Genomic DNA, 57,671 nt, shown 5'->3' with positions numbered 1-57,671 from the left:
GGGGCATGCCCTTCTGCGGGACGGCGGCGAGGCGGTCGCGCTCGAGGCGGTGGACGTCCCACAGGGCGTCCAGGACGGGGGTCGCGGACATCACTTGCCTCCCAGAGCGGCGTCGGTGCGGCCGTCCTTGACGCGGCTCGCAGGGTTCTTGTTCAGGCTGGCCACCTGCAGGTACCACTCCATGGACTGCACGCCCTCGCGCTTGACGTGGCCGGGGTTGGGTCCGATGGTGAAGCCGCCCTTGTGACCGGTCAGCCACATGATGTCCTTCGTGGGTGAGGCGAAGACGATGCAGTCGGTGTTGACGGCCAGCGGACGGGCGCCGGTCGCGCGGGCGGTGTTGATGAGCTTGCGGTTCATCACCGACCGGTAGCGGGCCAGGATCGTGGCCCGGTGGTCGGGGCGCCAGTCCGGCCGGTCCAGAGCGCTCCAGCGGGCGTGGGCGCCCTCGGCACGCCGTCCGTAGTCCTGCGGGCCCTGCCGTAGCTTGCCGATCGCGCCCTTGATGGTCTGCTTGATCGCCTTGAGGACGAGCAGATCCGTCGCGTGCTGGGCCTTGAAGGCGTCGTCGCTGTTCATTCGGTCCATGGCCGCCAGGAACTCCTGCGGGGACAGCGGAGTGCCATCGTCGTGGGCGACCACGCCGAGCGCGGTCATGGTCTGCATGTAGGCGGGGAGCAGGTGCTCGTACCAGCTCTTGAGGTAGGGGCCGTTGCCGAACGCAGGCACCGGGCCTGCGCCCGGGCGCCGTTCGTCGTAGCGGTCGGGGTGCGCGGTGATGCCCATCGCCGCGGCCTGCTTGTCGTTGGGCCGCAGGTGGGCCAGGGACGGGCGAGGGGTGTGGCCGAGTTCTGCGGCCAGGGCGAGGGTGTGCGTCTCGTACCAGGCCGGTCCGGCCGGGCGTACCCCGTCAGGGGTGAACGGGCTGGGCATGAGGGGGTCGGTGTCGATGTGGGAGAGGTCCTCCAGCCAGATGCCGGGGATCTTCTTGTCGAAAGGGGGCCGGGTCACTTCGTAGGGGGCGCAGGTGCCCATCGGGGTGGAGTTGCAGGCGGCGAAGAAGGCCATCATCGTGTCCAGCCCGACGACGTAGGGCAGATCGCGCTCTTCGTCGGTGGGCATGCGCCACCACTTCAGGGCCTCTTCGTGCAGGGTCTGAGCCGGGTCCCGCTCGTCGCGGCCCTGGGCGAGCGGGTGGTCCTTCGTCGCCTCCGGCCGGGCCGGGTCCACCGGCAGGTGCAGCGACCCCTCCCGCCACTTCGGGCCGACCTTGCCGGTCGTCTCGTCGCGCCAGGCGCGGGTGGGCGGGCGCAGCGCGGTCATCAGCTGCTGGCCGGTCACGGCTGTGGTGCTGACCGGGGTCATCACGCGGTCGCTGTAGACGCGCAGGAACTGCACCACCTCGGAAATCGAGGAGGCCGGACGGCCGGTCTCCCGGTCGACGGGCAGGGGCCAGCCGCCGGTGGTCAGGGCGCCCCAGGGCAGGATGGCCAGCTGTACCGAGCGGCGGCCGTGTTCGACGGGCTGGTAGATGCGGACCCAGGCGGAGAACCAGGGCTTGTGGCCCCGCTGCGGCATCTTCCAGCCGTGTGCGGTCAGGTCGGCGATGACGGGGTGGTCCACGGGCAGCGCGCGCTCCTCGCCGTCCTCGCGGTCGGGCAGGCCCAGCGCGGCGGCGGCCTCGGCGGTGAGCACGATCAGCGCGTCGCCGTCGCTGCCGCTGGGGTGCAGCCGGGGCGTGCCGAAGGGCCGGTCGGCGGCCCAGGTCACCAGCTCGCGGACCGTGGTCGCCGGGCAGGGCAGCACCTTGCCGCTGGCCAGGTGGGCCCGGCGCTGGCCGTCGATGACCGCGAACGGCCCGTAGGCGAACGACTCGGGGGTGAACTCCTCCTCGGGCACGGCAGCATCCTGCGCGGCCGCGCCGCCGCTGTCCGAGGCATCAGCAGTGCCCGCCGCCTCGGGGGCGGCGGGGATGGGGGTGGAGGAAGCTTCCGGGGCGTCGGCAGGTGCGGCGGAGGTGGCAAGGGTTGTGGCAGCGGCGGCCTGGATGGCGGCAGCCGGCCAGCTCCCGGGCCGCGACGGCGTGGGCGCGCCCCCCTCCCCTGCCGGTGCGGCGGAGGGGGCGGAGGGGCTGGCCTTGGGCGATGCGTCCCCAGCCTGTTCCCTGGGCACGGCCGCGGGCTCCTTAGGCGTCATCATGTCCTGTGCAGCAGGGACAAGGACGGCATCGGCGGGTTCGGTGGCGGGCTGGGGGGTGGAGAGGGTGTCCTCGCGCAGCAGCCGCTCTGCGATACGGCCGGGCAGGGACAGGAAACGTGCCCGGGGGATGTCGGGCTCGACGGCCACGGAGACCAGGCGTCCCATCCCCCGCTCGGACACATCGATCCGCGCGGCCTGCCCCATACGCGACAGCGTCAGGGTGACATCCGCGTCCAGCGACGCCACCAGGGCGGGATCGTCACTGTCGACGACCGCGAGGACCGGCACCCTGGCTTCGCGCGCCAGATGAGCCAGCCTGCGCACCGACCCCGCCAGCGCGTCACCGGACAGTGCGCGATGCTCATCAGCCGCACGCTGCAGCCGGTCCACCACCACCAGCGCGAGCGGACCAGATCCCCCGTCCAGCGTCACCTCGCTGATCACACCCGCGTCCAGATCGGCACTGTCATCGATGAGCAGCGTGTACCTGTTCTCACGCAGCGCCGCCTCCGCCACGCGTGCGGCAGCCGCCTCCGGTTCGGGCAGCGTGCCCGCACGCCACGCGTAGTAGCTGACCCCCGCGTGGGAGGCCACCACCCGGGCCACCACGTCCATCTCCGACGGCCCGGACGCGGCATAGAACACGCTGCGCGTCTCCACCAGCGCCGTCTGCCGCGCGGCAGCCACCGCCAGCAGGCTCCCGCCCACACCCGGGCCCGCCGCGATCAGCGTCAGACGGCTAGAGCTGATCCCCCGCAGCACCTCGTCCAGTGCGGGCAGCCCGAACGACAGGCCAGGCAGATCCCGGCGGGCTGCCAGGACGTCCCCGGCTGCGGTCAGCTTCCGCCTCCCCCGTGCTCCATCCGCCGCCGGCGGCGTAACGGGCGGGGCGGCGGAGCCCGGCAGCAGAACCGCCACCGGACGGCCATAACGGGTCAGAACCTGCGGCACACCGCTCGCGGCACTGCCGATGAGATCACCGAGCTTGTTGCGCGCATCGCTCACCGCCGTCTCCACCGACCGTCCCACAGACGACATCGCCAGCCACTGCATCGGGCCGAGAACCGCCACCTCGTCCTGTCGGGTCAGCGTGACGGCATGACCCTCGCTCGCCCGGCCGACCAGCTCGGACCACTCCCCGCGCGCCTGATGAACACCTACCGTCCGCCTTACCGGCAGCCTAGAGGATGCATTCACCACATCCGGAGCAGTCATGACCATCCTCACCACACAGTCTTGTACATATCGACACGAGAATCGTACAAGCAAAGGGGCTAGAACCGTCAAATTACCTACTAAGAAAGCGCGTTCAAATCGAAAGAGGCATGTACAAGTTGCTATGCGGTGGGGTCTGAGGTCGGTCTCGCTCTGGAGCGAGTCAGTTCGCGACTGTCGGCGTGCGGCTCGCCCGGTCATCGCGCTTGCGGGCGTACACCGAGGCGGAACTCCTACCAGCCATCGAGCTTCTCGTAGAGGCTGCCGTCTGCGCCTCGATGGGCGTCCGGGGCCTGGCCTCAGCACCCTGCGCGGCCCAACCGCGGATCGTTGTTGAGCAGCTCATGGGACGGGACAAGGCGAGGAGGCCGCGCAGGCCGAGGGGTCTGGGCGAGGTGTCGGAGGGGCATGTCGAGGCTGTGCCGGGGGTGATGGTGACCCTGACCGGGCCGTCCGGGGTGAGCGCGGCCGAGGCGCACGAGCGGATGACGAGCCGGGGCGCTCCTATGTGGCGACGGCCCAAGTGGGAGATCCGTAGCAACCGGCGTAGGCAGCACCTACCACGGTTCTAGGCTCTGGGCGTGGTCCTCGATGCCGCCCATGGTTGGGCCAGGAGTCGGGCCCGGCCGGCGGCCGCGACCGTCCGCGCGGTGCTGTACGTGAGAGGGAAGCGGACGACCCGCGGTGTCCGCACGTCCTGCGGGACGTCCACGAGGTAGCGGCCGATGTACGGGCCGACGTGGTGGAGGTCCGCCTCCACCAGCGACAGCAGCAGGCCGTCGGCGTGCTCGTCGATCTGGTGGGCCACACCGATGTCGGCGAGCACCCCGGCCAGGCCCTCGCGAGCCGGAGACGATCTGTCTTGCGGACTCACGGCATCATGGTGGTATCGGAGCAGGGTGGCTCGACGAACTTCTTGGCGATCTCCGCCTTCCAGTGGGTGGCGAGCGCGTCCGCTGTCTGGCCGGCCGGGACCGGGCGGGTGAAGCGGGCGATCCACGTGCCGGCCTCCGGACCGAGGACGGACACCTCGTAGCGGCTGCCGGGCTGCAGCTTCGCCGCCGACGCCTTAGGCAGGCCGACTTCCGCCTCGGCGGGCAGCGTGCCCTTGTAGACGGCGAGGGTGCGGACCTTGAAGGTCTGCACGCCGTCGTCGCCCTTGGTGATGTACCGGCCCTTGGAAACGACGTCGACCAGGGCGAGGTTCTGGGCGCGGGCGGCTTCGGCGGCGTCCGTCTGCGTCGGCGTGCACAGCGCCTCGATGTGGACCGGGTCGTCCTGCTGCATCCAGGCGTAGCCGCCGGCGCCCAGCGCGGCTGCGACGGCGAGGCCGGCGGCGCCGAGGGTGAGCTTGTTCATGGTCATCAGCCCCACAGCTTGTTGTAGTTGGCCTTGTCGACCTCGGGGATCCAGGTGATCTCGTAGCCCGGCGACGGTGCGTTCTTCCACATCAGGGAGACGATCGAGTCGGACTTGTGGCACAGGCCCAGCGCGTGCCCGAGCTCGTGCAGGGCGACGTACCGCAGAAGCTCTTTCGAGGCGCCTCGCAGCTTCTGCCGGTTGAAGATGATGTAGTCGGTGGCGCCGATCGATCCGTGGCGCTCGTACCGGCCGAGCGGGTCCGAGGCCCGGGTGCCGAGATCGGCGTCCTTGAACTCCAGGTCGTTCGAGGTGATCGCCGAGTCTGCGACGATCTTGATCTTCGAGCCGTTGTACTGCCAGGCTGAGATCGCGTGCTTGCGGGCGTCGTCGTAGCCGTCTTGTCCGTCCAGCGGATCTCACCGTCATCGACGGCCGAGAAGCCCCTCGTCTCGGTCACACCGCCGACACAGGGGGCGGGCCGGACGGCGGCGAACGCCGGCGGAGGAGCGGCGGCGGGGAGAATGGCCGCCGCGGCGAACGCCAGTGGTAACGATCGGTGAGGCACGCAACGGAGCGTAGCGGTCACGGCTCCGGGTCGGTGGGCGTGTTGTCGGCGATCACCCTTGCGGGGTCCTTTGGGCAGAGCTCGGGATGACGCGCCTTCGTCACGAACAGCACGAACAGCATCTACAGCGTTCTTGGCGACGCTCACACCGCCCACGTCGCGCTCACGTACGCGAGGGGCGGGAATCACCCGGACGGGTGAGTTGCGGCGGCGCCGGACATGACTGCGCTTCCTGGCTGGCCCTGCGCGGAGGAGCGCAAGGGGGACGTCGAGGGTCGGGGGAATGGCCGATCCCCTGCGCCACGGGGGTGTGCGGGGGATCGGGACGGGCCGCAGGACGGGGACTTGACCAGTCGGGACCTGCGGCACGGAATCACGGTAGCGCCGAGAAGCCGGGGCCCGCTGACGGCGCCGCGAGCCTGTGCGGCTACAACGTCCGCCCAGGCGATCATCACGCTGGCCTGCGACGGGGGGGAGGGCCACAGGACGGCGGTGGAGAGCAGCCCCATGCGCTCTGCCGTCCGCGTACCCCAACTCCCCGCCCTCATGCACGCGCGCACCGGACGGTGGGACAGGAGGGTCAGGGAGCGGGTGTGTAGTCCGTGCGGGTGTGTAGTCCGTCGTGATTCCTGCCTGGAAGGAGACTGTCCGGGCAGCCCGGGCAATGCCGGCTCGTCCAGCCGGGGCGGGCGTTGACGCTGCCGATGTTCGCGATCCGCCCCAACGGCGTTCGGTCGGACCCATAACTGCTCCCGCTCACGCAGTCTGCTGGGTACCGTGCTGCTGACGAACTCCGTACGGACACCCCGGTGACCAGCCCGGTGGTCCGGCGGTTGGGGAGGTGTCCTGATGCTGGAGGAAGCCGAGGAGATCGGCCGGCGCGTCCGCAGAGCGAGGCTGCGGCTTGGGATGCCGCAGGCCGATCTGGCGACGGCCCTGGGGAAGTCGCAGGGCTGGGTGTCGAAGATGGAGCGGGGCCTGATCGAGCTGGACCGGGTCGGGCTGCTCAACCAGATCGCCGCTGAGCTGCACGTCCACCCGAACGACCTGATCGGGCGCCCCTACAGCAGCTCCCCGGAGGACAACCAGTGGCAGGTCGCGGCCTCGTCGATTCTGCGCGAACTGCGCCGCTACGACCTGTCCCCGGTCTTCGACGGGACGCCGAGGCCGGCCTCGCAGCTGTGGCGTGAGGTGACCCGCCTGCACCGGCTCCGCGACACCGCTTCCAACGTGGCGATCCTCCGCGTCCTGCCGGACCTGTTCCGCGAGGCCCGGGCCCTGGCCGAGGTGTCGGAGGGGCATGAGCGGGAGGAGGCGTACGCGATCTATGCGGTGTGCTGCAAGTTCGCGCACACCGCGGCCCACTCCCTCGGCCACCCCGAGCTGGTGGCGATGGCCTGCGAGCGGGCCGCGTGGTCGGCTCGTCTGTCCGGGGACCCGGTGCTGCCGGCGGTCGCGGACTGGATGCGGGTGTGGGACATGTGGGCGACGGCCGACTGGGCGGATGCGCTGACGCTCTCGGACAAGGCGATCGGATCGGTGCAGCAGGCGTACGAGCACGGCGAGCCGCTGGCCGTACGCGCCTGGGGCACGCTCCAGCTCCGTGCGGCGGTCTCGTCCGCCCGCGCCGGCCGCGCCTCGGAGGCAGAGGACCGGATCGGGTACGCGAAGGACGCCGCCGAGCGGATGGACGCGTACACCGGGGCGCCGGTGTACGACCGGCACTCGCTGACGTTCTCCGCCGGGAACGTGCAGATCCACGCGATCAGCGTTGCGTTGGAGATGGGCGAGCAGGGCAGGGCGCTGGAGATCAACCGCCGCACCAGCCCCGAGCTGGTGGGCGCTCTGCCCAACTCCCGTCAGGGGCACCACCACATGGACATCGCCCGGGCCTGGCTGTGGGACGGCAACCGGGACAAGGCCCTCGGCGAGCTGGAGACCGCCGAGCGGATCGCGCCCCAGCTCGTACGCAACCACCCCATCGCCCGCTCCACGCTCCGCAGCATCGTCTACGCCGAACGGGCAGCAACACGGGAGAAGTTGCGGCGTATGTCCGACCGCTTCCACCTGGACGGATAGGGGTCGTATTCCTCGGGCTCATATTCGGGGTGGCGGTCGTCCCTAGCTTCGGGGCATGACCGGACGACGCTCTGCCCATCTCCCCTCCCAGGGACCCGAGTTAGGAACAGCGGCTCCCTTCTTCCCCCAGCTCGGCGACCTCGCCGCCGACACCACCCGCGAGGGCCGGGTCGGCGTCGTGGTCACCCTCCCCGGCGTGGACTCCGCCACCACCTATCACCTGCGCCCGCCCGGCGGCGGCCCCGCCTGGTCCGCCCCGGCGGACGGCACAACGCTGCGTCCGGTGCCGGTGCAGGCCACCCACATCACGCTGCTGCCCGGCCGCGACGCGCTCTACGACCCGCGCGCCCGCCAGGGCTCGGTGCCCGTGGAGATCCACTTCGAGGACGGCTCGTCCCGCGAGGGAGCCCTCATCCTCACCTCGGCGGAGCTGGAGCGCCTGTACGCACAGACCAGCCGCCTCCTCACCGCACACGAGAACGCCCCCGGCGAGACCTCGTGAACAGGGCCCGTCACCGCGTCGCCCATGCCCCGCACCGCGTGCGGGCAGACCGCAGCGGACGGATCGCCCTGACGTTCCTCGCCTTCGCCGGCCTGGCCGGGCCCGCCTGGACGCTGCGCTCCCACACCGGCCAGCTTCTCGATGCCACGGTCCACCGAGCGGCCGTGGCCGCGCCGGACATCGTTTCGGCGCCCCTCTCCACCAGCCGCTGAACAAGGGAGCACGCGCCGACGGCCGTACCGCCCCTTGGATCCGCATCACCCCGCCCATCCGCGATCAGGAGGTTCCGATGGATCTTGCCCCCGCCTGTACAAGAGGCGTCGACGCCGTCACCGTCCGCCCCGGCCGTCCGCTCGCCGGGACGGTCCGGGTGGACGGCTCGAAGAACGCGGCTCTGCCGCTGCTGGCCGCCGCCGCGTCCCTGGGCCGCAGAGTCCGCCTGTCCGGCGTCCCGGCCAGCGCCGACGTCCAGAGGATGCTCGGCCTGCTGGAACAATCCGGCTACCGCGTCGCCCGTCCGGTCGCCGAACCGGGAGCCGTGATCGTGGTACCCCAGGAGCACCCCGCCGAGGCACCCGCCCTGACCGACGCCGCCCGGATCCGGGCCTCCTACTACCTGGTGGCTCCTCTGCTGGCCGCCTACGGGCAGGCGGCCCTTCCCTGGCCGGGTGGTTGCCAGATCGGTGACCGTGGGATGGAGCTGCACTTCACCGTCTACGAGGCGTTCGGTGACATCGTCCTGCTCGATGACACCGGATACCGGATCCTGGCCGCCGACCGGGCCCGCGACAAGGTCGTCGTGGCGCTGCCGTTCCGCTCGCGAGGAGCGAGCATTGCCGCGATCTGCCGGGCGGTCGTGGCCGGCAGCCGCCTGGACCTGGGGAACCCCAACCTGTCCCCCGAGACCACAGGCGTACTCGATGCCTTACGGTCCGCCGGGTGGACGGCCCAGGCCGACAGCGACACGATCACGCTGGCCCCGCCGCCGGGCGTCCCCGTGGGGACCGTCGCCTGGACGGTTCCCGGTGACAAGATCGAGGCGGGCACCCTGGCCTGCGCGATCGCTGCCACTGGTGGTGAAGGCCGCGTCGAAGGCGTCGCCGGATCGGATCTCAAGGTGCTGGCCGGCCTGCTGGGCTGGGCCGGTATCCCCGTCTCCCTCGCCTCCGACGCGATCACCGTCCACCGGGCCCGCATCGTGAGCGGACGGCCGCTGCGGGCGGTCGCCTCCCTGGCCCCGAACGGCCTGGACGCCGACTTCGAGCCCGCGCTGCTGGCGCTGGCTCTCACCCTGCCCGGCACCCACCTGTTCGCCGACGACATCAACCCCGGCCGCCACGGTAACCTCCTCCCCCAGCTCGCCCGGCTCGGCGCGGTGATCGAGGAACTGTCACCCACGCAGTGCCGCCTGGTCGGCCCCCAGCGTCTGAACGGCACCACCGTGAAGGCCACCGACATCCGCACCGGCTCCGCTCTCCTGATCGCCGGCCTCGGCGCCCGGGGCGCCACCACCGTCAGCGGCCTCGACCAGCTGCGCCGCGGCCACGCAGACCTGCCCGCCAAGCTCCGAGCCCTCGGCGCCGACCTCGCCGACGTACCGCGATGAGCAGGACGTACGGCCAGATCGTGGCCACCACCGACCTTCACTCCGCCCTCGACCAGGCCCACAGGCTCCTTCCTCACCTGCACGCCCTCAAGAAGACCTCGCTCATCGCCGACTGCGGCGACTTCTTCGAGGGCACCGGCTACTACCGGCTCGGCAAGGGCGCCATCGAGCGGGAGATCCTCACGACGCTGTACGACGTGCTGGCGCCCGGCAACCACGGCTGGCCCCACTACTTTGAGCCCCACCTGCGCGAGATGACGGTCGGCGCCAACGCCGTCGACGACACCACCGGGCAACCGCTGTTCAACCGGCTCCGTGTCGTCGACGTGCACGGCCGCCGGGTCGCCGTCACCGCGGTCATCGGCGTGAGCGCGTTCCACACGATCCCCGCCTGCCAGCGGGCGGGACACCGTGTGACCGACCCCGTGACCGCGCTGCGTGAGTTGATGCTGGAGCACCACCATCACGTGGACTCGTGGATCGTGCTGTCGCACTCCGGCTTCGACGAGGACCTCAAGCTTGCCGGTGCCTGCCCGTTCGTGGACGTCGTCTTCGCCGGCCACTGCCACAGCGACGCCTACGGGCCGGTGCACGTCGGCGACACCCTCGTGGTCAAGGGCCGTGAGCTGGCCGACGGATACGCCGCCGCCGAACCCGTCGGTTCCGGCTGGGCCGCCCGTACTGCCGTCTTCCCCGACCCAACACCGGTCCCGGACGACCTCGCCGCCGTGGACGAGAAGATCGCCTCCACCTGCCGGATGCTCGCCACCCGCCTCGGCGCCATCAGCGAGCCCTACCGCGACACTGTCCTCGACCGCCACCGGCTCCTGATGGGCATCGTCTCCCGGCTGCACACTGGGCTCGGTGCCGACGCCGTCGTCCTCAACGACACCGCCTTACGGCCCACCCACCTCGGCGATGTCCTCACGCTCGGAGACCTGCTGGCCGTCGAGCCGTTCGACAACCAGCTCGTCCATGCTTTCCTCCCCGACAGGTACGCGGATGCCCCGGACAGCCTGCTCAAGCACCTGACCGAGCAGACCGGCCCCCTGGCCGTCGCCCCCTGGCCACTGCCCCAGGGCATCCGGTCTGTCCTGACGACCGACTACCTCGCCGACACCCACCTCGGCGGGCGCACCCACCAGGCTGGCCTCCGGCTCGGCGAGGCCGTCCGTCGCACCCTTGCCACCCCGCTGCCCGACAAGGAGGAGGGCGTCCGATGATCCTCACCGGCCCCGAGATCACCGCCTCCTTCCGCGACGGCCGCCTGACGATCAACCCGTTCGAGCTGGACCAGGTCAACCCCAACAGCTACAACGTCCGCCTCGGCCCCACCCTGCTGACCTACACCACGCCGGTCATCGACGCCCACCAGCCGAACCCGACCGCCACGGTCGAGATCGGCGAGGAGGGATACGTCCTCCAGCCCGGCGAGCTCTACCTCGGCCACACCCTCGAACAGGTCGGCTCGGACACCTTCGTCCCGCTGCTGTTCGGCCGCTCCTCCGTCGGCCGGCTCGGCCTGTTCGTCGAGATCACCGCCCCCATCGGCGACATCGGCTTCCACGGCCAGTGGACCCTGATGCTCTCCCCGATCCGCCCCCTGCGCGTGTACGCGGGCATGAAGATCGGGCAGATCATGTTCTTCGTCTCCACCGGCGACATCGACCTGTACGCGGGCAAGTACCAGGCCGCCGACGGCCCCCAGCCCTCCCGCTACTGGCGCGACGCCGTCCGTGTCAGGGCGGTCGCCTCATGATCCTCACCGGCCCCGCGATCACCGCCGCCGTCCACTCCGGCGAGATCACCATCGACCCGTACGACCCCGCCCGCGTCTCCCCGAACGCCTACGACTGGCGCCTCGGGGACACCCTCCGAGTCTGTGCCGGCGACCTCGACGCCGCCGTCCCCACCACCTACACCGAGCAGAGAATCCCCGTCACCGGCCTGGTCCTCCAGCCCGGGCTGCTCTACCTCGGCGTCACCCACGAGCGCACCGGCTCGGAGGCGTACGCACAGATGCTCAACGGCGACCGCACCATCGGCGCCCTCGGCATCTGGGTCCACGTCTCCGCACCGCTCGGGCACCAGGGCCACGCCATCCGCTGGACCCTGGAGATCCGTGCCGCCCGGCCTGCCCGCGTCTACGCCGGCATGACGTTCGGCAAGCTGGTCTTCCTGGCTGCCCAGGGCGCTCCGGCCAGCTACCAGCAGCAGCCGGCGAAGTACGCCACCACCGACGGCATCGACATCTCCCGCCTCTACGAGGAGATCGGCGGAGGCCGCCGATGAGTCCCGACCGGAATCCGCTGGTCGCCACCTTCCTGGACCTGCCCGCCGGCAGTCCCGGCGGCAGCGTCGAACTCTTCCTCGACCTCTACACCAGCGAGAAACCCCTCATCCCCGCCAGAGCCTTCATGCTCGCCCCACCCGGCCCCCGCCCCCGGACACCGGCCGGCCTCGACCTGCTCAGCACGCCCGGCAAGTGCCTGGAGGGCCCCGCCTTCCACCGGTACGTCGCGCACCTGCGCCAAGCCCTGACGACCGCGATCAACCCCTCCCAGATCGACGTCCTGCACCTGCACCACCTCGCCTTCGGCGCCACCCCCGCCCTGATCCGGGCCCTGCCCGCACACCCCCGCATCGCCCTGGTCCACGGCACCGACCTGCTCTTCGCCGAAGCCCACCGCGACCAGCTCCAAGTCCTACGGGCGACCGCCCGCGCGGCCGACGCCATCGTCGTCCCCACCAGCGCCATGGCCGACCACCTCCTCAAGCTCGCCCCGCAGACCGACCGCCGCAAGATCACCCACATCCCCTGGGGCATCCCCGACCGACTCCTCACCCACCCACCCCTCCGCCCCAACCGCCCGCCGAAGAGCCACCTCCGCCTGCTGTACGCGGGTCGGCTGACCGCCGAGAAGGGCGTCGAGGCCCTGATCCGCAGCGTGGCCCCGCTCCAAGGCGTCGAACTGTCGATCGCCGCGCCCAGCGCCCAATTCCGCGCGCTGGCCCCACGCCTGCGGCGGACCGGGGTGAGGACCCGCTATCTCGGCTGGCTCCGCCGCCCCCAGCTGTGGAAAGCGTTCGCCGAACACGACGCACTCGTCATGCCCTCCACGACGCTGGAGGCCATGGGCTTGGTCGCCCTGGAAGCCCAAGCCTGCGGCCTCCCCGTCCTCCACCAACCCGTCCCCGGCCTCGGCGAAGCCCTCGCCCTCTCCGGCATGGCCACCGACTTCACGCACCCCGCCGCCCTCGCCCGGGTCCTGGACCGCCTGCGGACCGAACCCGGCCTCCTGCCCGGTCTGCGACAGGCCGGATACGCCAACGCCGCCCGGTACCCGCTGTCGAAGACCGCCCGAGAACTGACCGGCCTCGGAAGACAGCTCACCTGACACCCGACCGGGCCGGCATCGCCGAACCGATCACCGGCACGCCGTTGCCCGGACCGCCCGAGCGGGCTCACTACGCTGGCCCACGGGATGCCCACACGAAGAGGGAGACCATGCCGTACCGCACCGAGCGCATCGAGCACCTGCTGAGCGAAGGCGTCCGCGACAAGGTCTACCCGGGAGCGGTGTGGGCCGTCGGCGACTCCGGCGGAGTCCGGGGGTGGGGCACCACCGGTGTCCTGGACCCCGACGAACCGGTCGTGAGGATGCGGCCGGACACCGTCTTCGACGCCGCCAGCCTCACCAAGATCCTCGCGGTCTGGGCCTCCATCGGCGCCCTGTGGGAGGACAGCGTCCTCGACCTCGACGCCCCGCTCGGCACCTTCTGGGACGAAGTCACCGGCCACCCGCTCGGCACGGTGACCGCACGCCAACTCCTGACCCACACCGCCGGCCTGCCTCTCCGGGCCCAGCTGAAGAACCTCTACGGCATCGACCCCGCCGATATCCGCCGCGGAGTCCTGCACGAGACCCTCAACCGGCCACCCGGCGAAGCCGTCGAATACACCGACCGGGCCGCCCTCATCCTCGGCTACCTCGCCGAACACCTCTCCGGCCAGCCCCTCGACCAGCTCTGCGAGACGAGGACCTGGCGCCCGCTCGGCATGGACTCCACCCGCTTCGGCCCGCTGCCCGCCGACATCGCGTCCCGATGCGCCCCCACTGAGGCCGACCAGGACACCGGCACCCACCTCAAGGGCACCGCCCACGACTTCTCCGCCCGGCTCCTCGGCGGCGTGTGCGGCATCGCCGGCACCTTCACCGTCCTCGACGACCTGGCCGCCTTCCTGCGCTACATGCTCGCCCCCACCACGGCCCCCGCCCAGGCCGGCTTCGGAGCCGAATGGAGCACCCACTCCCTCACCGTGCAGACCGGCGGCCTCCAGCCGGAGCGCGGCCTGTTCTGGCACCCGGCCCCCGGCACCACGGGTGACCAAGACGTCTGGGTCCACTACGGCTTCACCGGCACCGGCATGTGGATCTCCCCCACCCAGGACCGCTGGGCCGTACTCCTCACCAACAAGCTCTACTACACCCGCGACCGCCAGCCCCTGACCGACGTACGCAACGCCTTCCGCCAGGAGTCGTTCTCCTGACCTCTCGGTGCGGACCAGAGCCGAACACCAATGCTGGGGGCGTGTGGTCAGCGCGACGCGGCTTCGTCGAGGGTCTGCGGGATCCGCGCTCCGGTGGCGACTGTTGCCTGTCGCAGTCCAGGGCGGGTACGGCCGCGGGCGCGGGCGGGGAGGTTGCTGGGGTGGTCGGGCCGGGTGGCGCTGGCGGCGAGCAGGGCGTTGATTTCCTGGGCGAATTTGTCTCCTGGCAAGGGGATTTCGCTGTCGGGTTCGCGGAGGTAGCCGACGGCGACGGCGGTGGGCATGTAGGCCATCAGTTCGGCGACGACGGCGGAGCGGGGCCGGGAGGCGGTCCTGCCAAGGCGTCGCAGGAGTCGCAGGAGGGTGGCGGCGGAGGTCTCCTCCTCATGGAAGAGGGCGACGGTTTTGTTGTCGCGGTGCACTGTGGTGCGGACGGTCTTCACTACGGGAATGTCGTCGTCGGTCTGCTTGTGCCACCAGCGGGCGGCGTGGGTCTCGCCGAGGGCGAGGTGGTGGAGGTAGAGGCAGTAGGCGGCTGCGGCGTGCCCGGCGCCGGCGGCGTACTGCCACCAGAACCGGGCGCCGTCGTCGGTGTCGGTGAGCTGCAGGACGCAGGCCAGGACCATGGCGCTGCGGGGCTCGGGGACCTGGTCGGTGAGGAAGTCGGCGACGGCGTCGGCGGGGGTGTGGGTGACGAGGGCCTCGCACAGAGTGCGTAGGTCTTCGGCGGCGGATGCGGTATTGGGGTCGGTTGTGTGGTGGGGGGTGACGGGCCTGGGGGTTTTCGGGTCCGGGTCGCGGGCGGGGACGGTGTCGCGTGGCACGGTTCGTTCGAAGACGAGGAGCGTTCGGGACAGGAGGCTGTCGAGGTTGGTCTTGTTCATGAGGTGGTTCCCCCGGTGTGGGCCGGCGGCTCGACGGTGTCGGCGAGGAACCGATCGGCGTGGCGTTCGCTGGACCGTACGAGGGCCAGCGGGATGCCGAGGAGGTCGGAGACCTTCTCGGTGGTGAAGCCGCACAGGCGCCTGAGCACCATGACGTCGAGCTGGGTGAGGGGCAGTTTGCTGATGGCGGCGAACATCTCCAGGGACTCGGCCAGCTGGGCCGCCTGGTGGTCGAGGGAGTCCTGGGCGTGGAGGGCGGCGGTGTCGAAGGCGGCGTCGGCGAGGACGGGCCGCTGGTCGCGGTGGTCGGCCTTGGCCTTGACGGTGGCGCTGAGGATGTTCCAGGCGTAGCGGCGGATGTCGGGGCTGGCGAGGGCGTCGTCGAAGGAGAGCCACAGGATGGCGAAGGTTTCCTCGACGGCGGCGTCGAGGACGGTGTCGGTCAGGAAGACGCCGGCGTAGCGGCGGTAGCCGTCTTCGACCATGGAGCGCAGGGCGCCGTGTTCGATGGGCGGTCCGGGCTGGGTGGTGACGGCGAGCCGGCCTGCGGTGGAGCGGTCGACCCAGTCGCGGCTTTTGCCGGCGTCCATGGCTGCCTGCTTCCAGAGCCGGTGGAGGGGCCAGGTCGGGATGTTCAGTTCCTCGGCCAGGCGGTGGATGACTTCCCAGCGGGGGTAGTGGCCGACTCCGCGTAGCAGCTCGGAGAGTTTCGATTTTGCGAGTACGCGTGCGCTGAGGTCGGCGAGGGTGCGGCCGCTGAGGAGGTAGTGCTCGCGGGTGGGGGTGAGCCATGCGCGGTGGGCACTGCCGACGGTGGAGGCGATGGGGCCGAGTTTGCGGCCGGGGCGGAGCGGGGCCGGCTCGGAAGCCGGCCCCGTCGCGTTGTGCATGGGGGTCACGGGGCGCTGTCCTCCTCGTCGACCGCCGTCGTGGCGGTACTGGGGACGGCCGCGGTCTTGTTGCGGAAGCCGGTCAGGACGTGGGTGACGGTGAGACCGAGGACCGGGGCCAGCGTGGCGATGATGGCGGCGTGCCCCATCGCCGCCATCGCCACGCTCCAGCCGAGGACGCCCAGCGACAGCACCATGGCCGCCGCTATCAGCTTGCTGTTCATCGTGATTCCTTGCGTGTCGTCGTGCTGTGCATCCGGAAGGCCACACAGAGGTGGCCCCTTCAACTCGCGGGTGCCGATCCGCTTCTGAAGGAGCATCAGCATGTACCGACGGGTGCCGCTAACGCCACGTGATCATGGAATTACGGAACATTGCGAGGCATGGAAGGTGCGCCATGCGGTCGGAGATGACCGTTCCTGTGCACGTCGAGCCTGCTGACGCTGCTGCGCGGGTGAAGTTCCCGATTTTCCTTGCAATCCCACCGGCCTGACCCCCAAATTGGAGTCAGGACACCTTGGGTGTCGTCCTTCCATCCGGAAGGGGCCCGGCTCCCGTGCCGAGAACCACCAGGGAGCACGCGCCACTCGCTCCCGCCCGGCCTGAGATAGAGGCCGGGCGGGACGAAACGCCCCGATGACGGGGACCATGACCGTAGCGCAGCACTCTGACAACAGCCCCTACACCAGAGACTGTTGCTTCCGTGCGCCCCTGTGTGCGCTGCCGGGGGCGATCATCGACGGGCACCTCACCCGGCCTGCCCCTGGACAGGCCGACAGAGAGTGCGTCATCCGGCATCGTCACTCTGCCCTTGCAGACTTCGGCATGAGACCTGCCCTGACTCCGGAGCTGGTCGCCTATCACGGCGGCGAACGTAGCGGCCGCTACATGGACAGCCAACTCCCAAGATCTTCGAAAAATCTCCAGTTTGGCCATCGATCGCAAGACGCGGGAGCGCATCGACGCCTTCGATCTTGAGGTTGCGTATCCGCGGAGAAGGCCATCGCTACCGGTCGAGGCCGACATGGCCCCGACAACACCACTCCACCTTCCCTGCCGGCCCCCCTCCCCTGGCATGAACAGTGCCCCTGTCGGGGGAAGGGCGGAGCAGAGCGGCCGATCCTGCATTCCGGCTGTAGGAAGAAGCCCGCGCCGGGTGAATGTCAGCGGCGCAGGTCCGCATAGATCCTGGCGGTCACACCTGGTTCACCGGGAATACGGCGTGCCTTCGGGGTACCTGAGGTCGTCCAGTGCCGGTTGAGTTGTTCGGCGGCGGCCTGCAGGGTGCCCTCATCGGCGGCGGTGATGTCCACGACGACGAGGCCGGGTTCGGCCAGGTGGATAGGGTCGATGGCTTCCATGTCTGCCAGAACGTTCTGTGGAGGCGGAGGTTCTGGGGCGACGGCCTGATCACCGGGATGAGGGGTGCGGCTGGCGGCTTTGACGCCGCGGGGCGCCCCGGTGGAGGCGGACACAGGCGATGGCGTACCGGTGCCACCCGGAACCTGGGCAGAGTGTTGTGCGGGAGCTCGCAAGTAGGTGGGCCGTTGCGTGGCACCGGGCTTGTGGCGCAGTCCTGCACGAGTGATCGCCTTGTGCTGGTCGGCGTCTCCCCCGGTGCGACAGGCGGCCTGTCCTCGCTCCCCTCTCACGGCCTGCTTCCGTTCGCGAAGCGGTGCCTTCCCACGGTCAGGACGACGGACCAGGCGTGGGGTGATGCAGCTCTTGCGCGAGCCATCACGGCTCGGGCTTGTTCGGCAGTTCGTTCTGAATGATCCACATGGCGGGGCGGCAAAGCGTTTCTCCGGTGAACCGCCGTCCCCCACACGGCTGACGGGATTAGTGGTTCCGGCATGTCAGGGACTTGATCACCGATACACCTGCGGTCGTGATCAAGAACCTGGTGCGCGGTGCGACCGCGCTCTGTCTCGCCCTGTCCCCTCTCGCCCTCCCCTCCGCGGCCACGGCCGCCCCTGCGGCGCAGGTACTGAACCTCGCCGACGCCGTCGATCTGGTGCCGGTCGCGGCCGAGTCCCGTACCGGATACACACGGGACAGGTTCAAGCACTGGAACGCCGGCCTCGACACGTCCGACGGCTGCAACACCCGCGCGGAGGTCCTGCAGGCCGAGGCAGTCGAGTCACCGACCGTCGCGGCCGGCTGCAAGCTCTCCGGAGGGGAGTGGCTTTCGTACTACGACGGCCAAGAGGTCAACGACCCCGCGAAGCTCGACATCGACCACATGGTCCCGCTCGCCGAGGCCTGGGACTCAGGCGCCAGCGCCTGGGACGCCAAGCGCCGTGAGGCGTACGCGAACGACCAGGACGCCGCCGCCTCGCTCGTCGCCGTCACCGCGCGGACCAACCGACAGAAGGCGGACCAGGACCCGGCGACCTGGATGCCGCCGCACCCCGACGCCCAGTGCCGCTACATCGGTGAATGGACCGCCACCAAGCTCCGCTGGGGCCTCACCGCGGACCAGGCCGAGGCCGACGCGCTGAAGGTCTACGCCGAAGCCTGCGAGACCACCGTCGTCCACTACACCCCCGCCCCGTAGCCGAAGGAGACCCCCGTGGCCCGTATCCCCCGCACTCTCGCGGCCGTCCTCATGACCGGCGCCCTGACCGCCGGGTACTTCGTCGTCGCCTCGCCGGCGAACGCCGCGACCTGCCCGACCACCCGCTCCCCCCGGATCGACGGCGGCGAGGCTCACTGGAAGCTCTCCTGCCGCGACGGTGATCTGAGGATCACCGGCTGGGTGGACGACACCCGCGCCGACGCCAAGTGCGCAGTCGTACGCATCGACCCCCACGTGGGATCCCTGCGCGAGATCAAGGCCTGCGGTTCTGGGACGCGTGAGACGTTCGACGAGACCTTCTACAGCACCGACACCGCAAACGTCACCCTCTTCCTGCGCTGAGCACCACCCCGGGAAGCATGTCCAGGACCGTCCAGCGCCCCCCGTCCGGCCGGTCCTGGACTCTCCCCATCACACGCGACCCGGCCAGCAGAACGCGGCTCGCCCCAAGGAGCAGCGCGCCGGACGGCCTCACCACTGAGGTGAGCGCTCGCTGTGCACCTACGCGCCCGCCCCGGACGGGTGATGACGGACCGAACTGGCCTCGGCGCCGCAGGGAAGTCCGTACCGTCCTGTCCTCCGCTCCCATGAGGGGCTGCAGATGACGAGCAGGCCGCTGCGGGGGCAGTTCACGCTCACCGCAGTCGCGGCCGTCGCCCATGCCTCTCCAGCCGCGCCTCGGGCCGCACAGCCGGCGCCGTGCGTAGGCGGCGCAACGGACCCGCAGCTTCTCGGCGGTGGACGACCGTGAGATCTGCTGGACCGAAGCCTCGAAGTACGAAGCCCTGCGCACGCACGCGATCACCGAGTGGAACAGATTCCGGAAGATCCACATCACGCCGGACAGCGCGATCACGGTCAACGACCTGAAGTTTCGCGACTACAACAAGAACGACCGGGCCGCCGACAAGTACGAGTGGCACGGCGACACCGCGCAGACCGACTTCATCTTCCTGAACAAGTACTGGCTGGACGAGGTCTTCAAGGACATGGACGACTGTCGTACCCGAGCTCGGGCACGCCCTGGGATCTGCCACGAACGTCAGCTCGGCCCTGCATATGGAGACGGACGGCAAGGCCGTACCGACGGCCGTCGACAAGGCCAACTACCTTAACTTGCAGGGATGATGAAGCGCCCGTGCTCCTGTCGCTCGCCTGGATCCTCGTACTCGCCGCGTCAGGGACCACCGCAGCCGTCGTCCTCCAGGGGGACGACGTCACCGTCTCGGCCGTCTGCGTGCCGATCATGGACACCGACCGGGACAAGGCCGGCATCGCCGACCACATCGCCGTGGTGACTGCCGGAGAGCAGTCCCGGCCCGCTCGGGGCAGTGATGGAGAGCAGCGGGTCACCGTGCAGGTCAAGGTCGAGGAAGTCCTCAAGGGCTCCCTGCCCACGACCCTGCCCCTCGCCAGACCGCCGGCGACACCGCGCGACCGGAAGTCGAGCAGCAGGCGCTCGTCCCCGGCCACCGGTACATCCTCGGCATTCCCAACACGCACACCGAGGACGGCTCGCTGGCCGCGGGCCGCTGGGCGTTCTTTGCCACCAGCGCCGACGGCCCGCAGCTCAAGACCGCGCGCAAGCGCTGGACGGACGCCGTCGCCCACCAGAACCCGAAGCGCATCGATCCCGGCTGCCACGAAACCGAGTACACGCCGTAGCCAAAGACAACCTGTCTTCCGCCGCAGGCCACGAGCGGGAGGGACCGCGGGGCTCTCCCGCTCGGCCCCTCGGGACTGGCAGCCAGCACCGAAGACTCTGCTGCTCAGGGCCTGCGGCGGGGCGGAGGTGCAGCAGTGGTGCACCAGCCATGCCGACGCGGGCTATGGCGACGGTGGCCTGGTCCGGCTCGCCACCATCGCCGACATCAACCCCCGGCCATCGCGTAGCAGTGGACCACCGTAGTCACACAGCAGGCCCCCGCATCCCGACCCCGCCTGCACCGACACCACCACGACCGTGACCGCGCCGTACACCGGGAAACGCATAGTGCCCCCGCCGAAGCGGGGGCACTCGGGGAAGGAGCAAACGACCAGTCGGCTCTCCCCCGAAGAGTCACCGTAGCCGCAGGTGACCAGCGACCAGACTGTTCTCGGTGTAGACCATACGAACGAGTTACAGGCCGGTACCAGTGGTGACGGGTCTTCCTCGCGTACGGCTGCAGTTCCTGGCTCTCTTGCGGATCCGTGGGCGGGCCTGCGGTGTTCAGGGCCGGTGCGTTCCGTCGGGGTGGCTGTCGATCCAGGACAGTCCGCTGATGTCCAGGTGGCTGCGGGCCCGGGTGACGGCGACGTAGGCGAGGCGGGCTTCACCTGCGTCGACAGGGCCGGGAATCGGCCGACCGTGCTGGTCTTGTTCATCGGTATCCGGCGGAGGCAGGAAGTCGTCGGCGATCTTCACCCGTGTCCATTCGCGCCCCTTGGCCTTGTGGGCGGTGGAGACGGTGATCTGGGCGTTCTGCTCGTCACTGAGACGGGCCACCGCGTCGAGGATGGCGTCGGTGCCATGGTTGTCGACGAGGTCGACCAGGGGCTGCAAATCGCGTCCGGACGGGTCGTGCGCGGCATAGTCCTGGACTGCCCCCCAGGTGGGGAAGAGCACGAGTTCGGGATGGCTGGTGAGGCGGCCTGCCTGGAGCTGGCGGGCGGCTAGTGCCAGGGCACGTAGGCTCTCACCCCCTCCGACCAGGGCGACACGGGTTCCGGCGGCGAGGTGGTTCATGACCTGCCTCATGGCTCCGACGTTGGTGCGGCACAGGATCGCGCTGGGGTCGGAGAGGGGGCCGAGGCTGGTGGGCGTGGCGGGGCTTCCGGTGAGGCGCAGGGGTGCGTCGGCGAGGGTGAGCCACCGGTTGGCTTCTTCGGCGAGGGCGGGGCCGAAGCGGAAGGAGCGGGAGAGGGTGAGGTGGGTTCCGTCGAAGGTGGTCATGACGTCTTTGGCGCCGCGCCAGTGGTAGATGGCTTGGGCGGAGTCGCCGACCATGACGAGCTGGGCGTGGTGGCGCTGGCTGTTGAAGATGTGCTCGACGACGGGGTTGGTGTCCTGCGCTTCGTCGAGCAGGAGGAAGTCGGCGTGGATCTTCGGGTGGGTGAGTGACCAGATCTTGAGGAAGTGGTCGGGGTCGAAGCGGACGGCTCCGGTGTCGGGGTTCTGCAGGTCAGCCCATGCTTTGCGGGCGTAGGGGATGACGATGTCGGCGAGCTCGCCGTGCGCCTTGGGGCTGTCCATGCCTCGCAGTTGCGGGACGTGGTGGTCGGCGAGCTCGGTGTCCGCGGTGTGGCAGAAGCGGGTCACCGTCTTCAGGACGGTGTTGGACAGGGTGACGGGCATGAGGGTGTGACCGGCTGCGCGGACGGGTTTGGTGATGCCGAGGTCCTGGCCGGTCTGCCAGGCGGGGCGGCGGGGGGCGCCAAGGCGGCGTTTGTAGCGGTGGCCGAGGGCGGCGTAGGCAAGGGAGTGGGCGGTCCGGCAAGTGACGTTGGGCGGGAAGCGGGTTGCCGCTTCCTGGGCGATGGCACGGTTGTAGGCGAAGTAGCGGCCGCGACGGGTGGTGCTGCGGGCCAGGAGGGCGAGGGTGGAGGTCTTCCCGGTTCCGGCTCCGGCCTGGAGGGCCATGTGCTGGCCGGCGGCAAAGTGGTCGGCTGCTTCTGCTTGCTCGTCGGTGGGCGTGAACAACGCGGATGTGCTCCATGGCGTCGGCGCGGTATGGCCTGGTAGTGGGTGTCCCGGGTCAGCAGTGAGGGCGGGGGTTTGTCGGCAGACGGGTGGCGGTGAAGGCGTGGTGGAGAAGGGGATCGAAGGGTTCCCACTCGGCGAGCGCGAGGTCGGGCGCCGCAGTGGATGCGGCGTTGGTGAGGCAGTGCTGGGTGCGCCGACGGAGCTGTTCTCGGTGGCTGAGGTGAGTGAGGCCGTAGACGGCGATGTCCATCGCAGGCAGTGCGAGTGGCCGGGCGTGGTGGGTGTGGGGTGTTGGGGGCATGAGGATCCAGCGGCCCGGGGCGGCTTGGGGGCGAAGAGGGGGGTGGCGCAGCGGGTGCGTCGGACGGTCGGGGCGACACACTGGACCTTCTCGACGGGGAGAGAGGCGAGGTATCGGGTGTAGAGGAGCTGGACGACCGGACGCTGAGGTCTGCACGTGGGGTCTTGGTGGGCGACTGGTGGGGAGCTCGGTGGCGCGGTGACGGCTGCGGTGTCGATGAGGCGCCTGGTGTGAAGTGCGAGCTTTTGCCTGATGGCATTGAGCGGGTCGGGGAGGTCCGCTGATTGAGTGCCGGCCGGGCAGACGACGGGATGGGTGATGCGGCACCAGGGGCTGTCGTCGCCCGCCGGGTAGGCAACGCCGGAGGCAAGGTGCCAGCGGTAGTCGGCGGGGACGGGCTCGGTGGGCAGTTCGGCGGGGTCCAGGCTCACCGGGCGTGGGCTGGTGGTGGTGTGCCGGTCAACGCGGTTGCCGCAGCGAGGGCAGCGTGCGGATTGGGCGCAGCGCAGGAGGCGGCCGGGGCTGTCGTGGGCGACGGTCAGTGTGCGTCGCGGGCGGCGGGTGTGGAGGGTGCCGTCTCGGTGGCGGGGGGTGTCGGGGCGGGGGCGCATGAGCGGAAAGGTCCCATGCGACACGCCGCAGGGTGGTGACGCGAGTTCGGATGCCCCTCTGTCGGCTCAACCCGTTCGTACTCACGTCGCATCCGGCGAACGTGTGGGCGGGGTTGGTGACTCGTTCGGGTGGTCCGTTCAGGGGGTGGTGCCGGAGTTTCCGGGGGTGGCGCCCGGGGGTGTATGGCCTTCGCAGAGAACGGAGAAGAGGCCGTCGAGGGGAATGCCGAAGGCGTGGCTGAGGGCGTGCCAGGTGGCGATGGTTCCGACGGTGCGGCCTTGCTCGATCTCGATGAGAGTGCGCCTGGACAGGCCGGTTCGCTCGGCTAGGTCGTCGTAGCTCCAGCGGTGTTCGCGCCTGAGCCGGGCGAGCTCGCGGGGCAGCTCGTCGAGGTTGGCATCGGGCGGCAAGATCGTCACTTGCTCATCCGACGTGGCGCCCGTCCGCCATGTCAGTGCAGACCTCTGCCCTATTTTGCGTGGTCTTCAGCGAGCCGCCCTGGGTGCACTACGGTGTGCCGCCGTCCGGGCTCATCACCTTGCCCGGCAGCAGGTACGAGCCGTTGGAAGGAGTTCACCGCTGTGACAGTGCGTGCCGCGCACCCACAGATGACGCGGACCTGGATCGTCGAGCTGCACGCCGAGCCCCAAGGGCCCTTTCTCGTCTGCGCGCAGTGCCCCACACGCCCCCGCCTCACGCAGGGCTCCACGGCACGGTCTGCGGCGCTCGCGCACCTCGCCCGGCACGCCCGGCGCTCGCTCCTTCCCCCGTACCTGAGGACCTGCCAGTGCCATGAACGCGGATGCCGCTGGCATCCCCGTCACCGTGGCTGCGACGGTCCCCTTCTGCTCGTACTGACCTGCGAGAGAGCAGGGCGGGTCTGGCGGCTCGCCGACACCTGCGCGGCATGCGCTGGCGCAATGCACCACACCTCGGTGGTTCCGGACACGGCCTTCAGCAACCTGCCTGCCACCGACAGGACGAGACCGCGCCGCCGCAGAACCAGCAGGCCGGGCAGGGATCGTGCCTTGGTCCGGGACATGCTCAGCCTCCTCGCCGCCTCCCTGCCGCTCCACACTTCCCCCGAAGCCCGCCTGCTGGCCTTGCAAAGCGTGCTGCGCTGCGACGCCGACGGCTCCCTCGTCCTCCCCCACGGTCTGATCCGCGGCATGAATTTGGGCGATGCTGGACCACTGTGGCAGGAACTGCTCGATGCTCGCTGGATTCTCAACGTCGCCCCCACACCGCCTGGAATGCAGGCCAAGCTCAATGATCCCCTCATCGGCCTTCCCGGACGCGGTCCTCGCTCTCAGGCGGCGCACTGGGCTCTGCTGAAGTCGTCCGGCTCTGCCCTGCGGCACACCAATTCCGCGGCCCGGCTCACCATGGTGGCGCTCCAGGCCCATACACAGCCCTCGCTCCAGAAGGGTGCCGCTGACAGCCACACGCTGGCCCGGATGTGCGGCATGGCCCTGCACCGGCTCGTTGTCACCGCTCAGGACCTGCTGGATTCCGGCATACTGCAGAGCTGCTCGCTCGCTGGCGGAGAAGACCTGGCGTGGAACTGGCCCGACACATCCCTCCTGCGGGAAGGCACACGTACCGGACGCAGGAGAACCTTGTCGGAGCCCGGGAAACCGGATCCGCCTTCTGCCGAGTTGGCTGTCCTCGTTTGGCCAGGCCTCTGAGCATGCGGTGCTGACCTGGTCGGGCGTGCCGCGGCAAGGATGCAGACACTGTGGTCCAATCTGGGATCTCTCCCGGCAAGAGGACACTTCAGGTGCGGCGGGATGCGAGACACCAGCGTGCTCGAATCCGTTGTCCGGCTCGCACGCCGACGGCGACAGGCTGCAGGACAGCCGCATAGGGTGCCATGGTGTCTGCCGATGCCAGCACTTCGTGTGCGCCCGCCCTGCCATCTGGCCTGTTCCGGCTCGCGACGCTCACACGCTTCTCCGGCCGGCAGGTTCGCCTCGCCGTCCATGCATCAGCCTGTCCCGTCGTACCTGAGGACGGCAAGACAGTGGAAAGCAGCGGTTTCTGGCGCGTAAGCGAGGTTTCGCGCAGCACTGTCAGTCCGCGTATGGAAGAGGCCCGGCAACGTGGGCTGCCGGTCTTGACATCCTGCGTACGCTGCGGCGGGTGGCCGCCCAGCTAAGCGTCGGCGTGGTGGCGGCCGCTGCCGTGCGGGAGGTAGATGCCGATGCGGTGATGCCTGCGACTGCGGCGGTGGCGTACTTGAGGACGGTCCGGCGTGCTGCCCGGCCGGTTTCCTGTTCGGGGCTGTCCACTGTGCTTCCCGCGGTGAGTCGTGACCATGCGGGCGTCTGTCAGTGTCCTGAGCACCGGGTTAGGGCCGCCGGCAGGCTATGGATAACCGCGAGCCGCCCACTCAACCGCCGCCATCTGAGGCACAGAGGCGAGGAGGGCGTGGTCCTGGCATCGAGCGGACCGCGGAAGCTCGCCGGCGCGAGCGGCCGCAGTACTCCGTGCTCGTCAGATTCCCTCGTGCGGTGGGGCGGCTTCTCTCTGGTTCGCTGTGCTCCAGCCGGTGCGGACAGACGGCTCGCCTCTGGTCGTCTGCGGCTTACCGGCACTGCCCGGCCAGAGGCGCTGCGCCCGTCCGAGGTGGCTCAGGCGGAGTAGACGCGGAACTCCGAGAGCTGGCCGGCGGGCCAGCCGGTGTTGGCGGTGAACAGCAGCCGCAGGTGGCGAGTGCTCGTTTCGGCGGGGAGGGCCAGGGTGACGTTGTTGCCGGTGGCCGGGTTGAAGGTGTGCGGGGAGGCTCCAAGGAGCGTCGTGAACGATGAGCCGTCGGTGCTTCCCTGGACAGCGACGGTCTGGGTACGGGTGGCCCAGGCAGTGATCGGGGGCAGGGCGAGGACCACCCGGCGAACGCCGGTGGCGGCGCCCAGGTCGACCTGGAGCCACTGGGGGAAGGCGTTGTTGGCGCTCTCCCAGTACGAGTGCGGGCTGCCGTCGACGGCGTTGCCCGGGCCGTAGGACTGGGTGACGCTGCTGGCTGATGTCGGCCGGCCGAGTGCAAGGTCGACGCTGGTGGAGCCGTTGGTCGTCGCGGTCGCCTGCGCGGAGGGCGCGGAGACGGCGCCGGTCGCGTCGAGGGCTTGCACGTCGAAGGTGTACGTGGTCGCGGGGGTGAGCCCGGTGACCGCGAAGGACGTGATGTTCGCTGAGACGGTGGCGATCGGGGTGGCGGTCCCGCCGGTGATCCGGCGCACTCGGTAGCCCGTCACGCCGACGTTGTCGCTCGACGCGGTCCAGGCCAGCGCCACACTGGTGTCGGTCACGCCGGTGACCCGGAAGTTGCCCGGGATCGTCGGCGGCACGGTGTCGCCTCCCTGGACCGGCGCGGTGGGCCGGACGGCCGTGAGCGGTGTCAGGCCCTTGAGCATCCGCGCGCCGTCACCGGTCAGCCGCAGGTAGTAGTCGGAGGAGCAGGCGGTGCCGTCCTCGTCGAGCGCGAGGAAGCCCGAGCCGGTGGGGACCCACGCCTGGGACTCGGCGGTCTTCGCGATCTGATGGCCCTCGTTGTACTCGTCGAACATGGAGATGTAGACGCTCGGTACGCCCGCGCGGCCCATGTTGTAGAACTGCCGCCACATGAAATCGCCGTGGGCCCGCTGGCGTTCGGTGACCCCGCCGGGCAGCACGCAGGGCTGGTAGTCGATGCCTCGTGCCGTGCACTCGGCGAGGTCCGGCACGGTCGCCACGTTGTAGAAGTTGTCGGCTTCGCCGGCGCTGCCGATCCGGCCGACGAGCCAGGGGGAGAGCATGTCGAAGGCGTGGTAGACGCCGGTGAAGCCCGGGCGGGAGTCGCGGTCGCCGGTCCGCCACCAGGTCGGCACGCCGCCGATCACGTAGCAGCCCTGGGCCTTGAACCAGTTGACGACATCGAGGCACTGCGGCGGGGTGAAGGGCCGCTGGGGGTCGTTGAAGCCGAAACCCCAGATGCAGACCACCGGTTTGCCGTTCTGGCGGGCGTAGGCGGGGGAGGCGGTGTGGGTCCGCATCTTGGTGGTCCAGTCGGCCTTGATGTCGTTCTGCGTGCTCGTCCAGTCCGACACGTCGTACATGATGTAGAACTTCACGCCCTGTGACTCGGCCGCGCTGCGGACCTTGCCGGCCATAGCGTCGCGGGTGGGTCCCTCGCCGCCGGTGGGGTTGAAGCGCTGCAGGGCGGCGGTGTCGATGCCGTATTCCTTCATCCAACGGAAATGGGTATCGACGGTCGACTGATCGTAGGAGGAGAACAGGGTGGCCGGCTGCCCGTTGCCGAGGTTGCCGAAGGCGGTCCGGTAGGTGGCCGGGTACTCGCGCATGTCGGGCCAGGCGACGATGGCCTTGTTGGTGGTGGAAGGGGTCTGGCTCCAGTTCTGGGACCAGTGCCACCAGCCGTTGATGGGGGCGCCGTCCCCGGCGCAGGCGAACCAGCCCTGGTAGCCCACGGTCACCTTGCCGACGACGTCGCCGGGCGGGCTCGCCGCGGCGGCGGGCTGGGCGAGCACGCTCTGCCCGAGGCCCATGGCGCCGACGGCTCCTGCCGCGGTGGCCGCCTGCAGGACGGTCCGACGCGAGATGCTCATCTCACTGCCTCCGAACGTATGACTTGCCCGGCGACCGACTCGCTCAGGCGAGCCAGCGGGGCGATGCGGAATCGAGCATGTGCCTGGCCGGCGACGCGTGAGCGTCGCCGGTGATCGAACTGCCATGCGGGCCGGCGCCACGCACCTGCGGGATCGGCCCGGTGGTCGCTGACGCGTCCGCCTGAACCCGAGGCGCGCCGTCCAAGGTGCTCTCGCCCGGCCACGCGAACGCGATGACGGCTCGGGTTCCGTCCTACGACCAGGTGGCCCCTGCGGCGGCCGTGTGCGGGCGCGGCGCCGGGCCGGTGGAGGACCCGGCGCCGCGTCGTTGGTGCGGTTTCTTCCTAGAGCTGTGCTGTCAGGCGGAAGCTCTGCGAAGCCGTGCTGTCGCAGGTCCTCTGGATGAGCTGTACCGAGTTGGTGGGGGCGGTGGTGGGCACCGTGAGGCACTTGCCGCTGTGGCGGGCCACGAAGCGGTGGGTTCCGCCCGGCTCGGCGACGGAGCGCCACTGCTGGTTGGTGCCGCCGGCGTAGGACCAGAGCTGGATCGGTGCGTCGTCGGCGGTGGAGATTGCGGTGACGTCGAGGACCTGGTCGGGGTTGTTGCGGTTGGCCAGCCGGAGGTAGCCGTTGTCGGTGGGGACGAGGCGGAACTGCTGGGCGGTGGTGCCGTTGCAGGTGTACTGCTGGATCACGGTGCCGTTGGCTGTGGCGGCGGCGCGGGCGTCGGCGCACAGCCCGTTGGCCTGGGAGGTGAGGGTGTAGAAGGGGTCGGTGGTGGCCGGGGCGGCGCCGAGCCACTTGAGGGCGTCGATGAGCATCCGGTTCTGGGTGGCGGAGGCGAAGGTGGAGGAGGTGCGGGTGTTGGTGGCGTAGTTCATCGCGTTGTGGCCGAAGTTCGCGTACAGCATGCGGTAGTTGCTGTTGGTCCACGCGATGGGGTAGTCGCCGCTGTACCAGGACTGGTTGGGGTCGGTGCCGAGAGGGAAGCTCGACGGGTCGACCGAGGCCAGGACGCGGATGGCGGGGTTGTTGCGCAGGCTGTTGGACCAGCTGTACCACTCGCTGACGGCCGAGGTCCACGTCGTGGGCAGGCCGGCGGTCACCGGGTGGCCGGCGTTCTCGGTGCGCAGGACGGCGGTGGTGGGGCCCCAGGTGTTGGAGCGGAAGTTGCCGCTGCCCAGGAACTGGTTGTAGTACCAGTCCCATGAGGAGGCGTCGGTGGTGAAGGCGGAGACGTGGAAGCCGAGCCAGGCGCCGCCGGACCGCATGTAGCGCTCGAAGCCGGCGCGCTGGGCCGGGGTCTTGGGTGAGTCGTCGAGGAAGAGGACGACGTCGTAGGCGTCGGCGCCTCCGTTGGCGAGGAGGTTCCAGTCGGTGGTGGCCGTGTAGGTGAAGTTGTTCGCCGCTGCCGTGCGCGGGAACCACTCGTTGGCTTCCTTGACGAAGTCGATGTGGGCGGCGTCCCAGGTGCCGCTGGAGAACGCCAGGACGCGGAAGTCCGGAGCCGCCGGCGCGGCCAGGGCTGAGGGGGCTGTGGATCCGAGTAAGAGAGCCATCAGCGCGATCAGGCCGGTAAGGAGTCGTTTCACGGGTAGCTCACCAGGTTCGCGACGTTGGTGGAGGAGTTGGACGGGCCGCCCCGGTCGTTGATCACGTGGCGGATGGTGCCGGTGCCGCCGAGGGAGACGGTGACCATGCTGCGGAAGCGGACGTCGGGCCGGTTGGGGGCCTCGATGGCGCGCTCGGCGGTGACTCCGGGGTTGACGTTGAAGTAGCAGTAGCTGCCCAGTCCGTAGGCCTGGTGGCTGGTGACGGAGTCGGCGACCTTGTAGGCGGCGTAGCCCTGGGTGGAGCCGTTCATCCAGGCGGCCTGGTTGGGCGGGTCGTAGGGCATCTCGTTCTGGTAGAAGTACGTGCGGCCGCGGTTGCCGTTCCAGATGGTCTGGTACTTCTGGTAGTGCTCGACGAACAGGCCGTACATGGTGACGTCGTCGCCGTTGACGATGATTCCGGTGTCGCCGGTGTTCACTGTCCAGCCGACGCCGGCGCCGTGGTCGCCGCGCCAGATCCACATGTGGTCGCCGATGACGTGGTCGCTGTTGACGACGACGCTGGTGGTGGCCTTGCCGACGCCCGCGCCGCCGACGCGGACGTACACGTCGTGCAGTGAGGTCGGGTTGGCCGCGTGGGAGGCGGAGGAGCCCGTGGGGCCGACCTCGAGGAGGACGGGCGAGTTGACGGGGCCGGCGTCGAAGAGGACGCCTGCGATCTTCACGCCGTCGACGTCGGCGACGGTCATCGCCCTGATGCCGTTGTCGGGGATGAAGGTGGCCAGGCCGAGGCCGAGGACGACGGTGTCGGGGCGGGTGACCCTCAGTGTCTGGTCGACGTGGTAGACGCCGGGGGTGACCAGGAGGTTCTTGCCGGCGTCGAGGGCGGTGTTGATCTGGGCGGCGGTGGCTCCTGGCTTGACGATGAAGAAGGTGTCCATGCCGAGCCGGGTCCCGGCGGGGGCGCCGGTGGTCCAGCTCGCGCCGGTGGAGTCGGTGCGGACCGGGGGCACGACCACCTGGTAGGCGCCGGTGGCATCGACGGTGAGGTAGGGCTTCTCGCGGGTGACGGGGGCGCGGTCGATCGTGGTGTGCGGGGGGCTGGGGAAGGTGGTGGCGGGGACGCCCTGGCTGCCGACGAAGACCATGTTCCAGTTGGAGCCGGTCCAGGAGCCGAGCTGGGAGTTGCGGGTGAGCCACTGCTGCTGGGTGCCGGAGCGGACCTGGCCGTCGACGCGGCTGTCGGCGATGTAGCCGCCGCTGGACCATCCGCCGTCGCTGAGCTCCAGGTTGCCGCGGACGTGCATGCGGCGGTAGGCGGACGCCTGGGAGACGGCCCAGCGGTCGGTGCCGCCGGTGGGGGTGACGGAGAGGTTCTCGGCGCCTCGCCAGAAGTTCTGGGTGGCGTTCTGCGGCGGGAACCAGTCGGCCTCGACATGCACGGCGCCGTTGATGTTCACCGCGTCGGGCGAGGAGCCCAGGCCCAGGACCTGCGTGTAGAAGCCGACGTTGACGTCGTTGTTGTAGGTGCCGGGCCGGAACAGGATCGCGTGGCGCTCCTGGCCGAACTGGTTGGTCTCCTGACGCCGGAAGATCGTGTCCAGGCGGCTCTGGATGGTGGCCGAGGGCATCGAGGGGTCGAAGACGGCCACGTTCGGGCCGAGGTCCACGTTGCCCGGAGCGGTGCTCACCGGGGTGACGCTGAAGCGCTGTGCGGCGGTGCCGTTGCAGGTGTACTGCACGAGCTGCACGGAGTCGGCCGTCGAGGCCGCGGGCACGTCGAGGCACTTGCCGCTGTTGCGGTTGACGAGGCGGAAGGTCCCGTCGCCTTCGTCGACGGCCCGCCACTGCTGGTTCAGGCCGCCGCCGTAGGTCCACAGCTGAACGGGGGCGTTGTCGGCGGTGGAGACGTCCGTGACGTCGACGGTCTGCGCGGGGTCGTTGCTGTTGCCGAGGCGGACGTAGCCGTCCGAGGTCGTGGTCACGGTCCACTGCTGGGCGGTGGTGCCGTTGCAGCTGTACTGCTGCACGGCCGTGCCGTTCGCGGTCGCGGCGGCCCGGGCGTCGAGGCACTTGCCGTTGCCGGTGTTGGCCACGGTGACCGTGCCGGTGGGAATCTCGGCGGCGGCCGCACCTGGGGCGAGGGCCATCAGCAGCGAGCTGAACACCGCGCCGGCGGTCAGGGCCGCTGCGGCACGGCCACGCGCGCCGGAGGTTCTGGGTGTCGCCCGCCGCGCGGCGGCGGTGCGAGGGAGCAGAGGCATGAGTCTCCTTCGTCGAAGGCGGCGGTTCAGCCGTTGTAGGCGGCGAGGATCCGGGTGAAGTCCCACGGCTGCTGGGCGACGCCGGAGCAGGTGTCGGCGCCACCGCCGGTGCACGGCCGGTCGCGGTTGACCGACCAGAACGTCAGGCGGGCGATGTGCCGCTGCTGGGCGTAGGCCAGGATGGTGCGGAAGTCGGTCTGGGTGATGGTCTCGCCGACGTCGGTGACGCCGTTCATCGAGGAGATGCCGGTGTGGCGGTAGGCCTGGTCGTCGCTGTAGCCGTAGGCGTTCTTCACCGCGGTCTTCAGGCCCTCGGCGGCGCGGACGGAGAGGGTGCCCATGTTCTGGCCGTTGCCTCCGAAGTTGAACGGCATGATCGTCCAGGCGTCGACGGTGAGCCCGGCCGCGGCGGCGCGGTTGATCAGGCTGGTGTCGGGGCCGTTCTGGCCGGTGCCGAAGGTGACGTAGACCTTCAGGCCGGGGTTGTTCGCCTTGACGGTCCGCAGGGCGTCGACGGTGCGCTGCTGCACGGTGGGGCTGTCGTAGGCGGCGGCCTCGATGTCGATGTCGATGGCCTTGAGCCCGTAGGCGTTGATGACCCGCTGGTAGGCGGATGCCAGCTCGCCGGCGCTGGAGCAGGAGCTCTCCAGCTTGTTTCCGCTCCAGCCGCCGAAGGACGGGATGACGTCGCCGCCGGCCGCGCGGACGGTGTTGATCGTCTGCTGGTCGACCCCGCCGATCAGGGGACGGCTGCCGTCCCACTGGGGGTTGCAGTAGCCGTTGCTGAGGACGAAAGCGAGGGTGAACCACTTCACGCCGGTGGCGTTCATGACCGTGGTCGGGCTCGGCGGGCTGCCCCAGCCGTTGTACAGGTACGGGGCGACCGCCATGTTCCCCACCGGTACCGGGTCGGTGCCGCTGGACGGGGCGGTCCACTTCTGGTTCGCCGCGCCGGTGCAGCTCCAGATCTGCAGGGCTGTGCCGTTGGCGGAGCTGTTGCCGGTGGCGTCCAGGCACTTGTCGGCCTGCGGGTTGACGATGTCGCGGGAGGCGTTGACGGACCATTGCTGGGCGGCGGTGCCGTTGCAGTCCCACAGCTGGACCCGGGTGCCGTCGGCGGTGCCGCCCGAGGCCACGTCGAGGCACTTGCCCAGGGCTTTTATCGTTCCGTCGGCATTGACGTCCCAGCTCTGGGCGGCGGTGGCGTTGCAGTCGTACAGCTGCACGGTCGTGCCGTTGGCGGGGTTGGCGCCGGCGACGTCGACGCACTTGCCGCCGAGGCCGGTGATCCGGCCGACGGCAGCCTCCGCGGTCGGACCGGAGACGAGGGTGAGACTGGTGGCGGCGAGGGAGAGAGCGGCCAGGGTCAGCGGCACGCGACTGGTCGTGCGATGGGAGTGCATGGGGGGTCCTCTCGACTAGCGGACGGGCTCGTCGGTGGCACGTGGAGAGCGGAAAACACGCAGGATGCGGCGCCACAGCGGAAGGCCGGCCCTCATGAGGCCGGTGCTCCCGAGGCTGCTGCGCCGAAATGGACGAGTGACGCCTCGTGTTCTGAGCCGGGAACCTAAAGGTCTGAACCAGACACGTCAAGACGTCGCAACTTCATGTCTTGAATACGCAACTCCGCGACAGGGGCCAGTGTTTGGGGATCCGCCGATTCCGGCGTGAAGTCTTGACGGCACCTTCGACGGGCGGTTGACTCGCGGCCAGCCTCCCGGAACCGGTTCCGGGAAGACACCTTTCGAGGAAGGTTCACCGGTGCCTGTCACGATCTCCGACGTCGCACGCGCCGCGGGCGTCAGCAAGAGCACGGTCTCCCGCGTCCTCAACACGCGGGGGGAGGTCGACGCCGTCACCGCACTGCGCGTTCGAGAAGTGATCGCAGGGCTCGGGTACGTTCCACGCTCAGGCGCTGTTCATCTCGCGCGGGGCACCAGCCACGCACTCGGGATGCTCATCCCGTCCCTGACATGGCCGTGGATGGGCGAGGTTCTCCAGGGCGTCGCCGACGAGGCCGAGGCCGCCGGATACGGTCTGCTGCTGTTCACCTCGTCCGGCGGGCCGAGCTCGATGGCCCACTTCGCGACCCAGGTCTCGGCGAGAGCGTTCGACGGGCTGCTGGTGATCGTGCCGGAAGGCGGCCTCGGGCCCGTCGTCGAGATGCAGCAGCGGGGCATGCCCGTCGTGCTCATCGACGACCACGGCCATCACCGGCCCGCACTCCCGTCGGTCGCCACCACCAACCGCGCCGGCGGGGTGTCCGCCGCCGCGCGGCTGCACGCGTCCGGCCGTCGTCGTCCGCTGGTCATCACGGGCCCCGCCCGCTTCGGCTGCGTCCGCGACCGGCTGGAGGGCTTCGCCGAGGTTCTCCCGCCCGCGCTGGTCCGCGAGGGCGAGTTCACCTGGGAGACGGGGCGAACAGCCGTCGAGCACGCCCTGCGGCAGGGGCATGAGTTCGACGCGGTGTTCGCGCACAACGACCTCATCGCGGCCGGAGCCATCAGCGCGCTGCACGCTGCGGGACGCACCGTGCCCGGCGACGTGGCCGTCGTCGGCTTCGACGATCTGCCCATGGCCCGGCACACCGAACCGCCCCTGACGACCGTCCGGCAGCCGATGCGGGCCATGGGGTCGACGGCCGCGGGGCTGCTCCTCGCCCGGCTTGGCGGCGCGGCTTTGACGGACGGACCGCAGATCATCCCCACCGAACTCGTCGTACGCGAATCGGCCTGAGCCGGGCAGGCGCATCCGGCAGGCATCATTCGCGAACGGGACGGCAGCCGGGCATGACCGAGAGCCTGGCCCCTTCCCGCGTCCGCCCCGGGGCGGGAAGGGCCGGCGGGTGGGGTGCTTGCGGTCTACGAAGGGCCCAGAAGGTTGCTGCGCACGTTGAGGAGGTGTGCGCGCATGTTCTGGCGGGAGGCGTCGGGGTCCCGGTCGTTGAGCGCTTCGAGGATCTCGCGGTGGGCCTGCTCATAGACGGCGCGGCGTTCGGGGCTGGCGGAGCGGCGTTTGATGTTGCCCCACACCGGAAGCTTGCGGGCGGCGTTCATGGTGTCGAACATCTCCAGCAGCAGGCCGTTGTGAGCCGCCTGGGCGATGGCGCGGTGGAAGACGGAGTCCCAGGATTCGAACTCCTCGTGCGTGCCGGCGGCGCAGCCGCGGGTGAGCCCGTGCTGGATCGCGGCGAGATCGGCGGGCCGGGCCTGTTGCGCGGCGAGGTAGGCGATCTCGGGCTCGACCAGCAGCCGCACAGTCATGATCTCGGCGGGGCTCGTCTCCAGAGGCCCCCGCCCCCCGCGGTCCGCCGGTGCGGCGATGAAGGTGCCGCGGCCGACGTGACGGGTGATGACGCCCTCGCGTTCGAGGACGCCGAGCGCCTGCCGCACAGCAGCGCGCGAAGTGCCCAGATCAGCGGCGAGAGCACGCTCGGTGGGCAGTTTGCTTCCGGCCGCGAACGCTCCCGCGTCCAGGCCGTCCTGGATCAGGGCACGCACCTGCCCGATCGCGTCCGCCGCTCGCCGTACGCCTGCGTCCTCCGTCACGTCGCCTCCTCCATCACAACCAATCCGAACCAATCGTAGAGCATCGCGCCTGGTTGGACGCGGAACGGGTAGAGGTCTACGCTAACCAATGAGTACCAATGCGAACCGAGTGCGACCAATTTGAGTATTGGTTGCGCGAGGTTTTCTCTACGAGGCGAGGTGGACGATGAAACTGGTGACTTTCACCGACGCGGACACCCGGCGGACGACTGTGGGGCGGGTCATCGCCGGGAGCGTGTACGACCTGAGCGGTGTGGTCGGCGAGCGCACGCTTCGCGAGGTCGTCGCGGCCTGGGACGAACTGCGTCCGGCCATCGCCGCCGTGAAAGAACTGCCCATGGTGCACGCTCCCCTCCTGCAGGCGCCGATCCCGTTGCCCGGGAATCTCTACGCGGTGGGCAAGAACTACCGGGACCATGTCCAGGAGTTCGGCCGTTCGGGCTACGACCATCCGGACCTGTCGACGGACCTTCCCCGGGTGCCGGTGGTCTTCTCCAAGGTGCCCTCGTCGGTGACCGGGCCCTACGACGCCATCGACCCTCACCCGGACGTGACCTCCGAGCTGGACTACGAGGCCGAGCTCGCCGTCATCATCGGCCGCGGCGGACGGGGCATCACCCGCGAGGCGGCGATGGACCATGTGTGGGGATACACGATCATCAACGACGTCACGGCACGTGACCAGCAGCGCGACCACCAGCAGTGGCTGATCGGCAAGTCGCTGGACACCTTCGCCCCCATGGGCCTCTGGGCCGTCACCGCGGACGCCATCGGCGACCCGGCCCATCTGGTGGTGAGCTCCACGGTCAACGGGGAGCTGCGCCAGCAGGCTCCGGTCGCGGACATGATCTTCGACATCCCCGAGCTGATCAGGACCATCTCGGCCGGGATCACCCTGCACAGCGGCGACATCATCGCCACCGGCACCCCGGCCGGCGTCGGCATCGGCTTCGACCCGCCCCGCTTCCTGCAGCCGGGCGACGTCGTCGAATGCTCCATCACCCGCCTGGGCGTGCTCCGCAACACCGTGCTCGCGCCCGCCTAGACCGCGCCACGACCGCCGGGCGCACGCCATCTTGTTGCCCTTTCCCTCCTTTCTGAGAGCTTTCCTGTGCCTGCCTCCCGCGTCCCCTCGACCTCACGGCCCGCGCAGCCGGGCGGGCCGCCGCCGGCCCGGCGGTGGATGTGGCTGGCGTCATGGCCGGTCATCGCCGCCATGGCGCTGTCCAACGAACCGGCCCCCCTGTATGTGCTGTGGCAGGCGCAGATCGGGTTCAACTCCGCTGCCGTGACGCTCATCTACGCCGGGTACATCGCCGGCCTGCTGGTGGCACTGGTCTTCGCGGGCTCGCTGGCCGACCGGTACGGCAGGCGTCCGGTGCTGCTGCCGGGCCTGGTACTGGGGCTGGTGGCCGCGGCGCTGTTCATCACCGCCCATTCTGTGGTGGTTCTGTGCCTGGGCCGTCTGCTGAGCGGTCTCTCGGTCGGAGCGGTCCTCGCGGCCGGCATGGCCGCGGTCGGTGATCTGGCGCCGGAGGGTGAGAAGAAGCTGGGCGGTCTCGTGGCGTCGATGTCGATGGCCGGCGGCGCTGCTCTGGGGCCCCTGCTGACGGGCGTCCTCGCCGAGACGCTGCCGTGGCCGACGGTCACGGTGTTCGTGGTGCAGCTGGCCCTGCTGGTGACCGCGGCGGTGCTTGTGTGCCGCATGCCGCTGCGGAACACGGCGGTGGCGAAGGGCGGGGGCGGGCGGTGGCTGCGGCTGCCGTCCGCTCCGCCCGGCGCGGCGCGGCGTGCTCTGCTGGTGGGGCTGGCCGTGTTCGCTCCGGCCATCACCGCCACCGGGTTCGTGCTGAGTCTGGGCCCGTCCCTGCTGGCCCGGCTCCTGGGAGCGGACAACCGGCTGCTGTCGGGCGGGCTGATCTTTCTGCTGTTCGCCGCCGCGACCGGGATTCAGCTCGCGGTGCGGTCTGTGCACGTGCCCGCCCTGTACCGGCTGGGCGCGGCGGTGACGGTGGCCGGGATGGCGGCGCTGGCGGGAGCGGTGGTGCTCGGGTCTGTACCACTTCTTGTCTGCGCGGCGGTGCTGGCCGGCAGCGGGCAGGGGGCTTCACAGCTGGCCGGGCTGTCCTCGCTGGCCTCCCTGGTGCCCCGGGCCCGGGCGGCGGAGGCGAACGCGGCGCTGACCGCGGGCGGCTACCTCGTGGCCGGGATCCTGCCGGTGATCGCCGGATACCTGAGCGACGCGGTGGGTCTGACCACCGGAACCGTGGCGTTCGGTGCCGCCGTCGCGCTCCTGGCGCTGCTCGGCGCCCTGGCCGCGGCGGCCTCCAGCGACACCGAAGGCCATCGCTCCGCGAGCCGCCGGGTCCCTGCGGGTCGTGAGAATCAGTCCTCCTCTCCCGTGTCGGCGGCCGCCGGCGGCGGGCCGCGGAAGGACGATGCGTGAGCGGTCCTTCCCGGCGCGGCTTTCTCACGATGGCGGGCACCGCGCTCTGCGCGACCGGCGCTGCTGCAGCCGCGCTCGCCCTGCCCGGCCGCAGCCCCACCCCAACCCCTCCACCCCTCCTGCACAACGGAGATCTGATGCGTCCCCTTTCCAGCGGCAAGCTGCACACGACGTTCGAGTTCGGTGACCTCACGGTGACCTCCCTGCGCGACGGGTACGTCGACATGCCCACGACGCGCCTGCGGGACGAAAGCGGAGACCCGCTCGCCGCGGTACCGCCGGCGGTCCCGCTCTTCGACGGCCGTCTGAGGCTGTCGGTCAACGCCTTCCTGATCACCGGCCCGACCGCCGCCCTGCTGATCGACACGGGTGCCTCCAACGCCTGGCATCCCACGATGGGGTCTCTCCTCGACGCCCTCGCCGAGGCCGGGATCGACCGCCAGAGCATCACTGACGTGGCCATCACGCACAACCACGAGGACCACGTCAACGGCCTCATCGCACCGGACGGCACCGAGTCCTTCCCTGCCCTCGAGCGCGTGTGGATCGGCGCCGGCGACACCTCGGTCTTCACCGGCCGGCTTGCACCCGTCCGCGACCGTGTCGTCCCCATCACCGGCAAAGCCGTCGTCAACGACCACGTGACGGCTCTGCCGACCCCCGGCCACACCGACGGCCACACCGTCTACGAGGCGGCCGGCACCGCGGGCCGTCTGCTGGTCTGGGGCGACACCGTCCACGTCCCCTCCCTCCAGTTCGACCAGCCCGGCATCTCCTGGGAACTCGACGGGGACCAGCCACAGGCCCGTGCCGCCCGCCGTGCCCTGCTGGAGAAGCTGGCCGAACCGGGCCACTACGTCGCCGGAGCCCACCTCGACTCCCCCGGCGTGGGCCGCGTGTCGCGCCACACCGACGGCAACGGCTTCACCCTCGACTACCTGGCCCCCTCCATCGCCTGACGCCCCTGGCTCCAGCAGGCACCGTGGCAGCCGAACGGCCCAGGGTGCACCGCTCACCGCCGTGCCCTGTCGGTCATAGGTCCCCGCCTCCGAAAGGACCCCTGATGCATCCCCCGCGTACACGAGCGTTCGTCCAGGTCGACGTGTTCTCGGCCAGCCCCTTCCTGGGCAACCCCGTCGCCGTCGTGCTGGACGGCACCGGCCTGTCCAAACAGCAGATGCAGCGCGTTGCGAGCTGGACGAACCTGTCGGAGACCACCTTCGTCCTGCCCGCCACCATCCCGGAGGCGGACTACCGGCTGCGGATCTTCACCCCCGGCGGGGAACTGCCGTTCGCCGGGCACCCCACCCTCGGCTCCGCCTGGGCCTGGCTCGACGCCGGCAACACACCGCGCCAGGCCGACCGCATCATCCAGGAGTGCGCGGCCGGCCTGGTCACCGTGCGCCAGGAAGCAGACGAGCTGTCCTTCGCCGCGCCGCCCCGCATACGCGAAGGCGACCTCGATAAAGGCGAACTGGACCGGATCGTCGCCGCGTTCGGCATCACCCCTGAGCGGGTCGTGGCACACCAGTGGGTGGACAACGGGCCCGGCTGGGCCGTTGTCCAGCTGGCCACCGCCGAGGAAGTCCTCGCCCTCGAACCGGACCTGTCTCTCATCCCGGAGGCGATGGTCGGGGCCATCGGAGCCTGGCCGGAGGGAAGCACGCACCGCTTCGAGATGCGGACCTTCGCCCCCGGCGCGGGAGTTGCGGAGGATCCCGCGTGCGGGAGCATGAACGCCGCCGTCGGCCAGTGGCTCATCTCCACCGGCGCCGCGCCCTCCTCCTACCGCGTCTCCCAGGGCACGAAGGTGGAGCGGGCCGCGAGCATCCACGTCGCCGCCGACACGGACGGAACCGTCTGGGTCAGCGGCACCACCACCATGTGTATCCGCGGCTCCATCTCCCTGTGACCCCACGAGACACAGGCCGACGACCGGCGAAGGTCAGGCGGTGTCGAGAGTCTTCATGATCACGAAACTGTTGACTGTCGCGACCCCGGGCAAGGCGGCCAGCTGGTTGGCGTGGAACTCCTCGTACGCGGGCAGGTCGGCCACCTCGACCAGGATCAGATAGTCGAAATTCCCGGTGATGTGGTGGCAGGCGACCACCCCCGACAGCGCCATGACGCCCTCCTCGAAGGCAACCACCTCCGCGCGGGTGTGCCGTATCAGCCGGACTCCGGCGAACACCCGCAGGCCGCGGTTGACCGCGGCCGGGTCGATGACCGCCCGATAGCCGCGGATGACGCCGGACTCCTCCAGATTGCGCACCCTCCGCAGACACGGCGAGGCGGACAACCCCACCTTGGCCGCGAGCTCGTTGTTACTGATCCGCCCGTCACGTTCCAGCACCGCCAGAATCGCCCGATCAACATCATCCATGAGCAGCAGAATATTGCGCCGAAGGCATTGCCTGCACAAACAGGAACTACTGGCAGGCGCAAATAATTGCCAAGATTGCGCACGAACGGACCCACTCGTCAATACCGGTGATCACACTAGGGGGAGACATAACGTCATATTTCGGAAGGGGTAGTCATGCCGGGGAAGAGCACCATCACTGTGCACGCTGATCGGTCCATCCACCCTGACCGGGCCGTAGTGCCGCCGATCTACCAGACGGCCGCGTTCTCGGCCCACGACGCGGAGAGCTTCGCCTTCGGCGCCACCGAGGCCCGGGGCAAGGACTTCTACACCCGCTTCGGCAACCCAAACCACGCCCAGGTCTCCGCCGTCGTCGCCGAACTCGAAGGCACCGAGGCGGCCATGGTCACCGCTTCAGGCATGGCCGCGATCACCACCGCCGCCCTCGCCCTGGTCAAGGCCGGCGACCACGTCATCGGCCAGAAGTCCACCTACGGCGGCACCGCCTCGGTCCTGAAGAACCTGCTGCCGCGCCTGGGCGTGTCGACGACCCTGGTCGACCAGACCGACCCCGAGGCATTCGCCAGCGCCCTCACGCCGCAGACCCGGCTGATCCTGGTGGAGACACCCAGCAACCCCCTGCTGCAGATCACCGACCTCCGCGCCGTCTCGGACCTGGCCCGCGCCCACGACGTGATCACCCTGGCCGACAACACCTTCGCCACCCCGCTCAACCAGCGCCCCGCCGAGTTCGGCATCGACGTGGTCTGGCACAGCGCGACGAAGTACCTCAACGGCCACACCGACGTCTCCGCCGGCGTCCTCGCCGGCCCCGCCGCCATCCTCGACCAGATCTGGGACACCGGCCTGCTCACCGGCGCCACCCTCGGCCCCATCGACGCCTGGCTCCTGCTGCGCGGCATGCGCACCCTCCCGCTGCGCGTACCCCGGCACAACGACAACGGCCAGGCCCTCGCCGAAGCACTGGAAACCCACCCGGCCGTCAGCCGCGTGCACTACCCGGGGCTGGCCGGCCACCCGCAGCACAAGCTCGCCGCCCATCAGATGAGCGGCTTCGGCGGCGTACTCGGCATCGAGTTCACCGGCGGCTACGACATGGCCAACGCCTTCCTCGGACACCTCAACTACGCCCGGCGCTCCGCCAGCCTGGGCGGCGTGGAATCCCTCGCCGTCCACCCCGCGTCCATGTGGCGCGGCATGCTCAGCGAGGAGCAGATCGCCGAGTCCGTCCCCCTGGGTCTGGTCCGGCTCGCCGCCGGCACCGAGGACACCGACGACCTCGTTGCCGACGCCCTCGCCGCCGCCGACACCGCCCTCACCGAAGCCGCCATCGCCTGACCGGCACACCAGCCTCTTTGAACCCGCGCCGCGCGTCAGCGGCGTGCACGCGAACAACCCGAATCAGGAGCCCCTCTCATGAAAACTCTGCTCTCCGGCGGAACCGTGGTCAGCATGGACCCGGCCATCGGCGATCTCACCCGGGGCGACGTCCTCGTCGAAGACGGCAAGATCACTAAGGTCGCCGAGCGGATCGACGCGCCGGACGCCGAGGTGATCGACGCGTCCGACCGGATCGTCATGCCCGGCTTCGTCGACAACCACCGCCACAACTGGCAGACCGCGTTCCGCGGCATCGGCGCCGACTGGACCTTCGGCCAGTGGGCCAACGCCATGCACAACACCGTCAAGCCCCACTACACCCCCGAAGACGTCTACGCCGCCACCCTCCTCGGCCGCCTGGAGGCCCTGCACTCCGGCATCACCACCATGCTCGACTGGTACCACGTCGCCCAGGGCCCCGAACACGAGGACGCCGCCGTCCAGGCCCTCCAGGAAGCGCCCGCGCGGTCCGTGTTCTGCCTCGGCGCCGGCTGGGCCAGCCCCGTCTCCGTCGAAGCCGACATCCGCCGCGTCCGCTCCCACCTCGACGACGACGGCCTGGTCACCATGGCCTGGGGCCTGCGCGGCGCCGACGACACCGGCATGGAAACCCTCGCCCGCGAGGTGCAGGTGGCCGACGAGCTCGGCCTGCGCACCAGCCTCCACACCGGCGGCGACCACCGCCCGGTCGCCGCCATGCACGACGCCGGCCTCCTGCGTGACACCACCACCTTCGTCCACGGCAACGGCATCGGCGACGACGAACTGCGCATGCTCGCCGACGCCGGCAGCTACCTCTCCGTCAGCCCCGACGTCGAACTCAAGATGGGGTTCGGCGCCCCCCTCACCGGCCGCGCCCTCGCCGCCGGCCTGCGCCCCACCCTGTCCATCGACGTCGTCCCCTCCGTCGGCGGCGACATGTTCTCCACCATGCGCACCGCCTTCTCCGCCCAGCGCGGACTCGACGGCGGCCTGCGCGCCCGCGACCTGGTTCACTTCGCCACCATCGACGCCGCCCGCTCCTGCGGCCTCGACAACCGCACCGGCAGCATCACCCCCGGCAAGGACGCCGACATCATCCTGCTGCGCACCGACGACGTGACCGTCTTCCCCGTCACCGACCCCGTCGGAACGATCGTGACCGCCGGCCACCCCGGCATCGTCGACACCGTCCTCGTCGCCGGCCGCATCGTCAAGCGCAACGGCGCGCTGGTCGACGTCGACCTGACGCCGCTGATGAACCGACTCCTCGAATCCCGTGACCGGGTCGCAGCCGCCGCAGACGTGCCGCTCGACGGCACTTGGAACCCCAAGCCGTAACGGGTATCGACGCACCCACCCGCTGCACGGAGGGGGCTGCCCCGGGCCGCCCCTTCCGTGTATGCCCGCCCCCCGGTGTCGCGCAGGATCCGAAGGTCCTACTAAAGACCGTGTCCTATGTGGTGAGGCGGACCAGACGCTTGTAGCAGCAGATGGCTGCGGCGAGACCGAGGAAGGCCAGGTAGTTGCGGGGATGGCGCTCATAGCGGTGGTTGAGCCGGCGGTAGCCCGTGAGCCAGGACATCGTGCGTTCGATGACCCATCTGCGGCGCCCGAGTCGTTCGCTGGACTCGATGCCCTTGCGGGCGATGCGGACGCCGATGTGTTTCCCTCGGAGCCATTTCCGCAGTTCAGGTATGTCGTAGGCCTTGTCGGCGTGCAGGCGCTCGGGCTTGAAGTGACGGCCGCGGTGGGGGTCGTGTCTCGTTTGGTGACCGAGCACCATGGGCTTCAGGGCCTGGCTGTCGTGGGTGTTGGCCGCGGTGACACCGACGACGAGGGGCAGTCCGTTCGCGTCCGACAGGACGTGCATCTTGGAACCCGGCTTGCCCCTATCCACAGGGCTCGGGCCGGTGAGTTCGCCCCCTTTTTCGCCCGCACGTGGGCGGAGTCGAGGACGGCGCGAGACAGGTCGAGCAGGCCGGCGTCGTCGAGGCGGTGCAGGATCTCCTCGTGCAACCGGCCCCACACCCCAGCACGCGACCAGATCAGAAACCGGCGATGAGCAGTGGACTTCGATATCCCGAAGCAGGGTGGCAAGGCCCGCCAGGCGCAGCCGCTGACCAGGACGTAGATGATCGCGGCGAACAGCGTCTCATCAGGCGTGTCCTGCGTTCCGCCACCCTGCGGCCGCACCTTCGACGGCCGGATCAGCGGCTTCGCAATCTCCCACAGTCCATCGGGAACAATCCAGCTCCACGTACCCCGCCCCATGAGCAGCCCAACGACCGCCTCACCACATAGGACACGGTCTTAGCAGACTTCGATGAGCAGGGTCCCGCCTTTGGCTGGCACGTTGAGGTCGACGATCGCCTTGTAGGGTGCGATTGGAAGTTAGTCTTGGTTGCGACTGAGAGCGTAAACCCAGGCATCGCCGGGGGGCGGTACGAAGAAGTATCCGCCCCCGGTCGTAAGGGTATATTTCTCCATGGCCTCCCCTCGAAGCCTGCGTTGAACCTCTTCGAACCCTTTTCTCAAATCTCGTTGAAAACAGCTGAAAATTACACCCTGATCGTCCGGTGGGCGATGATAGTTGTAGCTTCGCCGGACCATGGGAGGCGGACTCCCAGGATCTGGTGCCGCTCTGCGGACGTGGGAATCCAAGGAGGTGAGCTTGCCATGAGGGTCGGTCGAGAAATCTGCTCGATCTGTGGCGGGAGTACCATCCAACCATTGACCGTCCCTTCGACGGCCCAAGATGCGCTCCTGTTCGGACACAGGGTCCCTTTCCCAGAATTCGACCGCGAGTCTCACAATACGCACCACTTGATAACTTCCGCCGACAGCCCATTGAGGCTCTCCACTGCCGTCCTGCACTATCGCACGCCTGTAGATCTCGTCTTCTGCGGCGGGGTTTCCGTACCCTTCAGTGAAGTGGAAAGGGTTCCGGCTCAGCCCTACCCCTCCCTCACTCCTGTTATCCGGACGACTCCCCTCGACGCACCAGATGACCTCGCATGAAAGCTCATTCAGAACACGATCTGACGCATCCCGCACGGCTGTCGCGGAGGTACCTGTAATCTGCACCAGCAGGTCTCCGTGGGACTTCTTAGGATCCAGCAGATCACCTGGAAAAGATGGCATCATTTTGAGATGGAGCGGCTTTTCCTCTTGAGAGAATACCCTTTCCCCTAGAGCCAGCCAGGCATGCACCTCGCGACTGCCGACCGAGGAGATGGCACGGTGAGCAGATGCGAGCGTTGACGCCTTCCCGGATCCTCCATCAGGTACAGAGAGTGAAATGAATTGCGCATAAGGCATGGGCTTCAAGCCCTGCAGGGGGGCGAGGACCGCTTGTGATTGACTCTCGGCACCTCGCACAGCAGCGACTCCCGCAGCGGTGAGGGTGCACGCGCCCGCCATCATGGATGCTTGCAGAATCTTCCGTCGGGTGATTCTCACCTGGGGCGCCGGCGCCGCTTTCCGATCCGTCACATTTCTCCCTTGGCTGAAGCAGTATCGACCTTCCAAGTCTCCCTAGGAAAATTGTCGGTCGGGGCAGAATTCGGCTTCTGCCGCCTCTGCGACCGAGAGGCTAGTTGCCGTGGGAGCCTCTCACGCGTGTCGTTTTGATGTTTTCGATGGCATCGGCGAGGGCCTGACGCAGGGCCGATTCCTCCGCGGTGAATCTTCCGCTCATTCTGCGGGACGCCTCGTACGCCGTGATGAAATCCACCCAAGCGAAATACACCTTCTCGAGTTGACCGCTTGTCGTTTGGGAGAGTATGGCCAACTCCTCTGCGGACGCCCTTCGCTTGACCTCCGACCCGATCCAGATGCTGAATCGGGAACTCTCGCTCAGAAACTGTCCGACCAGTTCAACGAGATCGTTCCCCAGGGCCCCACTGGAGAGCATTCTAATTGGCAAGTCGATTCTGGGGATGCCTGTCGGAGTGCGAATCTCGGGGGGCGGTGACCACCCAGGTGGTAGATCGTCCATCCATTCCCAGCCTTCAGGCAAAGACATCTCTTTACTCTTTTCCCAGGTGCCATTTCATCCATGCTGCCGGAGTAGCCATCTCGTTATTTCCCTGCTCGATCCTCCGACGGGAACTCCTGCCGCTCCGCCTTGATGCAGCACTTCTGCACAATAGGTGATGCAGCTTCGGAATTCTTCGTCATAGGCGCCTAGATCTTGCCCGAGGGTCACGTCTTGCCAGGAGCGGGCGCGTCCCGCGTTCGGGAGGGGGATCCGGACGTCCACCCTGAAGTCGTTGAGTTCTCCGTCGAATTCCTGGGCCACTGCTCGGGTCCCGGGCACGCCGGCCTGCTCGGTGTGAAGGATGTCGTCGCCGTGGCGCACGGTGATGGATGCGTGCCCGGCTGTACGGTCGAGGTGGACTATTGCTTCGCCGGCGGGGCCGCAGTTGTGGGTCAGGACGGAGGTTGTGCCGGCCAGCACGTAGTAGGTGTGAAGGTCCTCGACGGTGAGGTTGTAGACCTGCGCGGGCCGTGTCCGGTGTTGAGTGGCTGCGATCTGCACCCATGTGCCGGCGCTGGTTTGAAGCCACTGGCCGGCTTTGAGGTCGCCTGCCTCAACCCATTGGCGGAGGGCAGGGATCCAGAAGGGGTGGCCGTCGGTGGCCGTGAGCCGGTCTGTCGTGGCAGGTGAGGAGCTGTCGGGGGCGAGGGTGATGTCGACGAGTCGTTTGTCGCCGCCGCCGCTGACCAGGGTGGTGACTTGTCGTGGTCCGGTTTCCTGGGTTTCGGGACTGGTGGCCAGGACGACGTCGCCGGTGGTGACGTTCTTGATGGGTTTGGTCGTGCCGTCTGCCATGAGAACGGGTGTGTCGCCGGTAAAGCTGTTCGGCGTGGTGCATCCGACTCTTGCCCCTGCTTTACCTGCGATTCCTCCGCCCAGCATGCCGGTGACACAGCCCAGCGCGGCGGCTTGGCCCACTTGCCCCCAGTTGACTTTTCGGCCGGACAGGCGCTGAGAGAGCCAGTCCAGTCCTCCGTCGACCACACCTCCGGCAAGGCAGCCGGCGATGAGGGGGTTGTTGCCGGAGGGATCGGTGTAGGTGGTGGGGGCGGAGAGAGCGTATTGGTAGAGGTTGGCGCCGCCGGCGTAGCCGATCGGGTCTCGCGAGATGAACCGTCCGCTTTCAGGGTGGTAGTAGCGGTTTCGGTAGTAGAGGAGACCTGTGTTGTCGTTCTCTCGGCCTGTGAATGTGTAGGGGTTGGTGGATTCAACCCCGCTGGTTGTGGGTTGTCCGTAGGGGTCGTAGGTGTAGCGGGTGGTGATGGCGCCGCTCTCGTTCGCCAGCCCGACGACTGTGCCTAACGCGTCGGTGAGGTAGATCTGAGGCTGGCCGTTCTCGACACGGGTGAGGTACTCGTCCAGTCCGGAGGTGGTGACTTCCGCCGTGGTCTGTGTTCCGTTGAGTTCGGCAAGCGGGTTGGATCCGTCGGTCAGGTACCTGTGTGTCGCGCCTTCGAGCGTCCTGGTAGTTCTGGTGCCGAGTGGTCCGTACCCGAAAGTCGATTGTTGTCCGCCTGTCCTGGTCAGGCTTGTGAGCTTGTTTCGGGCGTTCCAGGTGTACGTGTTGTGGCCGTCGTTGGTGAGTCTGCCTTCATCGTCGTAGGTGAAGGATCGTCCGTTGAACGTGGTGAGGCGGTTGTCTTTGCCGAAGGCAGCGCCGTTCTCGGCTGCGGGGATCGCGACGCTGGCGAGTGTTCCTGTGAGACTGGTCTGCAGTCCGCGGGCGTCACGGCTGTAGGTGAGGTGGCCGATGCTGCTGGTACCTCTGGCGTAGGAGATGGCGTTGATCCCGCCGGTCTTGTCGTAGTCGGTGGTGCGTGCGATGCCTCCTGGGAGGTTCGCCGTCTTCACTCGGCCTACCGGGTCGAGGGCGAAGGTGATTTGCTGCGTGCCGGCGTTGATGCCTGTGAGTCTGCTGGAGGCGTCGTAGCTGTAGGTGGTGGTCGTGCTGCCAGCGGTCATACGGGTACGGCGGTCTATGGCGTCGTACCCGTATGCGACCGTCCCGGTTGGGCCGGTGGTGGAGATTAACCGGCCGTAGATGTCGTAGGTGTCGGTCTGGGTTCCGGCCTGGCTGTCGACGATTTCCTTGAGTAGGTCGTTGTCGTAGTAGCCGTAGGTGATGATGGACTCGGCCTGGCCCAGGGCGGTGACACCGTACTGGGTCCTGGTGGGGCGGCCCAGGAGGTCGTACTCGGCGAGTGCTGCGGAACCGGATCTGTTGGTTGTCTTGCGTATGAAGCCTGCTGCGTCGTACTCGAACGACGCTCGTGCGCCCAGTGGGTCGGTGGCTGACTTGGGGCGGTCGGAGTCGTCGTAGGACCAGGTGGTGGTGTTTCCGCGGGCATCGGTGAGTGTGGTCAGGTTGCCGTTGTCGTCGTAGCCGAGCACGGTTGTGTGCCCCAGCGGGTTGCTGATCTCGCGTGTCTGGTTGAGCACGTCGTAGGTGACGGATGTCCGTGAGCCCGCCTGGTCGGTGAGGACGCTGGGTCGGCCGGCCGCGTCGGTGAAGTGCTTTGTCACGCGGCCCTCGGCGTCCTTTACTGATGCCAGATCGCCGTGTCTATAGGTGTACTCGGTGGTGGCGTCCGAGGCGTCGCTGACTGTCTTGGGCTGACCGTTGGCGCCGAATGTGTAGGTTGCTCGCCGTCCTGCTGGGTCGGTTATCGACTCGAGGTTGCCGGTGGCGTCGTAGCTGAAGGTCGTGGTGTTGCCCAGGGAGTTGGAGGAGGCGGTGGCCTGGTCGTAGGGCCCCCCGAAGCTCATTGTGCCGGTGCTGCGGGCATGAGCCGTGCCGGCCAGCTCTACTGCCTTGGTCACGTGCCCCTGGGCGTCGTAGGTAAGTTCGGTGCGTTGTCCGTGCGGGTCGATGATGGCGGCGATGCGGTGGTTCGGACCTCGCTCATAGATCGTTTTGCGTGCCAGCGTCGTCCCGTATGCGTGGGTGTCGCTGACGCCGAAGCCGCTGGCGTCGAATTCGACCCGTCGGACGGAGCCTCCCGGCTGGGTCACTTCTGTTGCTGTGACCTGTCCGGTGCCGGTGAGCGTGTAGGTGAAGGAGTACTCCTGCCCTTCGGCGAGGACTTGTTTCTGCACCCGGCCGTCGCTGTTGTACGTGTTGGTCATGTAGACGATGCCGCGGGCGTCCCTGGCCGTGGCGATGCGGTTGGACGTGCCGGCGTAGGTGTAGGAGCTCACCTTTCCGGCTGGGTCGGTCACCGTCTCCAGGCGGCCGGCAGCATCGTAGGTGTAAGACGTTGTCCGGCCTGCGTTGTCGCGTGCTTGCGTGACACGGTGCTGTGCGTCGTATGTGAAGGAGACCCAGCGGCCGCCAGGCGTGGTGACACTGGTGATGTCGCCTTTGGATCCGTTGGAGCGGGTGATTCGCAGGGCGTTGCCGTGGCGGTCGCGGACCTCCTTCAGCGGGCCGTACCACGGGAAGATGTAGTCGGTTCCGTCTTTCAGCCGAAGGTGCCAGCCGCCCGGTCCGTGTTCGATCTTGGCACCGTTGAGGGCTGTCGGTGTTCCCTCGGGTTCGAAGACTGCATCGCTGTAGCTACCGCCTGGTGACGTACGCACGAAGTGCACCTTCTGCCCACCTGGGATGTACAGATCCACTTCGGTGTAGAGGCGCCGTGAGTGGAGGTACATGTTGTAGGACAGGTCTCGGCCGATCCCGAAGGCGCGTGAGCGGGTGTCGCCCTGCCAGTAGGTGCGGCTCACTTCGGCCGGCTTGAGCGGGTCGGACACGGCAAGATCGGTACGTTCGTCGGTGAGCAGGCCGGTCTGCAGGCTCACGGGATCGCCTGAGAGCCAGTCAAGGATGTCGGCTACGGACGGAATGTCGAACGGGATCGCGTCTGAGACGCTGATCATGGCGCCGTGGAAGGCCCATACCCGGGTTCTGTCGTCGGGCATGACCTGCTTGCCGTCAGCGGTGACGGTGCCTTGGCCATAGGTGTACCAGCCTTTGCCTTCAGGATCGTAGGCAAGGAAGTCGATGCGGGCACCAGGGGCCTCATCGGTGTAGTTGGGGTACACGATCTGGGCGCCTGCAGGGAAGGTGTACGTGCCGCCTGGCTGCACCGTGAAGTAGATCGGAACGACGCTGTCCTTCGGCAGCGGGAACGGGGGGCGGTCTACAGGGATGGCTGTGATGCCGAGTTCTGTGACCGGCCTGCCATGCTCGTCTCGTACCACAGAGCCCTTGGGGATGCGGACTTCCAGTCCCGGTATGTCCGGGGTGGACAGAGTGATGTTCGTCTTCGCGGGCGCCTCGAAGGTGACTGTGTTCTTCGTATCGAGGGGGCTCATCCAGATGGGGAAGCCCAGGTCTGTGCTGTGTCCGGCGGTCGGGCGGACATGAATGTCGTAGCGGCCATACTTTCGTTTCGGGGTGCTCGCGGTTGCACCGTCCACGATCAGTGTGCTCGCGGCCGAGTTGATGCCTGCGACGAGGAAACGGCCCTGGCTGTCGGTGCGGGATGTCTTTCCTTCGATGCGCACGGTGACGTTGCGCAGTGGTTTGCCGTCCAGCTTGAGTACGTGGCCGGTCAGGGCGGTGACTCCGGGAGGAGCACGGAGTCCGTCCGGGGTCTTCGGGGCCGCGGCGTGGCCGGTGTTCCAGTCACGGCCTGCAAGATTGGCCGTGGTGGGGTGCCAGGTGTCCGGTCCCGTCGGAACAGCGCCTGTCTTCTTCTTGGCCTTCTCGGTCTGGTCCTTCTGCTGTTGCTGGAGGGCGTCGCACTGGGCGGCGTGCACGTTGAGCCAGTCCGGCATCGGGACGAGTAGCTGGCGCTCTACCCTGTTCAAGAGGCATACGAGCCCTGTCGGGGGCTCAGGCACGCTCGTGGTAAAAGTGCGGGACACTCCGGTGGTTGCCGTTGCGGCTTTGAGGGAGAGGTTGACGCTGCCCGTGGCCAGGCTGCTGGGGTTGATCTGTACCCGGTAGTTCCCGGTCTCGGCGACATTGGTGAGCGCGATCGCTCCGGATGCTCCTGCGGATACGAGACGGTTGCTGACCGGCTTGGCACCGGAGGGGGCCACCACGGTCACCGAGAGACTCTTGGTGAACGTGTTCGCCGCAAAGGCCAGCGAGAGGTTGGCGCCCGCCTGGGCGCTGAAGGACGTATGGATGTTCTGGCCTGCGCGGGTCGCTGAGGCCTTTGCTGCGGGGCCCCCGAGCAGCAGTGCCACCACGGAGGTCGGCTTCGACAGCGTCAAGGTGACCTTGCCGGTCTCCAGGCGTCTCGCCGTCACACGCACGGTGTAGGTGCCGGCCGCGGTGAGCGCACTGCTGTCCCATTCGCCGTCGCGTCCGACTGCGGATGTGAAGCTAGTGATCTGTTTGCCGTCCGGTCCGGCGATCGCAATCGTCGCGTACTGCGGAAGCGTGGTGGCGGTGGAGGCCAGGCTGACGTAGTCGCCGGCGGCCGCGGTGAAGGTGGCGATCCCGTCCTGACCAGGACGCTTAAGTTCCAGAACCGTCGGCGCACTTGTCGGCGTAAGCGCGCCGGCCTGAGCGTAGTGGGAGACCGTCACCTTCATGGTTCCCGTGCCACCGGCATCGGGGTCACAGCGAAGCGTGTACTGGCCGGTCTGCGGCAGTGCGTCGATGTCTACATATCCGCTGTCTCCCTTGGGAGTGGGAATGTAGGCGTCTCGCGTCCGGTCGGGCAGGTAGAGGTAGCAGCGGACGTATGTGGCCATCGCTGTGGCATCGACGGCTATGCTCAGTGATTCACCCTGAGTGGCGGTGAACGACCATGTTCCGTCCTGTCCCAGCCGGGTCAGGGCCGAATTCGCTGTCGGCCCGTCGAAGGCCAGCGTGCCGGTGGCCGATTTGGATAGCATGACAGCGACTGAACCTGTGTCGCTGGTCCGAGGGTCGATGATGAATTGGTAGGTGCCTGACAGGGGCAGGTCGAGGACCTCCCAGTCGGCTGACACACCGAGGAAGTTGCTGGCGTCCACGGTCACGCCCTGGGGAGATACGAGGCTGATGTCGGCACGGCTCGAGAAGGAGGATCCTTCCAGGCCGAATCCGATGTCGTCGCCTCGCTCGGCGTCGAACAGGATCCTGGTCTTGCGCTCGGCGACGGTGACCGCGACTTGCGACGGGTCCGGATCAGTCACAGAGGCCCGCATCGTCATCTCGAACGATGCCTCCTCGGTGCCCTGGGTAACAGTGAAGTCGACTGGTGCAGCAGCGGCACCGTCCGGTGTGCTCAGCTCCAGGCGCCCGGTTCGGGCGTTGGGCGGGACCTCGACCCTCAGGGAGGTGGGGGTGTGCTCCTTGACGACGGCGACCAGGCCGTTGAACCTCACCACGTTGTCCGTTGCTTTTGCCGCGAACCCCGATCCGGTGAGGACCACTTCCGAACCGAGCCCACCGGAGGCCGGCTGCATGGCCGTGATGGTGGGGCCGGATGAGGCGACTGTGAACTGCTCCGCTGCTTCGGCAGTCGAGCCGCCTTCGGTCACCGTGACTTTCCCGCTGCCCGCCCCGGACGGAACGGTTACTGTGAGTCGCGTTGCCGACGCCGATGTGACCGTGGCAGGTATACCGCCGACCGAGACAGCGTTATTGGCCGCAGTGGGCGAGAACCCGGTCCCGGAAAGAACGATCGTGGCTCCGGGAGCAGCGCGCACGGGCACCACGGACAGGACGGACAGCGAGCTGGAGGCGAACCTGTCGATTCCCAGCCGGTTGCCGGCCGCATCGTAGCGGTAACGCGCGGTTTCACCCTCGGGATCGGTGACGCCGACCAGGCGCCCGGCAGCATCATGGGCGTAAACGGCATTGGACGTGGTCGGGGCCTGAGCCGCCTGAGCGGCTCTTCGTACCTCGGTCCTGCCGGGACCTGCTTGCGCAGGCAGCACAGTGCCCTGCTTGACAGCGTTCGCTGCTGCCTGGGGCGGACTGGGTGAGACCGCCTGAGCAGACACTGTTCCTGCTACGACGGCCGAAGCCAGCGCAAGCCCGAGAGCGAAGCGCCAGCGTTCTAAAGACAGAAGATTCCGGAACCGTTCGCTGCGCATGCGCACCGCGCCCTCCCCCGAGCGACACCGGCGGCCCCTGCGGCCCGCCATACCCGCACTCCCCATGCAAGGCGTCACAAGTTACACACAGCAAGCGCGCATCGCTGCGAATCGAACAAACTCGGCTCAAAGTCTCGTACGGCGTCCGCCGCACCGTCCGGGCACCCGGTGCCCCGTAGCCGCTGGTCCCCCTTCCCCGAAGATCCCAAGATCCCAAGATCCCAAGATCCCCGACAGTGTCGCTCACTGATGGACATCGCCTCGGAACTGCCCGCCGTCGTCATCAGCCGACTGCTCGGATTTGAGCGGAGCACCGGCGATAACTGGACCCGCGAGAGTCAGGGCTACGGTGCCGAGTACACCGCAGACATCATCCGGCGGTGGACAGTCGCCTTTTCCCCCGGATCGAAGGCATCGTCGATGAGCATGAGGACTTGACGGAGTGAGTACACGATCAAGCCATTCCCGCCGCGGTGGATCAGGGGAGGAGATGTCCAAGACCGGGCCCGACACCTCGCCTCCGTATGTCAGGCAACCGAGCGTGCTGGCGCCGTAGTCCAGCGCTGTAGATCATTCCGGTTGCCGACTCCCTCTGATGGCTCTTGGTGGATCTGCCTGTTTCGTTGATGCGGACCTTTTCAGGCCGAGGAGAGAACAGCTCGTGGTGTTCCTGGCGAGCGTTGCTGAGGATGGCGGTGCGCGAGGGGCTCACGGGATACACCTGGCCGGGGGAGGCCGGGTGCAATGTCGGCAGGCGCCGCACGTGGCTCTTGCGTCGTACCGAGCCCAGTGGGGCTCTTATCCAAGGGAGGGACTTCCGAATGCATCGCATAGCGAAGCTGGCTGCCGTCGTCGTTGCCGCGGCGGCCTTCAGTGCGCCCGCCACAGCCCAGGCCGGGTGGTCTTACATTTACAACAGCTTCAGCTACGACGAGCAGTACATTCACGTGTCGTGGGGCAAGGTCAGGGTGTGTGACTTCGACAGGGATGGCAACTCCGTCAAGGCGCACTACACGCGTGACGACGGCGTGTCGCGCAGCATCCATGAGGAACGCGGTTACGACAACTGCGACGGCAGCGAGGCCAGCGTCACGAACCGCGTGACCAAGCACCGCTCGCAGCAGATCCGTGACTGGGCCACCGACCCGTACGGTCCCTGGGTGTACCGGGTCTGATCGACCAGGTAAGACACCGCGCCGAGCCGATGCCTCTCATCAGAGGGCGTCGGCTCCGCGCCGCCCGGCGTAGATAGAGGATATGTGAGTACCGAGTTGCACAGCCGGAAGACGGCCGTGGTGGAAGTCCAGAACCTGCGTTACAGCATCGGCGATCGTCGCCTTCTCGATGGCCTGACCCTCAACGTGCCTGCCGGGTCGTCCGTTGCGGTCACGGGCCCCAGCGGTTCGGGGAAGACGACGCTCCTGTGCTGCCTGAGTGGCTTGATCAGCCCCTCCTCAGGTGTGGTGCGCATTGGTGGTGTCGATATCACGCAGGCATCCGCAGGTGAGCGTGCCGCCGTGCGACTGCGCACTGTGGGGACCGTTTATCAGTTCGGTGAACTGATCCCAGAGCTGTCCCCGCTGGAGAACGCGGCCCTGCCCGTCCTCCTCGCCGGCGGCAGCGCAAAGGGTGCGTACGCCGACGCCCAGCAGCTGCTGGACGAGCTCGGTGTGCAGGGTGCGTCGTCCAAGACGACGGGAGCGCTATCGGGCGGGGAGCGCCAGCGTGTCGCCGTCGCGCGGGCGCTTATTGGCAAGCCCTCGGTGATGCTGGCGGACGAACCCACTGGATCGCTCGACCAGCGAACCGGGGACGTGGTGGCCGACCTGCTGTTCGGGCTCCCTGCTCGCTTCGGGTGCGCTTTGATCGTTGTCACGCACAACCCGCAGATCGCAGACCGCGCCGACCGCGCCCTTGAGCTGGCGGAAGGCCGGCTGATCGCCGACTCGGGGGAGGCCAGGTGAACAGGCATCTGACGATGCTCCGTCTGGGACACCGCGTGGGGCGGGCGAGTGGTGCGTCCGGACTGGTGCACCGCTTCGGGCTCTTCGCCGCATCCTTCCTCGTCCTCATGGTGACCTGGAGTCTCCTGGCGGTGGATGCCAGCCTGGAGGCCAGACAGGAGAGGCAGGATGCCCGCTCTCCGGTCCTGACCGACCAGCGGCAGGAAGCCGTGGCCCGATGGCTTGAACGTCCGGACTACGCGGATGGCGAAGCGGTGTCCGTGATCTTCACCGAGCCTCTGAGCGCCTCCGCTGTCCCTCCCCCCGGCCTTGACCGGTGGCCTGAGAAGGGCGAGGTGTTCCTGTCCCCGCAGGCTGCCAGGCATGCCGACGGGGTGCTCGTCTCTCGCTACGGCACCATGGCGGGAACCATCGGGCGGCAGGGCCTGACCGAGCCCGATGAGCTGCTCGTCTACACCCGCTCCCCCATTGAGGGGATCTTCGATGAGACGACCCTTAAGACCTTCATCTCCGGCTTCGGGCGTCCGGGATCTCAGTTCCTCGACTATTTCACGGTCAGTCACCAGTTCGAGCGATCCCCGGTGGACTTATGGGTGCTGCTGCTGCTGTTCACGGTGCTGCCGGCGACAGCCGCTCTCGTAGTCGTCGTGCGCGGTGGCTCGGAGCTGCGGGATCGCCGTATCTCTATGCTCGAAGCCCTCGGTGCTTCTCGCCTGTCGCGCCTCCTCGTGGTAATCGGTGAGGCCGCTGTCCCCGTGGCCGCGGGTTCATTGCTGGCCACGGCCACGGCCTGGTCGACGACTCTCTGGGACATCCGCCTTCCCTTCACCGGGCATACCGTCGCCGCTGGCGATCTGGCCCGTGTACGCCCCTGGCTCCCCGTCCTCATCGTGGCCACGGCCGCACTCATCGCGGGCGTCAGCGCCCTGCGGTACGCCAAGCCGCCCAAGCGGACCTCCACGCGCCCCCAACAGATCAAAACGGCATCGGGCCGGACGACCTGGATCCTGTGCGGGGCGGGATCCACACTGTGCCTGTACGGAACATGGCGAGCGGACGGTCCCGGCAGGGTCGTGTTCTTCTTGGGCGCCGTGCTCGTGCTTGGTGTCCTGCCCAGCCTCGGGGGACGTCTGTCCGGTGCGCTGGGTTCGGCCATCGCGTCTTTCTCCGTTCGCCGGAGTGGCCCCGCGGGTCTGATCGCCGGACGGTGGCTCGCGGCCCGCCCGGTCGTCCTCGCCGTGCTCAGCGCATCCATGATCGTGGGACTGGGGCTGACAACACTGGGGCAGGTCGTTACCAGCCAGCTCGCAGGACCGGAAATCGTCGCCAAGCAACTGGCTGGCGCAACGGACCGAAACGCGATCCTGATCAACGCATCCGGCGACCCCTCCCGGTTCGACCGGCTCCGCAAGGACCTCCCCGGACAGCCCTCGGTCCTCTTATTCTCGGAGAACGACAAGGTCGTGTTCTCCGGCAACTGCACGTCCCTGGCCTTCTTCGGCCCGATGACAACCTGCCCCAGGAAGAGAACTGCACTAACCGGTGTCATCAAGAACATCGGACCTGGACCGCAGAGAGCGCTGGCCGTCCTCGGGCTCACCCCGGACAGGGTGAATGTCACGTCCAGCCACCCGGGCATCACGGATCCCGAGAAGGTCTCGCTCGTCGTCTTTAACACGGCAGGCGACGCGGGAGCCGACCGTGTCTGGGAAGCCGCCTATCGCACCCTGGGCATGCCCATGCTCAACGTACCCGTGGAGGCCGGAATGCTGGGGGCACAGGCACGAGCCGGATACGTCAAATGGGTCCTGGACGCGGCGCTCATCGGCCTTGCGGCCCTCGTCCTTGCCGGGGTGGTGGGTGCAGCATCCGTCTTCGACGACCAGGCCCGTGGTCTCGGCCCGATCGCCTCGTTCCGCAACGACCGACGTTTCTACGTGCAGGTCGCCTTCTGGAACCTTTCTGTCCCGCTCGCAGTCGTCGGCGTCGGAGCCGGTGCTGCCACCTACGTGCTCGGACAAATGCTCCTATCTATCGGCGACGGCGGCGAACTTTCCGCTGGCCTCGTCGCCACCGGCTCCCTTCTCATCGCCCTCGGCGGCCTCGTCGTCGCCGTCGTCTGCGGTGAGATCGCTGTGCGCCGCGCTCGTACGTGGCGTCCCACCGGCGATTGACGCGCGGGCGCGGTGCCGGAAGCGCTCCTGGCGGTGGCCTACGCAGGCTGCCTCAACCAGGCGTTCGCGAACGTTCTCGGGTGGGGGAACCTCGTCGCACAGTCCATCGAGACGTCCGTGGAGATCAGCGCCGAGCTCGGTAACGGCAGCGGAGCCCGGGGAGCATCCACATCACCATGCGGGCCGCAGTCCCGGGCATCGGACCGGATGCCTTCCAGGGCATGGCCATGACGGCGAAGAACGGGTGCATGATCTCGTGGTTCCTCAACGTCGAGGCGACCTTGGACGCCGCGTTGGTGAACTGGCCTGCCGGCCACGCCGAGGCAGGAGAGACCGGCGTGATGCGCCCGGCAGGGCAGCCGGGCGCATCACCGGGCAGGACACAGAAAGTGACATGCGCCAGGAGCCCCGTCGAATCTGCCTCATCCGAGGCCCGGAAGACGGGCACGGGTGCCGGGCTCTGGCCGGCGCAAGAGCAGCCGTCGGCCTGCGCGACGCAGCGGCCGGCTCAGCCGCCGGGACGAACACCGCGTCTGCATCGCCGGCCCGCACGGCAGGGCCGAGCCGCCTGGTGACACCCGGCGGCATCGGCGCTGAGCCCGTCGGGCACCTGTCTCAGGCTCGTGGCCCCGCCGGGGCCAGGCCCGGTTCCGGCGGATGTACGGCACAGGGGTGCCGCAGAGCGGCGAACCGCACGGGGCCGGGCGGCGCTCCGCCCCGGGCGCTCCGCGGAGCGAAAGGCGGCGGCCCGCCAGCAGCGAAAACGATCCTTCGGTATGTGACCGGCCCCGCCCCGGGGCCGCCGGGGTGCGCCAGGGTTCGCCACCGCAGCCGATCCGGTCAAGTCCACTGCGCTATCAGGCTGTTGTCGCCGCAGTCGTCAGACTTGATTCGTGCGATCACCACATCAGAAAGAACGCCCTTTCGAGGGACGGCGCTCGTGAAAACGGCAGCCTAAGATCGGCTGCATTCCACGCATCCATGAAATTTCATCGGGCCTCAGTGGCCTGCGCCGGAGTGTGTCCGGAGCCATGGGGCCGTACGGCCGGGTGCGTGTACGTGTGGTGACGGCAAGCGGCGAAAGGAACGAAAGTGGAAGGCTATGCGAACGGGGTTGCGGGCGACAGCATCCCTGGGGTGCGGTGGGTGAAGAGTTCCGCGAGCAATCCGGAGGGCGGCAACTGCGTCGAGTTCGCCCGGCTGCCGAACGACGAGATCGCGGTGCGGAACTCCCGGTTCCCGGGCGGGCCGGCACTGGTGTTC

Annotated in this window: 45 protein-coding genes and 1 pseudogene (2 of these 46 cut by a window edge); 25 read left to right on the top strand and 21 right to left on the bottom strand. The window is 68.8% G+C overall.

Features of this window, described 5'->3' with window-relative positions:
• The 5 genes from tpg to ACIGHB_RS31360 all read right to left on the bottom strand — a co-directional run.
• Positions 1-91 carry the beginning of a telomere-protecting terminal protein Tpg gene (gene tpg, locus ACIGHB_RS31380; RefSeq protein ID WP_399917824.1) on the bottom strand. Its footprint begins 482 nt before the window's first position, so 91 of the gene's 573 nt are visible here — the first part of the coding sequence; its start codon is at positions 89-91; its stop codon lies beyond the left edge, outside the window.
• A complete protein-coding gene (locus ACIGHB_RS31375) occupies positions 91-3,414 on the bottom strand; it encodes a type II toxin-antitoxin system prevent-host-death family antitoxin (RefSeq protein WP_399917822.1) in 3,324 nt (1,107 codons plus the stop codon). Before ACIGHB_RS31375 ends, tpg begins: the two co-directional genes overlap by 1 nt.
• A gap of 568 nt (positions 3,415-3,982) precedes the next feature.
• Positions 3,983-4,288: a hypothetical protein gene (locus tag ACIGHB_RS31370; RefSeq protein WP_399917820.1), complete on the bottom strand. Its 306-nt coding sequence runs from the start codon at positions 4,286-4,288 to the stop codon at positions 3,983-3,985.
• Complete coding sequence (locus tag ACIGHB_RS31365; protein WP_399917818.1) at positions 4,285-4,779, bottom strand: hypothetical protein; 495 nt, start codon at positions 4,777-4,779, stop codon at positions 4,285-4,287. Before ACIGHB_RS31365 ends, ACIGHB_RS31370 begins: the two co-directional genes overlap by 4 nt.
• A complete protein-coding gene (locus tag ACIGHB_RS31360) occupies positions 4,779-5,075 on the bottom strand; it encodes a matrixin family metalloprotease (protein WP_399917882.1) in 297 nt (98 codons plus the stop codon). The genes ACIGHB_RS31365 and ACIGHB_RS31360 overlap by 1 nt, the downstream gene beginning before the upstream one ends.
• A gap of 1,115 nt (positions 5,076-6,190) precedes the next feature.
• Here ACIGHB_RS31360 and ACIGHB_RS31355 point away from each other — a divergent pair.
• The 9 genes from ACIGHB_RS31355 (at position 6,191) to ACIGHB_RS31315 (ending at position 14,080) form a co-directional block, all read left to right on the top strand.
• Positions 6,191-7,420, top strand: a complete 1,230-nt coding sequence (locus tag ACIGHB_RS31355) for a helix-turn-helix domain-containing protein (protein ID WP_399917816.1) — start codon at positions 6,191-6,193, stop codon at positions 7,418-7,420.
• Between the two features lie 55 nt (positions 7,421-7,475).
• On the top strand, positions 7,476-7,922 hold the full coding sequence (locus ACIGHB_RS31350; protein WP_399917814.1) for a hypothetical protein: 447 nt from the start codon (positions 7,476-7,478) through the stop codon (positions 7,920-7,922).
• Complete coding sequence (locus tag ACIGHB_RS31345) at positions 7,919-8,134, top strand: hypothetical protein (RefSeq protein ID WP_399917812.1); 216 nt, start codon at positions 7,919-7,921, stop codon at positions 8,132-8,134. Before ACIGHB_RS31350 ends, ACIGHB_RS31345 begins: the two co-directional genes overlap by 4 nt.
• Before the next feature lie 77 nt (positions 8,135-8,211).
• Positions 8,212-9,528 carry a UDP-N-acetylglucosamine 1-carboxyvinyltransferase gene (locus tag ACIGHB_RS31340; RefSeq protein WP_399917810.1) on the top strand — a complete coding sequence of 439 codons (1,317 nt, stop codon included), beginning with the start codon at positions 8,212-8,214 and terminating at the stop codon, positions 9,526-9,528.
• Positions 9,525-10,751, top strand: a complete 1,227-nt coding sequence (locus ACIGHB_RS31335) for a metallophosphoesterase (RefSeq protein WP_399917808.1) — start codon at positions 9,525-9,527, stop codon at positions 10,749-10,751. Before ACIGHB_RS31340 ends, ACIGHB_RS31335 begins: the two co-directional genes overlap by 4 nt.
• A complete protein-coding gene (gene dcd / locus ACIGHB_RS31330; RefSeq protein WP_399917806.1) occupies positions 10,748-11,287 on the top strand; it encodes a dCTP deaminase in 540 nt (179 codons plus the stop codon). Before ACIGHB_RS31335 ends, dcd begins: the two co-directional genes overlap by 4 nt.
• The gene (locus ACIGHB_RS31325) at positions 11,284-11,820 is read left to right on the top strand and encodes a dCTP deaminase domain-containing protein (RefSeq protein WP_399917804.1); all 537 of its coding nucleotides are present in this window, start codon (positions 11,284-11,286) and stop codon (positions 11,818-11,820) included. Before dcd ends, ACIGHB_RS31325 begins: the two co-directional genes overlap by 4 nt.
• Positions 11,817-12,926 (top strand): glycosyltransferase family 4 protein, encoded by a 1,110-nt coding sequence (locus tag ACIGHB_RS31320; protein ID WP_399917802.1) that lies wholly within the window; start codon positions 11,817-11,819, stop codon positions 12,924-12,926. The genes ACIGHB_RS31325 and ACIGHB_RS31320 overlap by 4 nt, the downstream gene beginning before the upstream one ends.
• 110 nt (positions 12,927-13,036) lie before the next feature.
• Positions 13,037-14,080 (top strand): serine hydrolase domain-containing protein, encoded by a 1,044-nt coding sequence (locus ACIGHB_RS31315; protein ID WP_399917800.1) that lies wholly within the window; start codon positions 13,037-13,039, stop codon positions 14,078-14,080.
• Positions 14,081-14,127: 47 nt separating this feature from the next.
• Here ACIGHB_RS31315 and ACIGHB_RS31310 read toward each other — a convergent pair whose 3' ends face one another.
• The 4 genes from ACIGHB_RS31310 to ACIGHB_RS31295 all read right to left on the bottom strand — a co-directional run bounded on the left by ACIGHB_RS31310 (position 14,128) and on the right by ACIGHB_RS31295 (position 17,215).
• Complete coding sequence (locus tag ACIGHB_RS31310; RefSeq protein ID WP_399917798.1) at positions 14,128-14,964, bottom strand: hypothetical protein; 837 nt, start codon at positions 14,962-14,964, stop codon at positions 14,128-14,130.
• Positions 14,961-15,854 carry a sigma-70 family RNA polymerase sigma factor gene (locus ACIGHB_RS31305; RefSeq protein ID WP_399917880.1) on the bottom strand — a complete coding sequence of 298 codons (894 nt, stop codon included), beginning with the start codon at positions 15,852-15,854 and terminating at the stop codon, positions 14,961-14,963. The genes ACIGHB_RS31310 and ACIGHB_RS31305 overlap by 4 nt, the downstream gene beginning before the upstream one ends.
• A 5-nt stretch (positions 15,855-15,859) precedes the next feature.
• Positions 15,860-16,078: a hypothetical protein gene (locus ACIGHB_RS31300; protein WP_399917796.1), complete on the bottom strand. Its 219-nt coding sequence runs from the start codon at positions 16,076-16,078 to the stop codon at positions 15,860-15,862.
• A gap of 939 nt (positions 16,079-17,017) precedes the next feature.
• Positions 17,018-17,215 (bottom strand): DUF6207 family protein, encoded by a 198-nt coding sequence (locus ACIGHB_RS31295; protein ID WP_399917794.1) that lies wholly within the window; start codon positions 17,213-17,215, stop codon positions 17,018-17,020.
• A 527-nt stretch (positions 17,216-17,742) separates the two neighbouring features.
• Between ACIGHB_RS31295 and ACIGHB_RS31290 the strand changes: the two genes are divergently transcribed.
• From ACIGHB_RS31290 to ACIGHB_RS31280, 3 genes are all read left to right on the top strand, one after another.
• The gene (locus tag ACIGHB_RS31290; RefSeq protein WP_399917792.1) at positions 17,743-18,411 is read left to right on the top strand and encodes an HNH endonuclease family protein; all 669 of its coding nucleotides are present in this window, start codon (positions 17,743-17,745) and stop codon (positions 18,409-18,411) included.
• 15 nt (positions 18,412-18,426) lie between these two features.
• Positions 18,427-18,774, top strand: coding sequence for a hypothetical protein (locus tag ACIGHB_RS31285; protein ID WP_399917790.1), 348 nt, complete (start codon positions 18,427-18,429; stop codon positions 18,772-18,774).
• Between the two features lie 395 nt (positions 18,775-19,169).
• Positions 19,170-19,547 carry a hypothetical protein gene (locus ACIGHB_RS31280; RefSeq protein WP_399917788.1) on the top strand — a complete coding sequence of 126 codons (378 nt, stop codon included), beginning with the start codon at positions 19,170-19,172 and terminating at the stop codon, positions 19,545-19,547.
• Positions 19,548-20,641: 1,094 nt separating this feature from the next.
• Here the strand turns inward: ACIGHB_RS31280 and ACIGHB_RS31275 are convergent.
• From ACIGHB_RS31275 to ACIGHB_RS31265, 3 genes and pseudogenes are all read right to left on the bottom strand, one after another.
• Complete coding sequence (locus ACIGHB_RS31275; protein WP_399917878.1) at positions 20,642-22,111, bottom strand: UvrD-helicase domain-containing protein; 1,470 nt, start codon at positions 22,109-22,111, stop codon at positions 20,642-20,644.
• Between the two features lie 576 nt (positions 22,112-22,687).
• Positions 22,688-23,026, bottom strand: a pseudogene (locus ACIGHB_RS31270) (DUF6083 domain-containing protein); the annotation flags it as partial.
• Positions 23,027-23,164: 138 nt separating this feature from the next.
• Positions 23,165-23,446: a helix-turn-helix transcriptional regulator gene (locus ACIGHB_RS31265; RefSeq protein ID WP_399917786.1), complete on the bottom strand. Its 282-nt coding sequence runs from the start codon at positions 23,444-23,446 to the stop codon at positions 23,165-23,167.
• Between the two features lie 621 nt (positions 23,447-24,067).
• Between ACIGHB_RS31265 and ACIGHB_RS31260 the strand changes: the two genes are divergently transcribed.
• Positions 24,068-24,715 (top strand): hypothetical protein, encoded by a 648-nt coding sequence (locus ACIGHB_RS31260; RefSeq protein WP_399917784.1) that lies wholly within the window; start codon positions 24,068-24,070, stop codon positions 24,713-24,715.
• Between the two features lie 945 nt (positions 24,716-25,660).
• Here ACIGHB_RS31260 and ACIGHB_RS31255 read toward each other — a convergent pair.
• The 4 genes from ACIGHB_RS31255 to ACIGHB_RS31240 form a co-directional block, all read right to left on the bottom strand.
• Entirely contained in the window at positions 25,661-27,631 is a 1,971-nt protein-coding gene (locus ACIGHB_RS31255) for a discoidin domain-containing protein (RefSeq protein ID WP_399917782.1), read from the bottom strand.
• A gap of 344 nt (positions 27,632-27,975) precedes the next feature.
• Complete coding sequence (locus ACIGHB_RS31250) at positions 27,976-29,190, bottom strand: ThuA domain-containing protein (protein WP_399917875.1); 1,215 nt, start codon at positions 29,188-29,190, stop codon at positions 27,976-27,978.
• Between the two features lie 29 nt (positions 29,191-29,219).
• The gene (locus tag ACIGHB_RS31245) at positions 29,220-31,448 is read right to left on the bottom strand and encodes an RICIN domain-containing protein (RefSeq protein WP_399917780.1); all 2,229 of its coding nucleotides are present in this window, start codon (positions 31,446-31,448) and stop codon (positions 29,220-29,222) included.
• A gap of 26 nt (positions 31,449-31,474) precedes the next feature.
• Complete coding sequence (locus ACIGHB_RS31240) at positions 31,475-32,851, bottom strand: ricin-type beta-trefoil lectin domain protein (RefSeq protein WP_399917778.1); 1,377 nt, start codon at positions 32,849-32,851, stop codon at positions 31,475-31,477.
• Between the two features lie 358 nt (positions 32,852-33,209).
• Between ACIGHB_RS31240 and ACIGHB_RS31235 the strand changes: the two genes are divergently transcribed.
• On the top strand, positions 33,210-34,184 hold the full coding sequence (locus ACIGHB_RS31235) for a LacI family DNA-binding transcriptional regulator (protein WP_399917776.1): 975 nt from the start codon (positions 33,210-33,212) through the stop codon (positions 34,182-34,184).
• Between the two features lie 125 nt (positions 34,185-34,309).
• Here the strand turns inward: ACIGHB_RS31235 and ACIGHB_RS31230 are convergent, their stop codons facing one another.
• On the bottom strand, positions 34,310-34,996 hold the full coding sequence (locus ACIGHB_RS31230; RefSeq protein WP_399917774.1) for a FadR/GntR family transcriptional regulator: 687 nt from the start codon (positions 34,994-34,996) through the stop codon (positions 34,310-34,312).
• Between the two features lie 175 nt (positions 34,997-35,171).
• On the opposite strand from ACIGHB_RS31230, the gene ACIGHB_RS31225 reads away from it, so the two are divergent.
• The 4 genes from ACIGHB_RS31225 to ACIGHB_RS31210 all read left to right on the top strand — a co-directional run bounded on the left by ACIGHB_RS31225 (position 35,172) and on the right by ACIGHB_RS31210 (position 39,354).
• On the top strand, positions 35,172-36,041 hold the full coding sequence (locus tag ACIGHB_RS31225; protein WP_399917772.1) for a fumarylacetoacetate hydrolase family protein: 870 nt from the start codon (positions 35,172-35,174) through the stop codon (positions 36,039-36,041).
• Positions 36,042-36,212: 171 nt separating this feature from the next.
• Positions 36,213-37,442: an MFS transporter gene (locus ACIGHB_RS31220; protein ID WP_399917770.1), complete on the top strand. Its 1,230-nt coding sequence runs from the start codon at positions 36,213-36,215 to the stop codon at positions 37,440-37,442.
• Positions 37,443-37,579: 137 nt separating this feature from the next.
• Positions 37,580-38,401, top strand: coding sequence for an MBL fold metallo-hydrolase (locus ACIGHB_RS31215; RefSeq protein ID WP_399917768.1), 822 nt, complete (start codon positions 37,580-37,582; stop codon positions 38,399-38,401).
• A 104-nt stretch (positions 38,402-38,505) separates the two neighbouring features.
• Complete coding sequence (locus ACIGHB_RS31210) at positions 38,506-39,354, top strand: PhzF family phenazine biosynthesis protein (protein ID WP_399917766.1); 849 nt, start codon at positions 38,506-38,508, stop codon at positions 39,352-39,354.
• Between the two features lie 33 nt (positions 39,355-39,387).
• On the opposite strand, the gene ACIGHB_RS31205 is transcribed toward ACIGHB_RS31210, so the two are convergent.
• A complete protein-coding gene (locus ACIGHB_RS31205) occupies positions 39,388-39,825 on the bottom strand; it encodes an Lrp/AsnC family transcriptional regulator (RefSeq protein WP_399917764.1) in 438 nt (145 codons plus the stop codon).
• A 156-nt stretch (positions 39,826-39,981) separates the two neighbouring features.
• On the opposite strand from ACIGHB_RS31205, the gene ACIGHB_RS31200 reads away from it, so the two are divergent.
• Both ACIGHB_RS31200 and ACIGHB_RS31195 read left to right on the top strand, forming a co-directional pair.
• Positions 39,982-41,166: a trans-sulfuration enzyme family protein gene (locus ACIGHB_RS31200; RefSeq protein ID WP_399917762.1), complete on the top strand. Its 1,185-nt coding sequence runs from the start codon at positions 39,982-39,984 to the stop codon at positions 41,164-41,166.
• Positions 41,167-41,244: 78 nt separating this feature from the next.
• Positions 41,245-42,528, top strand: a complete 1,284-nt coding sequence (locus ACIGHB_RS31195; RefSeq protein ID WP_399917760.1) for an amidohydrolase family protein — start codon at positions 41,245-41,247, stop codon at positions 42,526-42,528.
• A 115-nt stretch (positions 42,529-42,643) separates the two neighbouring features.
• Here the strand turns inward: ACIGHB_RS31195 and ACIGHB_RS31190 are convergent.
• The 3 genes from ACIGHB_RS31190 to ACIGHB_RS31180 form a co-directional block, all read right to left on the bottom strand.
• A protein-coding gene (locus tag ACIGHB_RS31190) for an IS5 family transposase (protein WP_399917759.1) occupies positions 42,644-43,461 on the bottom strand; the annotation gives its coding sequence in 2 pieces (ribosomal slippage) (positions 42,644-43,119 and positions 43,119-43,461; 819 coding nt in all).
• Between the two features lie 120 nt (positions 43,462-43,581).
• Positions 43,582-44,508, bottom strand: coding sequence for a Dyp-type peroxidase (locus ACIGHB_RS31185; RefSeq protein ID WP_399917873.1), 927 nt, complete (start codon positions 44,506-44,508; stop codon positions 43,582-43,584).
• Between the two features lie 733 nt (positions 44,509-45,241).
• Positions 45,242-52,270, bottom strand: a complete 7,029-nt coding sequence (locus ACIGHB_RS31180; RefSeq protein ID WP_399917870.1) for an RHS repeat-associated core domain-containing protein — start codon at positions 52,268-52,270, stop codon at positions 45,242-45,244.
• Positions 52,271-52,519: 249 nt separating this feature from the next.
• Here ACIGHB_RS31180 and ACIGHB_RS31175 point away from each other — a divergent pair, with 249 nt between their 5' ends.
• The 5 genes from ACIGHB_RS31175 to ACIGHB_RS31155 all read left to right on the top strand — a co-directional run.
• Positions 52,520-52,708: a hypothetical protein gene (locus ACIGHB_RS31175; protein WP_399917757.1), complete on the top strand. Its 189-nt coding sequence runs from the start codon at positions 52,520-52,522 to the stop codon at positions 52,706-52,708.
• A 383-nt stretch (positions 52,709-53,091) separates the two neighbouring features.
• Entirely contained in the window at positions 53,092-53,445 is a 354-nt protein-coding gene (locus ACIGHB_RS31170) for a hypothetical protein (RefSeq protein WP_399917755.1), read from the top strand.
• Positions 53,446-53,529: 84 nt separating this feature from the next.
• A complete protein-coding gene (locus ACIGHB_RS31165; RefSeq protein WP_399917754.1) occupies positions 53,530-54,234 on the top strand; it encodes an ABC transporter ATP-binding protein in 705 nt (234 codons plus the stop codon).
• Positions 54,231-56,408, top strand: coding sequence for a hypothetical protein (locus tag ACIGHB_RS31160; RefSeq protein WP_399917752.1), 2,178 nt, complete (start codon positions 54,231-54,233; stop codon positions 56,406-56,408). The genes ACIGHB_RS31165 and ACIGHB_RS31160 overlap by 4 nt, the downstream gene beginning before the upstream one ends.
• A 1,092-nt stretch (positions 56,409-57,500) precedes the next feature.
• A protein-coding gene (locus ACIGHB_RS31155; RefSeq protein WP_399917751.1) for a DUF397 domain-containing protein crosses the window boundary here: on the top strand, positions 57,501-57,671 show its 5' portion. 69 nt of this gene lie beyond the right edge of the window; only the first 171 of its 240 coding nucleotides appear in the window; it begins with the start codon at positions 57,501-57,503; the stop codon falls past the right edge of the window.

Origin of the sequence: Streptomyces sp. NPDC085460 (assembly GCF_044541975.1) — a bacterium.
Lineage (GTDB): Bacteria > Actinomycetota > Actinomycetes > Streptomycetales > Streptomycetaceae > Streptomyces.
Note: the sequence above shows the minus strand (reverse complement) of the source record. Positions and strands in the feature narration are given on the sequence as shown.

Coding starts and splice junctions, on each gene's coding strand:
- ACIGHB_RS31375 (WP_399917822.1), bottom strand. CDS start 3,414: ATGACTGCTCCGGATGTGGTGAATGCATCCTCTAGGCTGCCGGTAAGG.
- ACIGHB_RS31365 (WP_399917818.1), bottom strand. CDS start 4,779: ATGACCATGAACAAGCTCACCCTCGGCGCCGCCGGCCTCGCCGTCGCA.
- ACIGHB_RS31355 (WP_399917816.1), top strand. CDS start 6,191: ATGCTGGAGGAAGCCGAGGAGATCGGCCGGCGCGTCCGCAGAGCGAGG.
- ACIGHB_RS31350 (WP_399917814.1), top strand. CDS start 7,476: ATGACCGGACGACGCTCTGCCCATCTCCCCTCCCAGGGACCCGAGTTA.
- ACIGHB_RS31340 (WP_399917810.1), top strand. CDS start 8,212: ATGGATCTTGCCCCCGCCTGTACAAGAGGCGTCGACGCCGTCACCGTC.
- ACIGHB_RS31335 (WP_399917808.1), top strand. CDS start 9,525: ATGAGCAGGACGTACGGCCAGATCGTGGCCACCACCGACCTTCACTCC.
- dcd (WP_399917806.1), top strand. CDS start 10,748: ATGATCCTCACCGGCCCCGAGATCACCGCCTCCTTCCGCGACGGCCGC.
- ACIGHB_RS31325 (WP_399917804.1), top strand. CDS start 11,284: ATGATCCTCACCGGCCCCGCGATCACCGCCGCCGTCCACTCCGGCGAG.
- ACIGHB_RS31320 (WP_399917802.1), top strand. CDS start 11,817: ATGAGTCCCGACCGGAATCCGCTGGTCGCCACCTTCCTGGACCTGCCC.
- ACIGHB_RS31315 (WP_399917800.1), top strand. CDS start 13,037: ATGCCGTACCGCACCGAGCGCATCGAGCACCTGCTGAGCGAAGGCGTC.
- ACIGHB_RS31310 (WP_399917798.1), bottom strand. CDS start 14,964: ATGAACAAGACCAACCTCGACAGCCTCCTGTCCCGAACGCTCCTCGTC.
- ACIGHB_RS31305 (WP_399917880.1), bottom strand. CDS start 15,854: ATGCACAACGCGACGGGGCCGGCTTCCGAGCCGGCCCCGCTCCGCCCC.
- ACIGHB_RS31300 (WP_399917796.1), bottom strand. CDS start 16,078: ATGAACAGCAAGCTGATAGCGGCGGCCATGGTGCTGTCGCTGGGCGTC.
- ACIGHB_RS31295 (WP_399917794.1), bottom strand. CDS start 17,215: ATGGAAGCCATCGACCCTATCCACCTGGCCGAACCCGGCCTCGTCGTC.
- ACIGHB_RS31260 (WP_399917784.1), top strand. CDS start 24,068: ATGCTCAGCCTCCTCGCCGCCTCCCTGCCGCTCCACACTTCCCCCGAA.
- ACIGHB_RS31255 (WP_399917782.1), bottom strand. CDS start 27,631: ATGAGCATCTCGCGTCGGACCGTCCTGCAGGCGGCCACCGCGGCAGGA.
- ACIGHB_RS31250 (WP_399917875.1), bottom strand. CDS start 29,190: ATGGCTCTCTTACTCGGATCCACAGCCCCCTCAGCCCTGGCCGCGCCG.
- ACIGHB_RS31245 (WP_399917780.1), bottom strand. CDS start 31,448: ATGCCTCTGCTCCCTCGCACCGCCGCCGCGCGGCGGGCGACACCCAGA.
- ACIGHB_RS31240 (WP_399917778.1), bottom strand. CDS start 32,851: ATGCACTCCCATCGCACGACCAGTCGCGTGCCGCTGACCCTGGCCGCT.
- ACIGHB_RS31220 (WP_399917770.1), top strand. CDS start 36,213: ATGGCGCTGTCCAACGAACCGGCCCCCCTGTATGTGCTGTGGCAGGCG.
- ACIGHB_RS31215 (WP_399917768.1), top strand. CDS start 37,580: ATGCGTCCCCTTTCCAGCGGCAAGCTGCACACGACGTTCGAGTTCGGT.
- ACIGHB_RS31210 (WP_399917766.1), top strand. CDS start 38,506: ATGCATCCCCCGCGTACACGAGCGTTCGTCCAGGTCGACGTGTTCTCG.
- ACIGHB_RS31205 (WP_399917764.1), bottom strand. CDS start 39,825: ATGGATGATGTTGATCGGGCGATTCTGGCGGTGCTGGAACGTGACGGG.
- ACIGHB_RS31200 (WP_399917762.1), top strand. CDS start 39,982: ATGCCGGGGAAGAGCACCATCACTGTGCACGCTGATCGGTCCATCCAC.
- ACIGHB_RS31195 (WP_399917760.1), top strand. CDS start 41,245: ATGAAAACTCTGCTCTCCGGCGGAACCGTGGTCAGCATGGACCCGGCC.
- ACIGHB_RS31185 (WP_399917873.1), bottom strand. CDS start 44,508: ATGCCTTATGCGCAATTCATTTCACTCTCTGTACCTGATGGAGGATCC.
- ACIGHB_RS31180 (WP_399917870.1), bottom strand. CDS start 52,270: ATGCGCAGCGAACGGTTCCGGAATCTTCTGTCTTTAGAACGCTGGCGC.
- ACIGHB_RS31175 (WP_399917757.1), top strand. CDS start 52,520: ATGGACATCGCCTCGGAACTGCCCGCCGTCGTCATCAGCCGACTGCTC.
- ACIGHB_RS31170 (WP_399917755.1), top strand. CDS start 53,092: ATGCATCGCATAGCGAAGCTGGCTGCCGTCGTCGTTGCCGCGGCGGCC.